A 43117-nucleotide genomic window follows, 5' to 3' on the forward strand; every position below is an offset into this window, starting at 1 on the left:
CGGGGCCGCGGGGCCGGCGCGTCCGGTGCGTCGGCGCGTCCGGCGTCAGAAGCCCTGGGCCAGGCGGTGGTACGCCTGGTTCCAGCGGATCTCCTTCGTGAAGCGGGCCGTGTCCGTTCCGGCGTCGATCGTCAGGAGTTCGACGCCGAGCATGTCGGCGAGGTCGGTCAGTTCCTCGGCCCCGACCGCCGTGGACAGGACGGTGTGGTGCGGCCCTCCTGCGGTCAGCCAGCACTCGGTGGACGTCGGCAGGTCCGGGCGCGGACGCCAGACGGCGCGCGCCACCGGCAGGTTCGGCAGCGGCGGCGGGACGACGACGTCGATCTCGTTCGCGACCAGCCGGAACCGGTCGCCGAGGTCGGCGAGGCCCACGACGATCCCGGGGCCGGGTTCGGCGTCGAACACCAGCCGGACGGGGTCCTCGCGCCCGCCGATGCCCAGCGGGTGGATTTCGCAGGACGGCGTGCCCGCCGCGATCGACGGGCACACCTCCAGCATGTGGGCGCCGAGGATGAGCTGCTCCCCCGGCACCAGGTTGTAGGTGTAGTCCTCCATGAACGAGGTCCCGCCGCCGGGCGCCATGCTCTTGAGGGCCCGCAGCAGCGCGGACGTCTTCCAGTCGCCCTCGCCGCCGAACCCGAAGCCGTCCGCCATCAGCCGCTGGACGGCCAGGCCCGGGAGCTGCCGCAGGCCGCCGAGGTCCTCGAAGTTGGTGGTGAAGGCCGTGAACCCGCCGTCGGCGAGGAACCCGCGCAGCCCCAGCTCGATGCGGGCCGCGTAGCGCAGCGAGCCGTGCCGGTCGCCGCCCGCGCGCAGCTCGGGCGCGACGGCGTAGGCGTCCTCGTACTCGGCGGCCAGGGACGCCGCGTCGGCGTCGGCGACCGCGTCGACCGCCGCGACCAGGTCGTTGACGGCGTAGGTGTTGACCGACACGCCGAAGCGGAGTTCGGCCTCGACCTTGTCCCCCTCGGTCACCGCGACGTCGCGCATGTTGTCGCCGAACCGCGCGAGCCGCGTCGAGCGCAGCGCGGCGGCCCCGGCGGCGGCGCGCGCCCACGCCCCGATGCGGGCCGCCGTGGACGGGTCGGACACGTACCCGGCCACGGTCTTGCGGGGCACCCCGAGCCGGGTCTGGACGTGCGCGAACTCGCGGTCGCCGTGCGCGGCCTGGTTGAGGTTCATGAAGTCCATGTCGATGGAGCTCCACGGCAGTTCCACGTTCGCCTGCGTGTGCAGGTGCAGCATCGGCTTGCGCAGCGCGTCCAGGCCCGCGATCCACATCTTGGCCGGGGAGAACGTGTGCATCCACGCGATCACGCCGGTGCACGAGTCGTCGGCGTTCGCCTCCAGCATGACGCGCCGGATCGCCGCCGCGTCGGTGAGGACCGGCTTCCACTCGACGTCGACGGGCAGCGCCCCGGCGATCCGCCGGGACTGCTCGGCGACCTGCCGCAGCGTGTCCTCCCCGTACAGGCCCTGGCTGCCGGTCAGGAACCATGCGGTCATTTCGCGCTCCTCTGCCCGTAGACGTTCTGGTAGCGGTCGTACAGGCTGTCGACGTGCGCCGGCGCGATCGGCAGCGGCTCGCCGAGCTGCCGCGACACGTGCACGGTCCGGGCGACGTCCTCGCACATCACGGCCGCCTTCACGGCGTTCTTCGGGGAGTCCCCGATGGTGAAGACCCCGTGGTTCTGCATCAGCACGGCCTTCGACCGGTGCCCCTTCAGCGTCGCGACGACGCCGCGGCCGATGTCCTCGCCGCCGATCAGCGCGAACGGCCCGACCGGGATCTCGCCGCCGAACTCGTCGGCCATCGCCGTCAGCACGCACGGGATCGCCTCCCCGCGCGCCGCCCACGCCGACGCGTACGTCGAGTGCGTGTGCACGACCCCGTTCACGTCCGGCATGTGCCGGTACACGTACGCGTGCGCGGCGGTGTCGCTGGACGGCGACAGCTCGCCCGCGACCCGGTTCCCGTCCAGGTCGCACACGACGATCGACTCGGGCGTCAGGTCGTCGTAGGACACCCCGCTCGGCTTGATGACGAACCGGTCGCCGCCGGGCAGCCGTCCCGACACGTTGCCCGCCGTCCACGCCACCAGGTCGTTGCGGACGAGCTCGGCGTGCAGCAGGCAGACGACCTCGCGCAGCTCTTCGAATGGTGTCATGCGGCGGCCTCGTTCCTGATCGCGCGGAGGCGGTGCAGGAGGGAACCGTCCGCGAAGTGGTCGTGCAGCCGGCGGTACTCGGCGTACAGCCGGTCGTAGGCGTCGGCCCTGGCGGGGTCGGGGACGAACGCGGCCGGGATCCGCTTGCCCATGGCGGCCGCGGCGGCGGTGACGTCGGGGTGGGCGCCCGCGGCGACGGCCGCGTGGATCGCCGAGCCGAGCGCCGGGCCCTGCCCGGAGCCGATCGCCGACAGGGGGCGGCGCAGCACGTCCGCGTACACCTGCATGAGGAACCGGTTGCCGAGCAGGCCGCCCGCGACGACGAACTCCTCGACCGGCACCCCGGACGACTCGAACGTCTCGACGATCACGCGCGCGCCGAACGCGGTCGCCTCGATGAGCGCGCGGTAGACGTCCTCGGGGCGGGTCGCGAGCGTCTGCCCGACGAGCACCCCGGACAGGTCGTGGTCGACGAGGACGGAGCGGTTGCCGTTGTGCCAGTCGAGCGCGACGAGCCCGTGCTCGCCGACGTTCTGCCGTTCGGCGAGCGAGGTGAGGTACTCGTGGGCGCTCATGCCCCGCGTGTCCGCCTCGCGGGCGTAGGACTCGGGCACGGACGTCTCGGCGAACCAGCCGAAGATGTCGCCGACGCCGGACTGGCCCGCCTCGTAGCCCCACAGTCCGGGGACGATCCCGTCGCGCACCACGCCGCACATGCCGGGCACCTCGGCGAGCCGGTCGGACGACATGACGTGGCACGTCGAGGTGCCCATGATCGCGACCATCCGGCCGGGCCGGACGGCGTCCGCCGCGGCGGCCGTGACGTGCGCGTCCACGTTGCCGACCGCGACCGCGATGCCCTCCGGAAGGCCGGTCCATCCGGCGGCGCGCGCGGTGAGCCGTCCGGCCGTCCCGCCGAGGGGCGCGAGGTCGTGCCCGAGCTTGCCGGTGAAGCCCGCGAAGCCCGGGTTCAGGGCGGCGGCGAACTCCTCGGACGGGTACGCGCCGTCTTGGTGGATGCCCTTGTACCCGGCGGTGCACACGTTGCGGCTCTCGACGCCGGTGAGTTCCCAGACGATCCAGTCCGCGGCCTCGATCCACCGGTCGGCCGCCGCGTAGGTGTCGGGGTCCTCTTCGAGGAGCTGCAGGCCCTTCGCCCACTCCCACTCGGAGGAGATCTTCCCGCCGTACCTCGCGAGCCAGGGTTCGCCGCGTTCGGCGGCGAGCGCGTTGATGCGGTCGGCGTGCGGTTGGGCGGCGTGGTGTTTCCACAGCTTGGGCCAGGCGTGCGGACGGTCCGGGCGCAGTTCGGCGAGCGGCGTCCCGGCGGCGGTCGTCGGCAGGACGGTGCAGGCGGTGAAGTCGGTGCCGATGCCGACGACGTCCGCCGGGTCGACGCCCGCGGCGGCGACGGCCGCGGGCACGGCGTGCCGCAGGACGTCGCGCCAGTCCTCGGGCGACTGCAGCGCCCAGTCGGGCGGGAGGCGGTCGCCCGACCGGGCGCCGTCCCCGGGGAGCCGTTCCTCGATCACTCCGTGGGCGTACTCGTGCACCGCGTCGGCCAGTTCGGCGCCGTCCGCGACCCGCACCACGACGGCCCGTCCGGACAGCGTGCCGAAGTCCACCCCCACCACGTATCGGTCAGCGCTCACACCATCCCCTTCCAGCGCCGCGACCGTCCCGGGAACCGGCCGCCGGGTGCCACTGTGACCGGTAACATGCGCCGCCGTCAAGGCGTCCCCGCACCCCGGAACGGGTTGCCGACACACCGTTGGTATCTTGTCGACATGCTGTCGATAAATTCTCCGGCGGGGCGCTGATGTTCCTCGCACTGCGCGAACTGCGCTTCGCCCGGGTCCGGTTCGGGCTGATGGGCGCCGTCATCGCCCTGATCTCGGTGCTCATGGTCATGCTGTCCGGGCTCTCGGAGGGCCTGGTCAAGGACGGTGTGTCCGGCCTGCAGAACCTCCCCGTCACCTCGTTCGCCTTCGAACGGGGCGTCCAGCACGACTCGGCGTTCTCCCGGAGCGTCGTGGACGTGTCGGCGGTCGAGAAGTGGCGGGACCGTCCGGACGTCGCGGACGCCGCGCCCTACGGCAACCTGCTCGTCAACACCGAGAGCGAGCGGGGCGTGGAGATCGACCTCGCGATGTTCGGGGTGCGGCCCGACTCGTTCCTGTCGCCCGAGGTCGGCGAGGGCTCCCGGCTGGACGGCGCGGACGGCGTCGTCGTGAGCCGGACGGCCCTCGACGAGGGGCTGCGCATCGGCGACACGATCACCGTCGACCGGCTCGGCACACGGCTGCGGGTCGTCGGCGCCACCGAGGGCCAGAACACCTTCGGGCACGTCGACGTCGGCTACCTCCCCCTCTCCACCTGGCAGCGGCTCAAGGCCGGGGTCGGCCCGGACGAGGCGATGCCGGGGCACGCCGCGCGGGAGATCACCGCCGTGGCGGTGCGCGCGGAGCCGGGCGCGACCGTCGACCTCGCCGCCGGGGACGCCGCCGCCGGAACCGAGAGCCTCCCGGTCGAGGAGTCTTTCGGCGCGTCCCCCGGTTTCACCGCCGAAACGACGACGCTCCAGCTCATCCAGGGGTTCCTCTACGCGATCTCGGCGCTGGTCGCGGGCGCATTCTTCGCCGTCTGGGCGATCCAGCGCAGGCACGAGGTCGCCGTGCTGCGGGCCATGGGCGCGTCCGGACGCTGGGTGCTGCGGGACGCGCTGACGCAGGCGTTCGTGCTGCTCCTAGCGTCCGTGGCCGTCGGCGCCGCGGCCGGTGTCGGGCTCGGCGCGCTGATGACCGGCGGCGGCGTCCCGTTCGCGCTCAGCGCGCCGAACGTGACGGCGGCCGCCGCCGGACTGATCGTCCTCGGGCTCGTCGGGGCCGGCGCCGCCGTCGCCCGGATCGCCGCCATCGACCCAGCGACCGCACTCGGAGGAAACCGATGATCGGCAGGACCGCACGCGACGAAGCCGCCCCGGCGAACGAGAACGCGACCGCGGGGCTCGTCCTGGACGGCGTCCACCTGCGGCACGGCGACGGCGAGGAGATCGTCCGGGCCCTCGACGACGTCTCCCTCGCCGTGCCGCCCGGACGGCTCGTCGCGATCGTCGGCCCGTCCGGCGCGGGCAAGTCGAGCCTGCTGGCGGTCGCGGGCGGGCTCGCCCGTCCGGACGGCGGCACGGTCACGGTGGCCGGGCACGACGTGACGGCGGCGACCCGGCGCGGGCGCGCGGCGCTGCGCCGTGAGCACATCGGGTTCGTGTTCCAGTCCGGCAACCTGATCCCGGCGCTGACGGCCGCCGACCAGCTCCGCCTCCCGCTCCGGTTCCGGCCGCGCCGCGGGCGGACGGGCCGCGACCCGCTCGAACTGCTCGCCGACGTGGGCATGGCGGAGAAGGCCGGCCGGTACCCGCACCAGCTCTCGGGCGGGGAGCGGCAGCGGGTCGGCATCGCGCGCGCCCTCGCCACCGACCCGAGCGTGCTGCTCGTCGACGAGCCCACCGCGGCCCTCGACCGGGCCCGCAGCCGCGATGTCGTCCGGCTGCTCGCGGCCGAGACGCGGCGGCGCTCCGTGGCGGCCGTCATGGTCACCCACGACCATGACGTCCTGGAACACTGTGACACGGTGTACGAAATGGTCGACGGCCGTCTCACCAGGGCCGCCTGAGCCGCGGGCGGGACCGGCCGGGGGACCGATGGGAGGGACCGCGTGCCGAGGATCCGGGCGGCGACCGTCGCCGAGCACCGTGCCGCGCAGCGGGCCGCGCTGCTGGACGCGGCGCGCGACCTGCTCGCCGAGGACGCCGAGCGCGCCCGCGCCCCCGAGCCTCGCGGACGTCGCCCGCCGGGCCGGGCTCGCGCGGTCCAGCGCGTACTCGTACTTCAAGTCGCGGGACGACCTGCTCGACGCGCTGATCGTCGACACGTTCCCCCGGTGGGCGGCGTACGTCCAGGCGCGGATGGCGGAGGCGGGCACGCCCGGCGAGCGCGTCATGGCCTACGTCGCGGCGAACCTGCACCTCGTCGCGCGCGGCGACCACGCGCTGGCCCGGGCGCTGGCCGCCACCAGCCGCACCGACACGCTCGCCGAGTCCAGCCGGCTGCTCCACGACGACCTCGCGGCCCCGCTCCGCGCGGCGCTGATCGAGCACGGCGCGTCCGACCCGGTGCGGACGGGCGAGCTGGTCCAGGCGATCGTCTACACGCTGAGCCGGATGATCGAGGACGGTCTCGCCGAGGACGCCGCGGAGCGGCTCGCCCGCGAACTCCTCACCCCGTACCTGCGCTCCCCCGTCGGCTGAACCCGGGCATGGACAGCGTTCCATACCCATGAGTATGGTTCCGTACCATGGGGTATGGAGACGATGTCATCGCACGCGTGCGAGACCTGGCGCCCACGCTGACCGAACGGGCCCCCGCGGCCGAGGAGGCGCGGCGCCTGCCCGACGAGACGATCGCGGACCTCGCCGCGACCGGCCTGTTCGCCACGCTCGTCCCGAAACGCTTCGGCGGCGCCGAGCTGGACTTCGCGACGATGGCCGCCGCGTGCCGCGAGGCCGGTGCGGGCTGCGCGTCCGCCGGCTGGCTGTCGGCGATCTACACGCTGCACAACTGGATGGTGGCGCTGTTCCCCGAGGAGACGCAGGCGGAGGTGTGGGCGGACCGCCCGTACGCGCTGATCCCCTGCACCCTCGCGCCGACCGGCACCGCCGAGCCGTCCGGCGGCGGCTACACGGTCACCGGCCGCTGGTCGTGGGGCAGCGGCGTCATGCACGCCGACCACGTGATGGTGATGGCGCTCGTCACCGCGGACGGCACGATCGAACCCCGGCTGTTCCTGCTGCCCCGCGCCGACGTGACCGTCCACGACGTGTGGCACACCAGCGGGATGCGCGGCACCGGCAGCAACGACATCGAGGTCGCGGGCGCGTTCGTCCCCGCGCACCGCTCGGTGCCCCTGGTCGAGCTGGCCGAGGGCCGCTCCCCCGGCTCCCGCGTCAACCCGGGCGGCAGCTACCGGACGCCGCTGGTGCCGGTGTTCGCGCTGACCGGCGCGGCGCCCGTCCTCGGCGCCGCCGAAGGCGTCCTCGCCCGCTTCCGCGAGCGGATGGCGGGCCGGGTGATGTCGTACACCGGCGAGCGGCAGCGCGACCTGATGAGCGGCCAGATCCGGCTGGCCGCGGCGACCGCCGACCTGCGCGCCGCCCGGCTGCTGCTCGACGGCACGCTGGCCGAAGCGTCCGGCGCGGACGCCACCGACCCGCGGCGGCGCGCGAACGCCCGGCTGGCCGCCGCCCACATCGCCGCGACCGCCCGCCGCGTCGTGAACGACCTGTGCGGCGCGGCCGGCGCGAGCACCCAGCTGCTCGACTCGCCGTTCCAGCGGGCGCAGCGGGATGTGAATACGATCTCCGGGCACGTGGTGTTCGACCCGGACGCGTCGTACGCGCTCTACGGAAAGATCGAGCTCGGCATCGACCCCGGCCCGATCAACCTTCTTTGACCGACCATCGGGGGGAACGCGATGACGGCCCGCACCAAGGCGTCCAGGCGGGACTGGATCGAGGCCGCCTACCGGGAGCTGGCGCGCACCGGCGAGCGCGGCGTGACGATCAACGCGCTCGCGTCCCGGCTGGGCGTCACGAAGGGCAGCTTCTACTGGCACTTCAAGGACCGCACCGAGCTGGTGCGGGCCCTGCTCGACCGGTGGGCGCACGAGCGGACGGACGAGATGCTCGGCCTCGCGCTCGGCAGCACGCCCGACCCGCGCGAGCGGCTGCGCCGCATCCAGGCGCTCGGCCACGAGATCGCGCCGGTCGACCGGGCGATGCGGCTATGGGCGCGGACCGAGCCGGCGGCCGAGGAGGCGGTCCGGCACGCCGACCGGGCCCTCCTCGGCCACATCGCCTCCTGCCTGCACGAGCTCGGCTTCGCCCCGGACGACGCCGACCTGCGGGCCCTGCTGATGCTGCGCTCCTGGGTAGGCGGCTACCTGGTCCCCGCACCCCCGGACGCCACGGAGCTGGACGCCCGCATGCTAGACGTCCTCCTCAAACGTTGACCTGCCCTCGGAACACGATCGCTGAAGCCGGTGCCCCCGTCCGTCGTGACGGACGCGGGCACCGGCCGGTGCCGTCGCGCTACTGGAGCGGGGGTCGGATGTAGGCGTGTCCGACGATGCTCGTCCCGTCGAGCGTCGCGGTCACCGTGGCGCTGTCGCCCCAGTCGGGTACGGGACCGACGGTCGTTCCGGTGAAGACGACCGAGGAGGCCCCCGCCGGGACGGTCACCTCCGCGGGTACTCGCAGCGACGGAACATCGCTGCTCAGCGTGACGGTGACGGCCTCGTCCGTCACGGTTCCGAGGTGCAGCGTTCCCTCGAAGGTCTGATCGGGGAAGAGCTCCCAGGGAAACTCGAGGGACTTCAGACCGGGCAGGACCCGGAAGGTGTGACTCCGCGTTCCGACGCCCTCCATCTCGGCGGTGACGGTGACGGGCCCGCTGATGTCGTTGTGAAGAAACGGACGCACGGTGATCGGTCCGCTCGTGCCTTCGTAGAGCATGCGGGGAGAGGGGACGTCGACGCCTTCGTCGTCCGTGGTGAAGGTGACCTCCACTCCGTCGTGGGGAATGGGCTCCGGCAGGTCGAGGGTCAGGCCGACGCCTCCCCCGCCGCGCGCGGTGTCGGGACCGGTGAAGCTCCAGTCCGCGTCGTACCTCCACGCCTTCAGAGTGACGACGGTGCTGATGCTCTGCCCCGGGAGGCTGGCAGTGACCGTGACCTCGGCGTCCTCGGGAATGCGGTCCGTCTCGCCGTACCTGCCGGCCACTCCGAGCGCGCTGCTCGGAATGGTGATCGGTTCTACCCGGAGGGCCTCGTGGTCGCTCTTCATGTCGATCGTCAACCCGCCCGCCGGGGCGGGTCCGTTCAGCCCTATGTTGACCGAGACGTAGTCGCCGCTGATGAGCGGTGAGACGACCAGGAATTTCAGCCCCGGCAGGAGCCCCAGCGGTTTGCTGACCTCATGCCCGTGCAGCGACGCCGTGATGGCGACGTTGAACTCTCCGTAGATGTAATCCGGCTGATGCGTCCGGATGGGGAAGGCGGCTTCGGTCTCCCCCGCCGGGACGACGAGCCGCGGCGGCACGCTCACCCAGGAGGCGTCCGCCGACGCGAGGACGATCCTGACGGGCCAGGGCCCCGCGCAGTCCAGGCGGACCGTGCCGGTCGCCTCGGCGCCGGAACGTACCTTCTCCGCGGGCAGCACCACGTCCGCGATCTGCGGACGGCAGCCGGGTGCCGCCGGTACCTCGGCGTTCGCCGGTACGGCGATGCCGAAGATCATGAGGACGGCCGCGACCACGACCGTCGGCAAAGCTCTTACCGAATTCACTCCACGCTCTTCTCTCGCACTGCGCTATGCCCCGACCACAATGAGCAGCAAAGAGCGGGGAGTTCTTTCGCTAAGAACCGGGCCGACCGGCACGGGCATAGAACAGACGTTCGACTGAAATTGGGAAGATCATAACGGCTCGTTCTTTGCACCGCCATCCCCATTCCGCCGGACACCGTGCGAGCCCGCGGGCCCGGCCGCGCGGCGGCCGGGCCCGGGCGGTCACGGCTGGACGGGGCCGAAGGTCTTGCGGGTGTCGATGACGTCGCCGAACAGGTGCCAGCGTTCGCCCTCGAACCGCATCATCTGCATCGACTCGATCGGGAAGCCGTCGCCCTCGCCGGTCTGCATCGTCACGCCGGGCAGCAGCATCGGGACCTCGACGTTCGCGAGGCTCCGCATCGAGTCGCGCAGCCCCTCGCGGGTCTTGCACTCGGCGGCCTGCATCGCCTTGTGGAAGCTGCTCGCGACGGCCCAGCCGAACGCGTGGTACGGGACGGCCGGGTCCGCGTTCGGCACGTACTGCTTCATCTTCGCCTTGTAGAGCTTCATCTCCGCGTCGTTCGCCCACAGCGGGTCGTTCGGGTCCTTGTAGTACGTCGAGGACACGACGCCCTGGACGTTCTCGAACCCGACCGGCTTGAGCACCGTCACCGACGCGGCGACGTTGTTCACGATGTGCAGCGGGTTCCAGTCGGCGATCTTCGCGTCGGCGGCGAGGGCCTGCGAGCCGAACTTCGGCGTCGTCACGTTGAGGAAGACGTCCGCGCCCGACCCCGCGAGGTCGCGCATCTGCGGTTCGACGCTCGGGTCCGACACCTCGTAGCTCTCCTCCTGGACGATCGTGATGCCGCTGCCCTCGATCGCCTTCTTGAACCCGCCGAGGAGGTCCTCGCCGAAGTCGTCGTTCTGGAAGAGGACGGCGACCTTCGCGTCCGGTTTCTCCTGCTTGAGGTACTGCGCGTACACGCGGGCCTCGGAGACGTAGTTCGGCTGCCATCCGATCGTCCACGGATGCTTGGCGTCGGTGCCCCACTTCGACGCGCCGGTCGCCACGAACACCTGCGGCACCTTGCGCTGGTTCGCGTAGTCCCAGGTCGCGGTGGTCGACGGGGTGCCGAGCGTCTGGAACAGCGCGAACACCTGCTCCTGCTCGACGAGCCGGCGCGCCTCCTCGACGGCCTTCGGCGGCTGGTAGCCGTCGTCGCGGACGATGAACTCGACCTTCCGTCCGTCGATGCCGCCCTTCTCGGCGTTGACGTAGTCGAAGTACGCCTCGATGCCCTTCGGGATCGCGCCGTACGCCGACGCGGGGCCCGACAGCGGGTAGATGCCGCCGAGCTTCAGCGCGTCCGCGGTGATCCCGGTGGTCTGCTGGCCCTCGCACTGCCCTTCGGCGGTGCTCCCGCCGCCGCCCTCGTCGCGGCCGCCGCCAGCCCCGCCGCCGCGGACGCCAGCAGCAGCGCGACCGCCGACACCGCCGTCGTCCGTCCCATCGTTCGACGCATTGCGTCACCTCTTCCGGAGGATCTTGTCGGTCGTCCACGGCGCGAGGCGTCCCGGCAGCCCGGCCAGGCCGGTCGGGGCGACGTACATCACCGCGATGATCAGCAGGCCGAAGATGACCCCCGGCGCCGCCTCGTTGATGTCCTGGGAGAGGCTCGGCACGAACATCATGAACAGCCCGCCGAGCAGCGGTCCCGCGGCCGACCCGAGGCCGCCCACCACGATCGCGGCGAGCAGCGTGATCGACAGGTTGACGGTGAACGAGTCGGGCGAGACGAACCCGATCGTCCACGTGTAGAGGCAGCCCGCCGCGCCCGCGAACATCGCGCTCCACGCGAACGCGAGCCGCTTGTACGACGCGGGCTTCACGCCCATGACCTCGGCGGCCGTCTCGTTGTCGCGGACGGCGTGCAGCGCGCGCCCCACCCGCGAGCGCAGCAGGAACCGCACGATCACGATCGCGAGGACCGTCCCGGCGAGCGCCAGGAAGTACAGCCACTGGTCGGGGGCCAGGCCCGTCCACGAGGGCGGCGCGGGCTTCTCCAGCGTCAGCCCCATCGACCCGCCGGTCACCGACTCGAACCGCTTCAGCAGCGGCACCAGGAAGATCGCGATGGCCAGCGTGACGAGCGCGAGGTACAGCCCCCGCAACCGGGTGGCGGGCACCCCGAGCGCCAGCCCGATCACGAACGCCAGCGCCGCCGCGAGCGGGAACGTCAGCAGGTACGGGACGTCCCAGTGGTACATCATCGCGGCCGTGCCGTAGGCGCCCACCGCGAAGAACGCGCCGTGCCCCAGCGAGATCTGCCCGCCGTGCCCGACCAGCAGGTTCAGGCCGATCAGCGCGACCGCGTACACCATCACCATCGTCAGCTGGAACACCCGGAACGGGACCAGCTCGAACGGCGCCCGCAGCGCCACCAGCACCAGCACGCCCAGCAGGATCGGACGCCAGTGCCGCACGGCGAACGCCGTCACCCGGTTACGCGCCGTCGGCCCGGCGGGGGCCTCGGCCGTCTTCATGTCGGTTTCCGTCCCGTTCATGCTCGCTCCACCACCGGACGTCCGAACAGGCCCTGCGGGCGCAGCAGCAGGACGGCGAGGATGATCGCGAGCGGGACGCCGATCTTCAGGTCGGAGCCGATCGCGTCGACGTAGGCGCCCGCGAGGGTCTCGGCCACGCCGACGATCAGGGGGCCCGCGACCGCGCCGAGCGGGCTGTCGAACCCGCCGAGGGTGGCCGCCGCGAACGCGTAGATCAGGACGCCGCCCATCATGTTCGGCTCCAGGAACAGCAGCGGCGCGACCAGCACGCCCGACACCGCGCCGACCGTCGCGGCCAGCCCCCACCCGAGCGCCAGCGTCCACCCGACCCGGATCCCGACCAGCCGCGCCGACACCGGATCGGCCGCGACCGCCCGCATCCCGAGCCCGATCTTGGTGTGCCGGAACAGCAGGTAGAGCAGGCCCATCACGCCGCCGATCACCGCGAGGATCCCCAGCGTCGAGTAGCCGACGCTGACCCCGCCCGCCCGCAGCGCGCCGTCCGGGAACGGGTTCGGGAAGTCCTTGATCAGGAACGACCAGATCCACCCGGCGGCGGCGTTGACGAAGATGAACAGGCCGACCGTCACGATCACGATCGTCAGCTCGGGGGCGCCCTCCACCGGCCGGATGATCACCCGTTCGATCACCATCCCGCCGACGAACGAGATCGCGAGCGTCAGCATGAGGGCGAGCCAGAACGGGAGGCCCGCGTCGATGAACGTCCAGGCGATGTACGTCGCGAACATCGCGAGCTCGCCCTGCGCGAAGTTCACGATCCCGGTGAACCGGTAGATCAGGACGAGCGCGAGCGCGAGGCTCGCGTAGATGGCGCCGGCGCTCAGCCCGGCCACGCACTGCTGCAGGAAATCGGCCATGGCTAGATCCGGTAGCCCAGGTACGACTGCGCGACCTGCTCGTCGGCCTTGATGTCCGCCGCCGACCCCGACAGCACGATCCGTCCGCTCTCCAGCACGTGCGCCTGCCCGGCGATGCCCAACGCCAGATGCGCGTTCTGCTCCACGACGACCACGGTGGTCCGTTCCTCCTCGTTGATCGATCGCACGATGCCGAACAGCTCGCGGGTGACCAGCGGCGCGAGGCCCAGCGACGGCTCGTCCAGCAGCAGCAGGCGGGGCCGCGACATCAGCGCGCGGCCGATCGCGAGCATCTGCTGCTCGCCGCCGCTGAGGCTCCCCGCGACCTGCCCCACCCGCTCGTACAGGACCGGGAAGTAGCCGTACACCCGCTCCAGGTCCGACTGGACGGCCGCGCGGTCGCGCCGCGCGAACGCGCCGAGCTTCAGGTTTTCCTCGACGGTCAGCGGCACGAACGTCCCGCGCCCCTCGGGCACGTGCGCGACGCCCCGCCGCGCGACGGCGTCCGGCGAACGCCCCGCCAGTGACGTCCCGTCCAGGCGCACTTCGCCACGGCCCTTGACCATCCCGCAGAGCGCGCGCAGCAGCGTCGTCTTGCCTGCACCGTTCGGGCCGAGGATGGCGCAGATGTCGCCCGCACCCACCCGCAGGCTCACGCCGTGCAGCACGCGAACGTCGCCGTAGCCGGCGTGGAGGTCGTCCACGGTGAGGAAGTCGGTCATGCCGCAGCCCCGAGGTACGCCTCGATCACCGCGGGATCTCGTTGGACTTCCTCCGGCGGCCCCTCCGCGATCTTCTTGCCGAAGTCGAGGCAGATGACCCGATCGCAGGTGCCCATCACGAAGCCCATGTGGTGCTCGACGACGATGACCGTCACGTCGAAGTCGTCCCGGATCGTCTGCAGCAGGTCGGCGAACTCCCCGACCTCTCCGTGGCTCAGGCCGTTGACGGGCTCGTCCAGCAGGAGCAACCGCGGTTTCGCGGCCAGCGCCCGGGCCAGCTCGACCCGCTTCAGCGTGCCGAACGGCAGGCCCGCCGCCGGATGCTCCGCGACGTCCGTGAGGTCGAGCCGTCCGAGCAGGTCGGCCGTCTCGCCGCGCAGCCGGGCCTCCTCCCGCCGGACGGACGGGAGGCGCAGGCTCGCGCCGACGAACCCGGCCCGTCCGTGGTGATGGGCCCCGACCATGACGTTGTCCCGGACGGACATGCGGGCGAACAGGCCGAGGTTCTGGAACGTGCGGGCGATCCCGAGCCCCACGATCGCGTGCGGAGCCATCGCGAGCAGGTCGCGCCCGGCGTAGGAGATCGCCCCCTCGTCGGCGTCGTACCGCCTGGTCAGACAGTTGAACAGGGTGGTCTTGCCGGCGCCGTTCGGCCCGATCAGCCCCACCATCTCACCGCGATCGACGGCGAACCCGACACCTCCCAGCGCGGTGATCCCGCCGAAGCGGACGGTGAGCTCGCGAACCTCCAGCATCCGGCCTCCTGAACGGCGTTCTGTACAGGGGCCGTCAGCGTAAAATCCGCGCATACCTCGCACATTGGGCGTGAGAACCCAACCTGCGACCGGGGAGTTGTCCGCAGAGAACAGCGGGGAGGAGCGCCGTTGAGCAAGACGGTGCCGGTGATCTTCGATGGCGCGATGTTCTGGGCGTACGACGTGGCGCTTGGAGTTCTCTTCGTCGAAGCGGCACGAGTCGGCGCGGAGACACCGGCGGCGTGGTGGCCGGATTTGGGGCACGATCTCCGCACGCACGCGTTGCTGGGCGGCAGTTCCGCGGTGCTCCTGGACGACTTCGACGAGGACCGGCGGCAGGTGCTCCTGCACTGTGTCGTGGAGGCGGCCCGCCGGATCGAGGCCCGCGGCGGCGTGGACCGGGCCGAAGTCTCGACGTGGCCCGAACTGGAGGAGAGCGCGACCGGTTTCCTGCGCGGCGCGGAGCACGTCGACGCGGCTCCGCTCGTCGAGCTCGCAGAGGCCCTGGTCGCGCTCGCCGCCCGCGCTCTCCCTCCCGCCCCGGCGGGGCGGCACTGGTACTACGGGACTCCGGAGGGGCGGATGCTGCAAGGCGGATAGGGCGCGAACGTGCCGGGGAACAGCCGGGGCCGCAGAAGATCGTCGATCCGGTCGCCCGCCGTGCCCACGTCGCCGCAGGGCGCCACCCACTGGACGCGCAGTCCCGTGGACGACCGGAGGCAGTACCACCCGTCCCGCACCGTCACCAGCGCACCGACCTCGCGGACCCCGGACCCGACGTAGACCCGCATGAGCGGCTCGTCGCCGGACCGAAGGCAGTGCCACCCCTTGCAGGTCAGCGCCGGTTCCAGCCGTTCGAGATGCCGCACGGTCGTCGCTCGTCTTCGTCGCGGCGGGACGATCGCGCGCCGCACCCTCACGTCCCGTCCCGTCGCGCGACCTCGAACCACACGGTCACCGGACGCCCGTCGTCGTCGCCGACCTCGAAGCCCCAGCAATCGGACAGGCAGGCGACCATCGCCAGGCCGCGGCCGCACTCGGCCCACGCGTCCGACGCCACCACCTTCACGACCGGCAGCGACGCGGCCCCGCCGTCGTCGGTGATCTCGACCCGAACGCGGTGGACGGCCGTCAGCACCGCCACCTGCACGCCTCCGCCCGGACGCTTGCTGGCGGTGTAGCGAAGCGCGTTCGTCGCGACCTCGTCGACCATCAGGTCGACGTCCGCCAGGTCGAGCCGGTCCGACCCGAGCCTTTCGAACTCGCAGCGCACCCAGCGGCGCACCGCCCGGACGTCCACGCCCTCGCCGTCGCCGCCGGTGATCCGTCCGGTTGCCCGACCGTCCCAGCCCCTCACCGTGTGCCCGCAGCCAGCGCGGACGCGGCGTGGCGCGTCCCGTCCGCGCCCGCCGGGTACCGGGCCGCCGCGCCCCAGACGTACGCCCAGCCGCCCCGCGCGTCCTGCACGACCGCGACGGCGAGCGGGCCACGTTCGTCCGGGACCGACAGCGCGACCTGCCCGCTGCTTTCGAGGACCAGCCGCGACGACCGTCCCAGCGCCACCAGCGCGAGCCCCAGGTCGGCGAGCAGCCCCGCCCGCCGGACCGTCACGTCCCACCCCGGCCGCCACCGGTCCGGACGAGGCGGTGGATTCGCTACGTTGTTCACAGGTTCTGACTCCCTTGAAGTCGGTACCGAGGCCCCGGGCACGGTGGTGATGACACCGGCCCGGGGCCGCTTATGTGGTGGCCGAAGTGGATGCTTGCCAGAACACCCCAAGCCCCGGCACACAAGGCCCGGTTTGCTCGAACCATCCACGGTCGATGACCTTCCGTGGCAACCTGACTACAGGATGCGCGGTCTCAACGCCGATGGCAAGCCTCCATCGGAGAAATGCCAAAGGAGATTCACCAATGCCTGTTCGTCCAAGCCCGACCGTCCGCAGCAAGCGTCTGCGCCGCGAGTTGCGCCGTCTCCGCGAAGAGCGAGGCTTGACGATCGAGAAGGTCGCCGACCTTGCGGGCGGTGAGTGGAACCCGAGCACTCTGGGACGTTGGGAGAAGGGGGATCGCCGGATCCGTCCGGCCGACCTGCGTCATCTACTCGACGTCTACGAGATCCACGGCGACCAGCGTGACGCACTGCTGACGCTTGCCCGGGAAGCGCGCCAGCGTGGGTGGTGGCAGGCGTACGCCGACGTCCTGCCGTCCGAGTACAGCTCGTACATCGGACTCGAGACCGAGGCACGAGAGATCCGCACCTACCAGCAGCAACTCATCCCGGGCATCGTTCAGACCGCAGACTACGCACGGGCGGTGATCCAGGCGGCCCGCCCGGACGACGACACCGACGCGATCGAGCGGCGCGTCGACGTCCGGCTCGACCGGCAAAAGGTGCTCGCCGACCCCCAACCGACCAACCTCTGGGCCGTGATCGACGAAGCATCGATACGTCGGGTCGTCGGGAACCGCGAGGTGATGCGCGAACAACTCGAGTACTTGAGCGAAGTCGCCGAGCGCCCGGGGATTCAGGTCCAAGTGCTGCCGTTCGAGGCAGGAGCACACGCCGCCATGGCCGCATCGTTCGTCATCATGGGGTTCGAGGCCCCCGACCCGAACGTGGTCTACATCGACACAGGCACAAGCGCACTCTTCGTGGAAGACCCCACCGACCTTGCCGCATATAGACTGATTTTCGACCACTTGAGAGCTTCGGCGCAGAGCCCCAGCGAATCGATGCGGGTTCTCCGCAACGCAGCCCAAAACTTCGCGCAACGGCCGACTTAGAAAGGTACGGGTGGCCGTGAACAAGGACAAGGCAGACACAGTCCATACCTCGTGGCGCAAGAGCACTCGCAGCAGCGGAAACGGTGAGTGCGTCGAAGTCTCCGTCCTCACGGCGAACATCGGAGTCCGCGACAGCAAGGCCCCGGACGCCGGATACCTCGCCCTCGCCCCCGACACATGGGCCGCGTTCGTGACCGGCGTGCGAGACGGACGGTTCGACCTGCCCTAACCCCCAAGGCCCGAGCCGACGCCCCGCCGACCGTGCCGTCGGCGGGGCGTCGGCGTCCGAGCCCGCCGACTTGACCTTTCCGTCCGGCCGCCGCGGTTCAGGATCGGGACGCGGAGGGGGCGGTGGTAGCGGCGCGGGAACGGTTGGTGCGGATCTCGTCGTGGTGGTCGGCCGCCCAACCGATCAGCTGCTTGACGATCTCGATCAGACCGCCGCCGAGCGGCGCGAGCGCGTACTCGACGCGCGGCGGCACCTCGGCGTACGCGGTGCGGCTGATCAACCCGTCTGCCGTCAGTTGGCGAAGGGTGTGGGTCAGCATGCGCTGGGAGATGCCCGGGATCTGGCGCTGCAGGTCGGTGTAGCGCATCGGGCCGCCCTCCAGGACGGCGATGATCAGCATGCTCCACTTGTCGCCCACCCGGTCGAGCACCTGGCGGATGAAGTCCATGTGATCGGCGGGGATGCTCGCGCACGGCCCGACCGAAGCCGCCATCCCGATACCCGCGCTGTCCTGCATGGCGCCCGTTCCTCTCCGTCACGCACACCGATGTGCCTTTTGTACCGCCTTCCATACTGGCCCACAATGACGTTACGAACAAACAGTAGGAATTGGAGGTCAGGCCATGAAGGTAGAGATCTGGTCTGAGATCACCTGCCCCTGGTGCGGGCTGGGCGGCCATCGGTTCGAGCGGGCCGTGGAGCGCTTCGAGCACAGTGATCAACTGGAGGTGGTCCACCGCTCGTTCCCGCTGGGGAGCGACCTCCCCGAGGACCGCACGATCGGCGTCCGCGAATTCGTGCTGGCCAAGTACGGCGCCGTCCCCGGGCAGGCCGGCGTACCGGACATCGAAGGCATGGCCGCCGCCGAGGGCCTGGCCCCCTACCGGGTCCTGGACAACCGGGTCGGGAACACCGACCTGGCCCACGAGTTCCTCGCGCACGCCTCCGCCGAAGGCAAGAACGGCGAAGCCTGGAACATGCTCTTCCGCGCCTACTTCGGCGGAGCCGAGTCGATCTTCACGCTCGACGACCTGCTCGTCTTCTCCGACAGGCTCGGTCTGGACCGCGAACGGACGCGCCGGGTGCTCGCCGACCGGCGCTACCGCCGTCAGGTACGGCGAGACGCACAGCAGGCGCAGCGGCTCGGGGCGACCGGTGCCCCCTTCACCGTCATCGACGGCCGGTACGCCCTCGCGGGCGCGCAGGACACCGACACCCTGCTCGGCATCCTGCGGCAGGTCTGGGACCAGACCCACCCGACCGTTCTCGTCGCCGACGACGCTGCGACCTGCGGCCCGGACGTCTGCGCGGCGCCCGCCGCCCACACCTGATCCGCACACCGGCCTCCGCATGTCCCGGCGGTCACCACACGGAAGAGATCTCACTGTGCCCACTCTCGCCATCGTCGGCGCCGGCCCCGGCATGGGCCTGGCCATCGCCCGCACCTTCGGCAGCCGCGGCTTCGACGTCGCCCTGATCGCCCGCACCAAGGAGAAGCTGGAAACGCTGGTCGACCGTCTCGGCCGGGAAGGCATCACGGCCGCCGGATTCCCCGCCGACATCCTCGACCGCGCGTCACTGACCGACGCCCTGGACGCGGCCAAGGCCCGCTTCGGCGGCATCGACGTACTGGAGTACTCACCGGCCCCGCACTCCCCGGTGCCCGGCCTCACCATGGCTGCTCCCTCGCAGGTCACGGTGGACAATCTGCAGCCGATGATCGAGTACGGCTTCTACGGCGCCGTCACGGCGGCTCGGGCCGTGCTGCCCGCGATGCGCGAGGCGGGCGCCGGGACCCTGCTGTTCACCGGCGGCGGCGGCTCGGTGGACCCGATACCGATGCTCGGCAACGCCAACGCGGCCCAGGCGGCCCTGCGCAACTGGGCGATCAACCTGAACAAGGAACTGGCCGGCACCGGCGTCTACGCCGCCCACGTGGCGATCAACGTCTGGATCGGCGAGGGCGTCGTGGACGCCCCGGAAGGCAGCCCGACCGCCACGCCCGAGGAGATCGCCCCCCTGTACTGGGACCTGCACGAAAACCGCGACCGCCCCGAGGCCGTCTTCAACGCCTGATCCGGCCGGCGAACGATTCGCGCAGGGTGGAGGCCCAACGACGAGCCACCGATCGCGTTGGGCCTCCACCCCGGCCAGGGTCTTGTGGACGACACCGCCCGCCCCTTCGGCCGCGATGCCCTCCGGCACGCCGACGGCTAGCCCCGCACGTGCAGTCCGAAACCCTTGCGGCCCGGCACTTCCAGGGCGTCCTTCAACCGCAGTGACGGGATCTCGTAGTCACCGAAGTTCTGCCGCCGGAACGCGATCGGCTCGGTCGTCTCCAGCGACAGCAGCCGCTCCTTCCACGCCTTCGCGGCGTCCTCGAAGTCGCCGTCGGCGAGCTTGTCGGTGCCGTACAGGACGAACGGCGGCAGCACCTCCACGCCCGGGTAGTACAGGATCCCGTGGTGGATCGGGAACAGCAGGTCCTCGATCGGGCCGTTGATCCCGCGATCGCTGTAGTGGGACTCCGGGCCCCCGACGGTCACCGACAGGATCGCCCGACGCCCCTGCAGCGTTCCCTCACCGAAGCGCTCGCCGTACCGGGTCTCGTCGTGCACTCCGACGCCGTACGCGAAGTGGAAGGAGAACACCCGGTCCACCCAGCCCTTGAGGATCGCGGGCATCGTGTACCACCACATCGGGAACTGGAAGACGATCGTGTCGGCCCACAGCAGCTTTGCCTGCTCGGCCGCCACGTCGGACGTGAGCGCGCCGGCGTCGTACGCTCCGGCTGAACTCGGTATCACCTGCAACGGGCTCGTGGCGTGCTCTCCGAAGTCCGCCGCGTCCACGACGGCCTTCCAGTTCATCGCGTACAGGTCGCTCACCCGCACCTCGTGCCCGGCGGCTTCGAGAGTGGACACGGCGAGGTCCTTCAGCGAGCCGTTCAGCGAACGCGGCTCGGGGTGGGCGTAGACGATGAGCGTCTTCATGGCGGTTCCCTTCGACGAGGTGTGTCGCCATCGATGCTCGACCGCCGGGACCTCCCCGTTCAGGGGCGCTTCTTCCACCGGACCGCACTTCCTGGTAACGGCAGGACCACCTTCACGTGCACCGCCAAGGCCATACTGGGCGCATGGACGATCTGGCGGGCTTCCTGCGGACCCGGCGTGCCCGGGTCGACCCGGCGGCCGTCGGCATCCCCACCGACAGCCGCCGCCGCGTCGAAGGGCTGCGCCGCGAAGAGATCGCGCACCTGTCGGGAGTCAGCGTCGACTACTACGTACGGCTGGAGCAGGGCCGCGCCACCCAGCCGTCCGAACAGGTCCTCGACGCGCTCGCCGGCGTCCTCGGCCTCGACGACACCGAACGCGGGCACCTGTACCGGCTCGCCCGGCAGCGCCGCCGCCGCGCGAAGCCGCCCGGCGGGCGCGTGCGGCCGGAGCTGCTGCGCGTCCTGGACCTGGTCACCGACGCGCCCGCCCTGATCATGAACTACCGGCTGGACGTGGCCGCCGGGAACCGCCTCGCCGGGCTCCTCTACGGCCGGGAGATGCCGGGCCTGAACACCGCCCGGCACATCTTCCTCGAAGAGGACGAGCGCGGCTTCTACGCGGACTGGGAGAAATGCACCCTCGACGTGGTCGGGCACCTGCGCCTCGCGGCCGGGAAGTACCCCGACGATCCGGGCCTGGCCTCGCTCATCGGCGAGCTGGCGATGGGCAGCGAGCGCTTCCGCCGCCTCTGGGCCCGCGCGGACGTACGCGCCCGCACGCACGGACGCAAGGCGTACCGGCACCCGCTGGTCGGACTACTCGAACTGCACCAGGAGAACTTCGCACTGCCGGATGATTCAGGCCTGGAGCTACTGGTGCTCTCCGCCGCCCCCGAAAGCCCCACCGCAGACGGGCTGCGCCTGCTGGGTGCGCTCAGCACTGATGGACTTCCCACGGCGAAAAGCCCTCCAGTAGCGAAATAAGCCCATCGGGGTCGGCGGCGGCTGCCGGGATCGGCATCGCGGGTGCTGTGTCCAGCGGTTATCTGCGCCGAGACCTCCACGAGCCGCCCGGGACGTCCGTCCGCCGACCGCCTCACCCTCTCGGCCGTCCGGGCCGTCATGTAGTCCGACCGCGAGGGCCGGGACGAAGGCGATGCCGTGCGGTTCGCCCGCCTTGAGACCCCGGTGCCGTGCAACGCCGTCGGGGCGTGCCGCACTGTCGGCCGCGCCGGTTCCTTGATGCCGGGGGTCCGCTGTATCGCGGGCGTATCGAAAATCGCATACACCATCGCAACAGTCTTCCGTCTTCAGTGGAGGCACTGGGAACACATGGGCAGGTCATCGGTCGCCGACAGCGGTCGCCGGTAGACGGGTAAACCGTTCCACGCGGTGGCCGTCTTGCAGCTGGCGCAGCAGGGCAAGCTGAAACTGTCGGACACGGTGGGCACCCACCTTGAGGGCTTCGCCGAGAACATCGCCGAGCAGGTGCCGGGGCCAAGATCCCCCACGGAGCGACGTCATTCGGGGCGTACGGGATCCCGGTCTCCATCGTCAACGGCCAGTGGCAGTACCAGAGCGCCGGTGGCAACCCCGGTGTCAGCGCCAACTGGGACATCTACCCTGACACCGGCTGGGTCGGTGTCATCCTCGGCAACTGCGACGGCGTGCCGATGCGGGAGATGATCGGGCAGGAGACGCAAGCGATCACCGGGGCTGCGCCCGGCGGCGGGGGTGGTGGTGGCTGAGACGGTCCGACGGCCGGTTCGACCTGCCCTGACCCCAAGGCCCCGAGCCGAAGCCCCATCGACCATGCCGTCGGCGGGGTCGGCGGCGCGGGTCCTCAGGGTGTTCCTGACACTCGTCGTCCTACAAGCCCGTTAGAGCTGCCGTCGTTCCGCCCGTCCGGCGTGCCGTGACTCGCGCCGAATGTGATCTGGGTCATGTCGTGTCACGGATTCGCTCCGTCCGGCGACTTGTGGGCGTAACCGCGGAGTGAACGGAGCAGGATCATGACGAAGAACAACGGCGGCCGGACGCACGTCATCGTGATCGGCGGCGGGTACGCCGGAGTCGTCGCGGCCAACCGCCTGACGAGCCGCGACGATGTCGCCGTGACCCTGGTCAACCCCCGCCCGACCTTCGTCGAGCGGATCCGGTTGCACCAACTGGTGGCCGGGTCGGACGACGCGGTCGTCGACTACAAGGACGTGCTGAGCGAAAAGGTCGAGCTCGTGGTCGACGCCGCCACCGAGATCGATCGGGATACGCGGACCGTGTCGCTGGCCGCCGGCGGCCCCCTCCGCTACGACTACCTGATCTACGCGGTGGGCAGCGGCGGCGGCGCGCCGCAGGTGCCCGGCGCGGACCTGACCTACCCGATCGCGACGCTGGAGCAGGCCGAGGTGCTGCGCCGGGCCGTGGCCGACGCGCCCGCCGACGCCGCGCTGACGGTCGTGGGCGGCGGCGCCACCGGCATCGAGACCGCGGCCGAACTCGCCGAGGCCGGCCGGGCCGTCACCCTCGTGTGCGGCGGACAACTCGGCTCCTACCTGCACCCCAACGGGCGCCGCTTCGTCGCCAAGCGGCTCGCCGCACTGGGCGTGACCGTCCTGGATGGGCCCGGCGCCAAGGTGACGTCGGTGACCGCCGACGCCGTACGGCTGGCCGACGGCGGGCAGGTGCTCAGCCACCTGACCATCTGGGCCGCCGGGTTCGACGTGCCCGACCTGGCCGCCCGCAGCGGCCTGCGCACCGACCCCGCGGGCCGCCTCCTCACCGACGAGACCCTGACCAGCATCGACGACGACCGCATCGTCGCCGCCGGAGACGCCGCCTCGCCCTCGGGCATGCCCTACCGGATGGGCTGCCAGTCCGCCCTCCAGCTCGGCCCCCACGCCGCCGACGCCGTCCTGCGCCGCATCGAAGGCGGACGGCCCGACGCCGTCAGCGTCGGCTTCAACGGGCTGTGCGTCAGCCTCGGCCGCGGCACCGGCATCTTCCAGTTCTCGCGCAAGAACGACACCGCCGTCCGTTTCCACCTCGGCGGCCGCGCCGGCGCGCGCATGAAGGAGTTCGTCTGCTCCCACACCATCAAGCAGCTGACCGAAGAAGCGCACAAGCCCGGCGCACGCGCCCTCAAGGCCAAGGACGACACCCGGGAGCAGCGCGTCCGGGACGCCCGCGAGAACCGGCCCGCACACGCGGCCTGACCCCCCGGCGGGCGGGCGGCCCGACGCCGCCCGCCCTGTCCCCGTAATGGCCTGCCTGGAAGGATCCGAGGATGCCCGACCACGCCGCGGACCCGGCGACCGACGCCTTCGTCGCCCACCGCAACCTGCTGTTCACCGTCGCCTACGAGATCCTCGGCTCGGCGGCCGACGCCGAGGACGTCCTCCAGGAGACCTGGCTGCGCTGGGCCGACATCGACCTGGAGCAGGTCCGCGACCAGCGTGCGTTCCTCGTCCGCATCGCCACCCGGCGGGCCCTCGACCGGTTGCGGTCCCTGCGGCGCCGCAAGGAAACCTACGTCGGTCCCTGGCTCCCCGAACCGCTGCTCACCTCACCCGACGTCGCCGACAACGTCGAACTCGCCGAGAGCCTGTCCATGGCCGTGATGCTGGTCCTGGAGACCCTCTCGCCCACCGAACGGGCCGTCTTCGTCCTGCGCGAGGTCTTCGACGTCGGCTACGACGAGATCGCCGAAGCGGTCGGCAAGACCCCCGCCACCGTCCGCCAGATCGCCCACCGCTCCCGCAAGCACGTCGAGGCCCGCCGCCCCCGCGAAGTCGTCTCGCCCCGCCAGGCCGAAGCCGCCCTCGCATCGTTCCAGCACGCCGTCGAGACCGGCGACCTGCAAGGCGTCCTCGACGTGCTCGCCCCCGACGTCGTCCTCATCAGCGACGGCGGCGGCGTCCGAAGCGCCGCGCTGCGCCCCGTCACCGGCGTGGCCAAGGTGCTGCGTCTTCTGCTGGCCAGCCTCGGCGACAAGGAAGGCGCCCTCACCGGCGAACCCGCCACCGTCAACGGCCACCCCGCCCTCCTCCTGCGTCACGACGGCGACATCGACAGCGTCATGACGATCGCCGTCCAGGACGGCCTCGTCACCGGCATCTACTTCGTCCGCAACCCCAACAAACTCACCCACATCACCGCAGCCACCCCCCTCACCCTCAACTGACGCACGGCGCCGTCAGTCGAACTCGGGCGCGTGGTCGAGGGCCCAGGTCGCGAAGTCGCGGGGCGGGCGTCCGGTGAGGCGCTCGACGTGGTCGGTGGTGCGGTTCGACTCCGGACGGTGCAGCGAAGCGGCGACCAACGCGTCCACCAGCCGCTCGGGACGTCCGTCCGCGAGCATTCGCGACCGTGCGAGGTCGGCGGCGACGGCTCGGAAGCGCAGACGGCGCCGGAGCGCGGCACCGAGGAGAGCGACCTGGTCGGCGCGGCCCAGCACCTCGGGTCCCGTCAGCAGGTACGGCCCGTCGTGGGGTGCGAGGAGTGCCGCCACGGCTGCGTCGGCGACGTCGCGTTCGTCCACGACGGCGGTGCGTGCGAAGTCCGGGCCCGACACGACGTCGCCCGTCCGCAACTGTGGCGCCCAGCCACGGGCGTTGGACGCCAACGTGTCGCTTCGCAGCACCACGGGGTGCAGGCCGGCGTTCCGGAGCAGGGCCTCCATGTCCGCGTGCACCTGGACGATGGGGTCGCTCTGGCGTTCGGCTTCGTCGTCGATGGCCGTCGAGGACACGTAGACGACGCGGGGCGCGGCCGCCGCGAGTTCCGCGACCGGATCGTGGGCGGGGGCGGAGTCGAGCATCGGCCAGATCAGGAACACGGCGTCGACGCCCGCGAGGGCCGCGCGCACGGTGGCCGGGTCGGTGAGGTCGCCGGCCGCCCACTCGACTCCCGGACGCGGACCGGGCCGTTCGCGCACGAGGCATCGCACGCGCGCGCCGCGTCCGCGGAGACGGTCGACGACCTCCCGGCCGAGGTTGCCGGACGCACCGGTGACCAGGATCGATGGACGGCCGAAGCCCGTGAGACCGGTGTCGGGCATGATCGAGACGCTAAGGGTTCAGGTCGACATGAAGGCAAGGCGCGCAGCGTGAAGACGATCGGGGAAGTGGCCGCGGACCTCGGGATCGAAGCCCACGTGCTGCGGCACTGGGAAGACGTCGGGGCGCTCACCGTGCGTCGCGACGGCAACGGCCACCGCGTCTACGACGACGGGGCCGTGGAACAGGCGCGGACGGTTCTGAAACTGCGTCGCGTCGGGCTCTCGTTGCCCGAGGTCACCGCCGCGATGGCGCGACGAAGTCGGCGGCACAGGCCGTCGTGAAGGCGAAGATCGCCGGACTCGAAGGCGAGATCGTCCAGAGACGGAAGGCGATCACCTTCCTGCGGCACACCGTCGAGCGCCGGCATCGGTACCTCGACGACTGCCCGGACTGCGCGGCTTTCGTCGGGGAGGCCTGAGCCGGTCGTCCGCCGGGAAGACCGGCCGATCAGCCTTGGCCGAGGTGCTCGATGCGGGCCCTGAGCAGGCAGAACTCGTTGCCTTCGGGGTCGGCGAGCACGTGCCATGGCTCCTCGCCGGTCTGGCCGATGTCCGCCGGGCGCGCCCCGAGCTCCAGGAGGCGTTCGAGTTCGGCGTCCTGATCGCGGTCCGTGGCGTTGACGTCGATGTGCAGCCGGGGCTTCCCCGGCTCCGGCTCGTCGCGGCGGCTCAGGATGATCGTCGGCTGCGGCCCGCCGAACCCCTCGCGCGGCCCGATCTCGATGCAGTCCTCCTCGCGATCGAGCACCACGAAGTCCAGCACCTCGCACCAGAACCGCGCCAGCACCTCGGGGTCGCGGCAACCGAGCACGAGTTCACTGATCCGGCATGCCATGACGAAACCTGCTTTCAGCGTGGGAGCTACCGGCCGCGACCGTACACGGTGGCGCAGGCGGGACGAAACGTGATTTGCGGAGCGTCGCCGTCAGCGGTCGATCCGGTGGTCCTCGGTGTCGAGCCAGACGAACCGGCCGTCCGGGACGACGGCCAGGCCCCACCGGTCAGCGGCCGGGCGGCCCAGCCCGTCCCACCAGCGGAAGGCGTCCTCGGCCTCCCGCCACAGGTCGCGTTCCCCCGACTGACGCACCGGGAACGTCTCCGCACCCGGCCGCCCGGACGGGTCTGGGCGTCCACACCGCGCCCGTGGCACCGCTTATACCGACCGGGCTCCCGTCGCCACGGGCTCGGTGTCCTGCCGGACGCTCGCTCGGCGGGCTCCGGGCCAGAGCCGTTCGCCGAGGGCGGCCAGCGCGGCCGGGAGGAGAACGCCCCTGACCAGGGTGGCGTCGATGAAGATGGCGACCGCGAGGCCGACGCCCATCATCTTGTACTCGATGGCGGACAGGACGGCGAAGACGCTGAACGCGCGATCATGATCGTGGCGGCGCTGGTGACGACGCCGGAGCCGTTGCCGATTCCGGTGACGATCGCCTCGGCGGCGGTGGCGTCGGCCGTGCGGCGCTCGCGGATCCGGCTGAGGATGAAGATGTGGTAATCCATGCTGAGCCCGAAGAGGATCACGAACATGAACAGCGGTAGCCAGCTGGTGATCGCGCCGTAGGGGACGAAGTCGAGCGCCCGGCCCAGGTGACCGTCCTGAAAGCCCCAGGTGAGGACGCCGTAGGCGGCGCCGATCGACAGCAGGTTGAGCAGGATCGAGATCAGCGGGACGGCCACCGACCGAAACGCGACCGCCAGCAGCAGGAAGGCGAGGATCAGCACGAAGCCGTACACCAGCGGGGCTCGGTCTTCGATCATTTGGGTGAAGTCGTAAGCAACGGCGGTCTTGCCCGCGACCGCGTGGCCGACGCCGTCGAGTTCGAGGGCGTCCACTTCGTGGCGCAGTTCGAGGAGGGCCCGGTTGGCCTGTTCTCCTCTGCCGAAGTGGGCGAGCGGGACACGGGCGATCACGATGTCGCCCGAGCGGGCCGTTGTGGTCGGGTGGAGGCTTTCGACCGCGGTTCGGACGGCGGGGGCGTCCAGGGCGCCGGGCTCCTTCTCCCACAGCACCACCTGAGCGGGCGACGGGCTGCCGGGGAACGCCTCCTGCATGCGCAGGGCCGCGTCGACCACGGGGACGTCGCGGGGGAGGCTGTCGGTGACCGCCGCGTCCTGGAGCCGCATCCCGAAGGCGGGCAGCGTCATCACGATCAGGGCGAGCGCGGCGGCCCCGCCCCACAGCAGGGGGCGGCGGACGACGCGGAGCGCCACCGCGTTCCAGACGCGGGATGTGGTGCGGCCCCGGGTCCTGGTGCGGTGGCCGAGCACGGACAGCATCGCGGGCAGCACGGTCACCGACGCGGTCACCGCCAGGCCGACGACGATGAACGTGCCGGCGGTGAGGCCCTTGAAGTTGTCCAGGCCGGTGAACAGCAGGCCGGCCACGCACAGCATCACGGTCAGGCCGGAGACGGCGACCACGTGGCCGGAGGTGCGGGAAGCCGTCCGCAGCGCTTCGGCGACCGAGCGGCCCGCGGCGAGTTCCTCGCGTTGCCGGCGCAGGTAGAACAGCGAGTAGTCGATGGAGACGGCGATGCCGATCAGGAGCACGATGGAGGAGCCGGCGCTGTTGAACGGGACCCAGTGCCCGACGATGCCCAGCACGCCGAAGGTGCCCGCGACGGTGGTCGCCGCCAGCAGCACCGGGATGCCGGCGGTGAGCAGGGAGCCGAACACCACGAGCAGGATCACCAGGGTGAGCGGTATCGAGAAGTACTCGGCCCGTTTCATGTCGTCCTGGATGCCTTCGTCCACCGCCTTGGACAGGCTCATGTCACCGGCGTGCGCCAGGCGGACACCCGGGTGGCGTTTCTGGACGTCGTCGATGCCCCGGACGATCGCGTCGTAGTGCGCGGGCACGGATCGCGGCGGGCCGGCGATCTCGACGACGGCCAGGGCCGAGCGTCCATCGGCGGAGACGAGGTCGGCGCGGCCCGGGTCCAGGGGCGAGTGCACGGTTCCGTGGCCGCGCAGGGTGCTGACGAGGTCGTGGACGGCCGCCCGGCGCACGGGGGCGTCACCTTGGACCAGGATGTTCTCGAGCACGGGGATGTACCCGGTGCGAGACGTCCGGGCCCGGTCGGCCCGCCCGGACTCTCCGGGGTCGTGCTGTTCTTGTCGTCCAGGCCGAGCAGGCCGGAGAACACCACCATGACGACCACCAGCGCGCACCAGCCGCCGATCGCCAGAACACGGTGCCGGACGGACCAGCCCGCGATCCGCTCGGTGATCGGTTTGCTTTCAGGCAGCATGCACTGCTGTCCTTTCTCTGAAGGGGTGTTCCTGTGAGAGCCCGCCCTCGCGGGCGGGTGGGCGCTTCTTCATCGCCGGGCCGTCGAGTTGCCGCTCGACGGCCCGGCCCGTTCGGTCACTCCACGGATTGCAGGATGTCCTCAAGCGACTCCATGCGCTTCTCCATGGCGGCGAGGTGCCGCCCGTTCTCGGTGAGCCGCCGTTCGATGCCTTCCTGCGTCTTGACGCCCTCCTCGGCGAGGCGCCGGTACTCGGCCTCGCGGGCCAGGGTGGCGCGGGCGCGCATGGTGGCGCCCACCTGGACCACCACGACGATGATCAGCGTCGTGATGATGGCGAAGACGCCTATGGCACCGACCACTTCCGTCATGTCCTGCGCATCCATCATTCGGCTCCTTTCTTTCCGTCCGGCACGGTCAGTGTCCGCACGGCCGTCGCGATCTCCTGCGGCGTCAGCTCGATCCGGAACGGGTTGACCGTGTAGTACTTCATCGCCTTTCCGTCCTCCGACAGTTCGGCCCGCCCCGTCACCAGGCCGGCCGCCTCCAGCTTGCGCAGATGCACCTGCAGAAGGGGGCGGCTGATGCCGAGCTCGCGGGCGAGGCGACTCACGTACTCGCGCTCGTCCGACAGTGCCGCCAGGATCCGCAGGCGATGCGGGTTGGCCAGTGTGGCCAGTACCTGCAGCAACTCGTCCCCGCTCATGCAAAGAAAAGTTAGCAGGTGCCTAGCCTGGTTTGCCAACCGTGACGGACGCGAAGGGCCGGGTCCTTGATCGGGCCGGACGGGTGCATGTGCGCGGGGACCGATGTTCGGGGCGGGGAGTTGTCCGCTGAGAACAGGGAGCGTCTCGGACTTGTCACGGGCGTTGACGCTGCCCGGAACGGCAGGAATCATCCGGGCATGTCCGGTGGCCTCAGCACGAGAATGCTCACCGATGCGGACGCCGTCCGCACCGAACGATCACGAATCCTCGCCGAACTTCTCACCATCGTCGACGAACTGGCGGACCGGGCCGTCGCGGTCATGCGGGCGGAGATCCCCGCGTACGCGGACCGGACGGACGACTTCCTCACCGACGTCCGCGAACAGGTCGGACGGCACTACCGCACCAAGCTCGCCGTGCTGCTGGAGGAGCGCACGGTCACGTTCGAGGACATCGCGTTCAGCCGCCGCGCGTCGATGCGGCGGGTGCAGGCCGGGTTCACGCTGGCCGACTACATCAACGCGTTCCGGGTGGGCCAGCAGGTCTTCTGGGAGGCGGTGGTGGCGCACGCGGGGCGCACGTTCGCCGGGCAGGAGGCGGCGCTGTCGCTGGCGGCGCCGCTGATGCGGTACTGCGACCTCGCCAGCACGCACGCGGCGAACGCGTACACGGAGTTCCAGCGGTACGCGGCGGAGGAGAGCGCGCAGGCGAGCCGGGACCTGGTGGAGCTGCTGCTGGACGGCGAGGCGCCGACGCGCGGGCCGCAGCTGGCGACCGCGCACGCGCACGGCCTGACGCCCGGGTCGCGGACGCCGCTGGTGGTGGTCGCGGCCGTCCTGGTGGGGGGCGAGGCGGACGCCCGGCACGCGGCGTGCGCGGCGATCGCGCGGACCGGGGTCGGCAGGCACCGGACGCTCGCGGTCGTGCGGCAGTCGGAGATCGTGGCGGTGCCCGCGCTGGGGCCCGGCGGCGATGCGGGGAAGCTGTGCGACCTGTTGCAGGCCGTCCAGCGGGACCTGCTGGACGAGGACATCGTGCTGGCGATGGGGATCAGCACGGTCGTCGAGGGGACGGCGGAGATCCCGCGGGCGTTCCAGGAGGCGCGGGCGGTGCTGGAGTTCCTGCCCGAGGACGGCGGCGTGGCGGCGCTCCCGCGGATCTCCCCGTTCGAGTACATGGCGCTGCGGGCGGACGACACCGCGCGGCACCTCGTGGATCCGCGCGTCCTCGATCTGCTGGAGGAGGACCGGATGCGCGGCGGGGTGCTGACCGCGACGATCCGGGCGTTCGCGGCGGCGGACCTCAATCTGCGCGCGGCGGCCGAGCGGCTGCAGATCCACCACAACACCGCGCAGTACCGTCTTCGGCGCATCCAGGAGCGGACCGGCAGAAACCTCCGGCATTTCACCGATCTGGTCGATCTGCTCGTGGCGATCGCCCTCCAGGACGTGTTGCCACCGGCCACCAATTCCGGGGCGAAAAGACTGGTGTCCGCGACCAATGAGGAGGGTGGGACCGCCGACGTACCGTCGGCGCATGAATCTCGCTGAGCGGCTCCGGGCCGCCGCCGAACGGTTCGGCGGACGCACGGCCCTCACGCTCGACCGGGAGGGGCTCGGCTACCGCGAGCTGGAGTCGCGGAGCGCGCGGACGGGCGCGCTGCTGCGGCGGCGCGGGATCAGGCCGGGCGACCGGGTCGCGGTGATGCTCCCCAACGTGCCCGAGTTCGCCGTGGTCTACTACGGCATCCTGCGGATCGGGGCGGTGGTCGTCCCGCTGGATCCGCTGCTGAAGCGGCGGGAGATCGCCGCGTATCTGGGCGACTGCGCGGCCCGGTTGGTGATCGCCTGGCACGCGTACGCGGAGACCGTCGAGGCGGGGACGGACGGTACCCGCACCGACTACATGTTCGTCGTGCCGGGCGAGTTCGGACGGCTGCTGCGCGGGGCGCCGCCCGAGGACGATGTCGCGCGGACGTCCGGGGACGACACGGCGGTGCTCCTGTACAGCGCGGGGACGACCGGGCCGACGAAGGGGATCGAGCTGACGCACGCGAACCTGGGCGGGAACGCGGCGACGGTCGCGCGGATGCACGGGCTCGGGGTGGACGACGTCGTGCTCGGCGCGCTGCCGCTGTACCACGCGTTCGGGCAGACGTGCGCGCTGAACGCGACGATCTGCGCGGGCGGGCGGCTCACGCTCCTCGAACGGTTCGACGCGGCGCGCGCGCTGGAAGTGATCCGGCGGGACGGCGTGACGGTGTTCCACGGGGTCCCGGCGATGTTCATCGCGCTGCTGGACCATCCGGCCGTGTCCGACATGTCGATCCTGCGGAGCTGTGTATCGGGGGGTGCCGCACTCCCGCTGGACGTCCTGCGCGCGTTCGAGGAGCTGGGCTGCCCGATCATCGAGGGGTACGGGCTGAGCGAGACGTCGCCGCTGACGTCGTCCAACCGGTCCGGTGCGGGGCGGCGGCCCGGCTCGATCGGCCGGCCGATCCACGGGGTGGAGATGCGGGTGGTCGGCGACGACGGACGCGAGATGCCGCGCGGCGCGATCGGCGAGATCGTCGTGCGGGGCCCGAACGTGATGAAGGGCTACTGGAACGACCCCGCCGCCACCGCGGACGCGATCCGCGACGGCTGGTTCCACACCGGCGACCTGGGCCGCACCGACGACGACGGCGTGTTCTACCTCGTCGACCGCCGCCGCGACGTGATCATCCGCGCGGGCTACACGGTCTACCCGCGCGAGATCGAGGAGGTGCTGTACGAGCATCCGTCGGTGCGGCAGGCCGCGGTCGTCGGCGTCCCGCATCCGGAGGTCGGCGAGGAGATCACCGCCGTGGTGTCGCTGCGCGCCCCCGCGACGGCCGACGAACTGCGCGCGTTCGTCCGCGAACGCGTCGCCGCGTACAAGTACCCGCGCGGATCCGGTTCCTGGACGAGCTGCCCGTCGGCCCCACCGGCAAGATCCTCAAGCGGGCGCTGGCGGCTCCGGCGGCGTCCGTCCGCTAGCCAGGACGGACGACACGCGGTACACGACCGCCACCATCGGGACGGCGATCACCGCGCCCGCGATGCCCGCGAGCAGCGTCCCGGCCGTCACCGCGCCGATGATCACGACCGGGTGCAGGTGCAGCGTCCGTCCCATGATGAGCGGCTGCAGCAGGTGGCTCTCGGCCTGCTGGACGACGACCACCGCCGCGAGGACCAGCAGCGCGTCGGTGACGCCGCCGCCGACGAACGCGATGAGCACCGCCGCCGCACCGGCGATGATCGCGCCCGCGATAGGAACAAAAGCCGCGACGAACGTCAGCAGCGTCAGCGGCAGCGCGAACGGGACGCCGATCAGGACGAGCGCGAGCCCGATCCCGATCGCGTCCACGAGGGCGATCACGACGATGCCGTGCACGTACGACACCAGCGCCCGCCATCCCGCGCGCCCCGCCGCGTCGACCTTCGCCCGCCGCCGTTCGGGCGCGAGCCCCACGAGCCAGCCCCACATGACCTTGCCGTCCTTCAGCATGAAGAACAGCAGGAACAGCGCGATGAGCGCGGCGGCCAGCACCTCCGCCGCCATGCTCGCGCCGGCCACCGGGTCGGGCGACGACCGCTGCGCGGCCCGGATGATCGCGTCGACGACGGAGTCGAGCTGCCGCTCGCTGATCGGCAGCGGCCCGTTGACGAGCTGGTCGCGCGCCCGGTCGAGCCCCGTGGTGAGCCCCTGCCGCATCTGCTCCCACTGGTCGGCGGCCTGCCCGGTGACGAGCGCGATCGGACCGCCGATCGCGATGAGCAGGGTGAGCAGCCCGGCGAGCGCCCCGGCCCACGCGGGCGCCCGCAGCCGCCGCGTCCACCGCGCGACCGGCGACATCAGCGCGCTCAGCAGCAGCGCGGCGATGACCGCCATGGTCAGCGGCGCCAGCAGCACCAGGAAGTAGACGAGCAGCCCGATGGCCGCGGCGATGAGCAGGAAGCATCCCGCGACCGCCGCCGCCTTCCGCAACGTGGACGGAACGGCGCCGAACCCCTTGCCGTCGGCCATCGTGACTCCTTCGTGGATACCCCGGGCTTCAGGCCGGGGAGGGAACGAAACTCCTGCGGAGCAGCACAGGAAAAGATGAACCGCCCCCGGGGCTGATCACCGTTCGCCCCCCTCCTGCCGATTCCGCCGAACGCCTGCGCCCCTCACATCGGCATCGTTAGATTGCGGGGCATGGCGTGCACGGTGAAGCGGGCGTTCAAATACCGCTTCTACCCGACGGACGAGCAGGCGGCCGAGCTCGCCCGCACGTTCGGGTGCGTGCGGCTGGTCTACAACAAGGCCCTCGAAGAACGCACGCGGGCTTGGCGCTCGCAGCGGCACCGCATGTCGTATGCCGATACCTCGGCGGCGTTGACCGCCTGGAAGAAAACCGGCGAACTGGCGTTCCTGAACGAGGTGTCCAGTGTGCCGTTGCAGCAGGCGCTGCGGCACTTGCAGGCCGCGTTCGCGGCATTCTTCGGCAAGCGCGCGAGGTATCCGAGCCTCAAGTCGCGCAAGAAGTCGCGGGCGTCGGCAGAGTACACCCGGTCGGCGTTCACGTGGCGCGACGGTGCACTCACGCTCGCGAAGATGAACGGCCCGCTGGACATCGTGTGGTCGCGTCCGCTGCCCGAGGGTGCCGTGCCGTCCACGGCGACGGTGTCCAAGGACGCGGCCGGGCGGTGGTTCGTTTCCCTCCTCTGTGAAGACACGGTCATCCGCCTGGAGCCGTCGGACAAGGTCGTCGGCCTCGACGCCGGGGTGACCTCGCTGGTCACGTTGTCGACCGGGGAGAAGGTCGCCAACCCCCGGCACGAGCGCCGCGACCGCGAACGCCTCGCCCGCGCGCAGAAGGACATGGCGCGCAAGGCCAAGGGGTCGGCCAACCGGGAGAAGGCCAAGGCGAAGGTCGCGCGGGTGCATGCGCGGATCGCCGACCGGCGGCGCGATTTCCTGCACAAGCTGTCGTCCCGGCTCGTCCACGAGAACCAAGTGGTCGTGATCGAGGATCTCAACGTGCGCAACATGGTCAAAAACCACAGCCTGGCGCGTGCGATCTCGGACGCGGGGTGGCGGGAGCTGCGGGTCATGCTGGAGTACAAGGCCGGCTGGTACGGCCGCGAGTTCGTGGTGATCGACCGGTGGTTCCCCTCCACAAAGACGTGCTCGAAGTGCGGAACCCTCCAGAAGGACATGCCCCTCAATGTGAGGGAGTGGGAGTGCGGCGGGTGCGGTGCCCGGCACGATCGGGACGTCAACGCCGCGCGCAATATTGTGGCCGCCGGGCTGGCGGTGTCTGCCTGTGGAGCCGGTGTGAGACCTCAACGGGAGTCCTCCCGGACGGGGCGGTCGGCGACGAAGCAGGAAACCCAGCGGGCGACCGCTGGACTCCCCCGCCTTTAGGCGGGGGAGGAGGTCAACTCGCCGCTACTACCCAGGCCCCCCGCAAGCAACCACGGGGCGGCGGGTCAGCGGGGGACGAGGCCGCCGTCGGCGAGGAGGATCTGGCCGGTGACGAAGCTGGCGGCGTCGGAGGCGAGGAAGAGGGCGGGGCCGACCATCTCGTCGGGGTCGGCCGCGCGGCCCTGGAGGGCGGCGTTCGCCATCGCCTCCTGCACCTCGGGCGGGTTGTTGCGGACCATGAGGGTGTCGACGGTGCCGGGGGCGAGGGCGTTGACGCGGATGCCGCGGGGGGCGAACTCGGCGGCCATCGAGCGGGTGTAGGACGCCATCGACGCCTTCGCGGCCGCGTACATCGAGACGCCGGGCGACCACATGAACGCGCCGGCGGAGATCACGTTGACGACGGCCGCGCAGGGGCTCTCGGTGAGGTGGTCGAGGGCGCGCTGGACGAGGAAGACGGGGCCGCGGACGTTGACGTCCTGCGACTTCGCGAACGCCTCGGGGGTGAGGCCGCCGAGGGGCTGCGCGAGCGGGTTCGCGGCGTTGTTCACGACGATGTCGATGCGGCCGAACGTGTCGGCGGTGCGGGCGACGAGGGCGTCGAGCGCGTCGAGGTCGCCGAGGTGGGTCGGGACGCCGAGGGCCGCGCCGCCCATCGACTTGAGGTGCGCCTCGGTCTCCGCGCACGGTTCGGGCTTGCGGCTCGCGACGACGACGCTCGAACCGGCGGCGGCGAAGCCCTCGGCGATCGACCGTCCGATGCCGCGGGTGCCGCCGGTGACGATCGCGACGCGTCCGGACAGGTCGAACAGGGTCCGCAGTTTCTCGGCGTCCACGATGCCTCCCGGTATGCGACGTTCGGCGACCTTTGTATCAGAGGTCGGGATCGTCGCCGATGACCTTCCCCGGGTTGAAGAGGTTCAGCGGGTCGAGGGCCTGCTTGACCGCGTGCTGCATCGCGCGGACGCCGAGGGGCAGTTCGCGCTGCATGCCGCCGCGTTTGAGCAGGCCGACGCCGTGCTCGCCGGTGACGGTGCCGCGCAGGTCGATCGCGGCCCGGAGGAGTTCGTCGAACGCGGCCTGCGCGGCGGCGCGGGCGGCGTCGTCGCCGGGCGGGGTGATGAGGAGCGGGTGCAGGTTGCCGTCGCCCGCGTGGGCGATCGTGGCGATGCGGACGCCGTGCCGGCGGCCGATCTCCTCGGTGCGGGCGAGCATCTGCGGGACGGACGAGCGCGGCACGCACACGTCCTCGGTGAGGACGGGCCCGAGGCGTTCGAGCGCGGGGTAGGCGAGGCGGCGGGCCTCGAAGAGGGCCTCGGCCTCGACGGGGTCGGTGGACTGCTCGGCCCACGCGGCGCCCGCGTCGCGGAAGATCGTCGCGATCGCGGCGCCCTCGTCGTCGCCGGACGGGCCGGGGGTGTCTACGCTCGCGAGCAGGTGGGCCTCGGCGCCGGGGCCGATGCCGAGGTGCTTCCATTCCTCGACGGCCTCCAGGCAGGCGCGGTCGAGGAGTTCGAGAGCGGCGGGGACGAGCCCGCGGGCGGTGACCCCGGCGACGGCGCGGCCCGCGGAGACGAGGTCGTCGAAGGCGCGACGACGGTGCGGGGCGCGTCGCGGCGGGCGGGGCGGAGCCGGAGGGTGACCTCGGTGACGACGCCGAGGGTGCCCTCGGAGCCGACGAACAGGCCGGTGAGGTCGTACCCGGCGACGCCCTTGGTGGTGCGGCGGCCGAGGTCGGCGACGGTGCCGTAGGCGCCCGCGGGGCCGCCGACGACGGCCCGCAGGCCGAGGACGTAGTCGCGGGTGACGCCGTACTTCAGGCAGCACAGGCCGCCCGCGTTGGTGGCGACATTGCCGCCGATCGTCGACCAGGGGGCGCTGGCGGGGTCGGGCGGGTACCACAGGCCGTGCTCGGCGACGGCCTTCTTCAGGTCGTCGTTGACGACGCCCGGCTGGACGACCGCGACCATGTTGTCGGTGTCGATCTCGACGACGGCGTTCATCCCGGACAGGTCGAGCACGAGGCAGCCGTCGACGGCGTTGGCGCCGCCGGACAGCCCGGTCCCGGCGCCGCGCGGGACGACGGGGATCCGCAGGTCGGCGCAGGCGGCGACGGCGCGGGAGACCTCGTCGGACGAACGCGCCCGCAGCGCCGCGACGGGCGTCCCGACCGGCGCCCATTCGGCCTCGTCGTGGCCGATGCTCGCGAGGACGTCGGGGTCGGTGATCAGCCGGGCGTCGGGCAACGCCGCGGCGAGCGCCTTGGCCTGGTCGTCATAGGAGGAAATGGGGCACACCTCGCTTTCCGCAAGCCGATGCTACGCGGCGCCCGGCACGTTCCAACGCGCGGGGACCCGGATGAAAGGCGGTTAAGCGTTGTCTGAGAGAACGGTGAGAAACCCCCGAACCAGGCGTTGGCGGGGTACGAGGGTTGCTTACTGTGAGTACATGGAAGCTGGCACACAGGGGACGGCGCCCGCTCGGATCCTGATCGTGGACGACGAACCGGCCGTGCGGGACGCGCTGGCCGGCAGCCTGGAGTTCGAGGGGTACCGCACCGCGGGGGCGGCCGACGGCGTCGCGGCGCTCGACGCGGTGGCGCGCGAGCGTCCCGACCTGGTCGTCCTGGACGTGCTGATGCCGCGGATGGACGGCCTGACGGCGTGCCGGCGGCTGCGGGCGCTCGGCGAGTCCGTCCCGGTGCTGATGCTGACCGCGCGGGACATGGTCGGCGACCGGGTGACGGGCCTGGACGCGGGCGCCGACGACTACCTCGCGAAGCCGTTCGAGCTCGACGAGCTGCTCGCGCGCGTCCGGGCGCTGCTGCGGCGCAGCCGGATGCGCGCGGACGCGGGGACCGCGCGGGACGACGTCCTGGTGTTCGACGACCTGCGGATGGACACCGCGACCCGCGAGGTGACGCGCGCGGGGCGTCCGCTGGAGCTGACCCGCACCGAGTACATGCTGCTGGAGACGTTCCTGGCCCACCCCAGGCAGGTGCTGACGCGGGAGCAGATCCTGAAGGCGGTGTGGGGGTTCGACTTCGAGCCCGCGTCGAACTCCCTGGACGTGTACGTGATGTATCTGCGCCGCAAGACCGAGATCGGCGGGATGCCGCGGCTCGTGCACACCGTCCGCGGTGTCGGGTACGTCCTGCGGACCGCGCCCTCCTGAGCGGACGGCGACGCGATCCTCATGCGGGCTTAATTCACGCCTCAGGGCGCTCCCACACTCGCCGGTGAACGTGGCCGGTATGAGTCACCTTGTCACCGAACGGGGCACGCCCGCCGGGCCTCCCGCCTCCCCGCACGACGGGGGCCGGGGCCGGCTGGTGGAGGTGGTCGTGCCCGTCTACAACGAGGAGCACGTGCTCGCCGCCAGCATCGGCCGCCTGCACGCCTACCTCGCCGATAACTTCCCCTACGCGTTCCGCATCACGATCGCCGACAACGCCAGCACGGACCGGACCTGGACGGTCGCGCGGCGGCTGATGGAGCGGCACCCGCGCGTCCGCGCGATCCGGCTCGCCGAGAAGGGCCGCGGCCGCGCGCTGCGGCACGCGTGGAGCACGAGCGACGCCGACGTCGTCGCCTACATGGACGTCGACCTGTCCACGGACCTGGACGCGTTCCTGCCGCTGGTCGCGCCGCTCATCTCCGGGCACAGCGACCTGGCGATCGGCAGCCGCCTCACCCGCGGTTCGGCGGTCGTGCGCGGCCCGCGCCGGGAGGTGATCTCGCGCTGCTACAACCTGCTGCTGCGCGCCACGCTCGCCGCCGGGTTCAGCGACGCGCAGTGCGGCTTCAAGGCCGCCCGCACCGAGATCGTCCAGGCGCTGCTGCCGCAGGTCGAGGACGAGGAGTGGTTCTTCGACACCGAGTTGCTGCTGCTCGCCGAACGCAACGGGCTGCGCATCCACGAGGTACCGGTCGACTGGGTGGACGCCCGGACAGCCGCGTCGACGTGCTGCGCACCGCGCGCGACGACCTGCGCGGCATGGCCCGCGTCGGGCGCCGCATGGTGACGGGCGCGTTCCGCGCGCCGGTCAGCGGGCGCGGCGCCGACCGGGGGCGAGCGCGGCTGCCCGCCGGGATGGCGCACCAACTGCCCGCGTTCGCGGTGATCGGGGTCTTCTCGACGCTCGCGCAGCTCGTCCTGTTCGTCCTGTTCCGGCTGGTGATGGGGCCGCTGTGGGCGAACGCCCTGTCGCTGGTGATCACCACGATCGGCAACACCGCCGCGAACCGGCGCTTCACGTTCGGCGTCACCGGCCCCCGGCGGGCGTTCCGGCAGCAGCTCGAAGGCGGCCTGGCGTTCCTGATCGGGCTGGCGCTCAGCACCGGCGGGCTCGCGCTGCTGCACGCCGCCGCGCCCGGCTCGTCCCGGACGGTCGAGGTGGTCGCGCTCGTCGCCGCGAACGGGACGGCGACGCTGGTGCGCTTCCTGCTGATGCGCGCCTGGATCTTCCACCCGCGCCGGCTGGGCGCCGGTTCCGGGCCCGCGGCGCCCGACGCGCGGGCCGCCGCCACCGCCGAGGAGACCGGAGGACCGGTGTCATGACCACGACCACGATCTCCCCGCGGCCCGCGCGGGAGCGGGCCGCCGCCGGGCGCGGACGGGCGAGGCGCCTGTTCCTCGGCGCGCCGGACGATCCGCGCTGGGCGCGTCCCGCGCTGTGGGCCGTCCTCGTCCTGGCCGCCGCGCTGTACGCGTGGGGCCTGACCGAGGCGGGCTACGCGAACTCGTACTATTCGGCCGCCGTGAAGAGCGGCACGCAGAGCTGGAAGGCGTTCTTCTTCGGTTCCCTGGACGCCGGGTCGTACATCACCGTCGACAAGCCGCCGATGGCGCTGTGGGCGATGGGCCTGTTCGCGCGCGTCCTCGGGTTCGGCTCGTGGAGCCTGCTGCTGCCGCAGGTCGTCGCGGGCGTCGCCGCCGTCGCCGTGCTGTACGCGACGGTCCGGCGCGCGTTCGGCCACCCGGCGGCGCTCGTCGCGGCGTCCGTCCTGGCCCTGACGCCGATCACGGTCGCGATCAACCGCGACAACAACCCCGACACGCTGCTGCTCCTGTTCCTGGTCGGGGCCGTGTGGGCGACGCAGCGCGCCATCGACACCGGCCGCGTGCGACCGCTGCTCCTCGCCGCGTTCCTCGTCGGCTGCGGCTTCAACACCAAGATGCTGCAGGCGTTCATCATCGTGCCCGCGCTCGCGCTCGCGTACCTGATCGCGGCCCGGCCCGGGCCGGTGCGGCGGGTGCTGCACCTGCTCGCGGCCGGTGGCGTGCTGGCCGTGTCGAGCTTCTGGTGGATCGCGATCGTGGACCTCGTCCCGGCGGGCGCCCGCCCGTTCATCGGCGGCAGCACGGACGGGACGGCCTGGGACCTCGTCATCGGCTACAACGGCCTCGGCCGCGTGTTCGGCCAGGGCGGCGGACCGGGCGGCGGGGGCGGCGGCCCCGGCGGAGGCGGCGGGTTCGGCGGCGCGGCGGGCGCCGGACGCCTGTTCAACGACACGATCGGCGGGCAGATCTCGTGGCTGCTGCCGCTCGCGGCGATCTGCCTGGCCGCCGGTCTCGCGCTCACGATCCGGCGGCCGCGCACCGACTCGCGGCGCGCGTCGCTGCTGCTGTGGGGCGGGACGCTGGCCCTGCACTACGTCGTGTTCAGCTTCGCGCAGGGCACGTTCCACCCGTACTACACGACCGCGATGGCCCCCGCGATCGGCGCGCTCGTCGGCGGCGGCGCCGTCCTGCTCCTGGACGCCTCGCGCCGCTCGGCCGCGTGGGCGCTCGTCCTCCCGGCGGGGGTCGCGGTCACCGGCTGGTGGGCGTTCACGCTGCTGGCCCGCACCCCGTCGTGGCACCCGTGGCTGCGCTGGGCCGTCGCCGGAGCCGCCGTCCTCGCGGTCGCCGCGCTGATCGCTTGCAGGCTTCCGAAGGCCGCGCGCGCGGGACGTCCCGTCCTGCGGGCCGGGATCGTGTGCGCGCTCGTGGCGGCGCTGGCCGGTCCGGGCGCCTACGCGGTGTCGGCCGCCGCCACCTCGCCGAACGCGACGAACCCGCTCGCGGGCCCGTCGTCCGGGCGCGGTTTCGGCGGCGGGCCCGGCGGGATGCCGGGCGGCGCCGGGCCCGGTGGCGGAGAGCGCGGCGGTCCGCGCGGGACGGGCGGCTTCCCGGGCGGGCAGTTCCCGGGCGGGCAGGCGCCGGGCGGCCGGCCGCAGGGCGGCATGACGATGCCCGGCGGTGGCGGCGCGCGTCCCGGCGGCGGACCCGGCGGCGGCGTGGACGAGCAGATGATCGCCTACCTGGAGCAGAACCAGGGCGACGCGACGTGGCTCGTGGCCGTCTCCAGCGCCCAGGAGGCGTCGCAGATCATCTTGGAGACCGGACGGGCCGCCATCGCCATGGGCGGCTTCACCGGCGGCGATCCCGCGATGACCGTCGAGAAGCTCCAGCGGATGGTCGAGGACGGCGAGCTGCGGTACATCGTGCTCGGCGGCGGCATGGGCGGCCCCGGTGGACGCGGCGGACGCGACGGCGGTTCGGACGACGTCACCGCGTGGGTGCGGCAGCACGGGACGCTCGTCCGGCCGAGCGAGTACGGCGGCACGGCGGCGTCCACCGGCACCGGTTCCGGCTCCGGCCTGTACCGGCTGGGCTGACGGGAGGGACACCATGACCTCGACACTTCCGGGCGCACCGCCCGACTCGACCGCCCCGGCGGCGCGCCGGGACCGGCTCGTCCGGCGGCTGCTGCGCGGCCCCGCCGCCGATCCGGTCTGGGCCCGGCCCGCGCTGCTGGTGCTGCTGGCGGCCACGGCCGTCCTGTACCTGTGGGGGCTGGGCGCCTCCGGATGGGCGAACTCGTTCTACTCGGCGGCCGTGCAGGCGGGCGCGACGAGCTGGTCGGCGTTCTTCTTCGGCGCGTCGGACGCGGCGGGCGCCATCACCGTCGACAAGCCGCCGGGCGCGCTGTGGCCGATGGCGCTGGCCGCGCGCGTGTTCGGCGTCAACGCGTGGAGCATCCTGGTCCCGCAGGCGCTGATGGGCGTGGCCACGGTCGGGACGCTGTACGCGGCCGTCCACCGCCGGTTCCCGGCCTGGGCGGGACTGCTGGCGGGGGCGGCGCTGGCGCTGACGCCGGTCGCGGCGCTGATGTTCCGGTTCAACAACCCGGACGCGCTGCTGGTGCTGCTGCTGACGCTCGGCGCCTACGGGATCGTCCGCGCGCAGGAGGGCGCGAGCACCCGCTGGCTGGTGTTCGCAGCCGCCTGCGTCGGGACGGGCTTCCTCGCCAAGATGCTGCAGGCGTTCCTGGTCGTGCCGGTGTTCGCGCTGGTGTATCTGGTGGCCGCGCCGACGCCCGTCCGGCGGCGGCTGTGGCAGCTGGCGCTCGCCGGGGGCGCGCTGCTGGTGTCGGCGGGCTGGTGGGTCGCGATCGTGGCCGTGGTGCCCGCTTCGTCGCGTCCCTACATAGGCGGTTCGCAGCACGACTCGGTGCTGGAGCTGGCGCTCGGCTACAACGGGCTCGGACGCCTCAACGGGGACGAGACGGGCGGCCTCGGCAACACGAACCAGGACGCCGGCTGGGGCCGCATGTTCGGTTCGGTGATCGGCGGCCAGGTGTCGTGGCTGCTGCCCGCCGCGATCGTCCTGCTCGCCGCCGGGCTGTGGGCGACGCGGCGGGCGCCGCGCACCGACCCGGCCCGCGCGGCGCTGGGCCTGTGGGGCGGCTGGCTGCTGCCGACGGCCGTGATCTTCAGCCACATGCAGGGGATCTTCCACGAGTACTACACGGTCGCGCTGGCCCCGGCGGTCGCGGCGCTCGTCGGGATCGGCGCGGCGGTGCTGTGGGAGCGGCGCCGCGCCGCGTGGGCGTCGGCCGTCCTGGCGGCGGCGGTCGCGGTCACGGCGGTGTGGCGCAGGTGCTGCTCGACCCGCAGCGTGTCCTGGAACGCGTGGCTCGGCCCGGTGGTCGCGGGGTGCGGGGGGCTCCGCGGCCGCCGCGATCGCCGCCGAACCGGCTGCTGCGCGGACGGACGCTCGGCGGCGCGCTCGTCCTGGCCGTCGCGGCGAGCCTCGCCGGGCCGGGGGCGTACGCGGTGGAGACCGTCCGGACGCCGCACACGGGCGCGATCGTCACCGCGGGCCGAGCACGTCCGGCGGCGGTTCGGCCGGGCGCGGCGGCGGC

47 protein-coding genes and 2 pseudogenes are annotated in these 43117 nt (G+C 72.1%); 24 read left to right on the top strand and 25 right to left on the bottom strand.

Features of this window, described 5'->3' with window-relative positions; translation table 11 throughout:
* Positions 1 to 45: 45 nt before the first annotated feature.
* Genes araA through araB form a run of 3 tightly spaced genes read right to left on the bottom strand, consistent with a single transcriptional unit; the run spans position 46 to position 3802 of the window.
* Positions 46 to 1506 (bottom strand): L-arabinose isomerase, encoded by a 1461-nt coding sequence (gene araA, locus BJF79_RS40970; protein ID WP_075905508.1) that lies wholly within the window; start codon positions 1504 to 1506, stop codon positions 46 to 48.
* Positions 1503 to 2168: an L-ribulose-5-phosphate 4-epimerase gene (locus tag BJF79_RS40975; protein WP_075905510.1), complete on the bottom strand. Its 666-nt coding sequence runs from the start codon at positions 2166 to 2168 to the stop codon at positions 1503 to 1505. The genes araA and BJF79_RS40975 overlap by 4 nt, the downstream gene beginning before the upstream one ends.
* Positions 2165 to 3802, bottom strand: coding sequence for a ribulokinase (gene araB / locus BJF79_RS40980; RefSeq protein ID WP_143220842.1), 1638 nt, complete (start codon positions 3800 to 3802; stop codon positions 2165 to 2167). The genes BJF79_RS40975 and araB overlap by 4 nt, the downstream gene beginning before the upstream one ends.
* Before the next feature lie 185 nt (positions 3803 to 3987).
* Here araB and BJF79_RS40985 point away from each other — a divergent pair, with 185 nt between their 5' ends.
* The 5 genes from BJF79_RS40985 to BJF79_RS41005 all read left to right on the top strand — a co-directional run bounded on the left by BJF79_RS40985 (position 3988) and on the right by BJF79_RS41005 (position 8234).
* The gene (locus tag BJF79_RS40985; protein WP_075905512.1) at positions 3988 to 5118 is read left to right on the top strand and encodes an ABC transporter permease; all 1131 of its coding nucleotides are present in this window, start codon (positions 3988 to 3990) and stop codon (positions 5116 to 5118) included.
* Complete coding sequence (locus BJF79_RS40990) at positions 5115 to 5840, top strand: ABC transporter ATP-binding protein (protein ID WP_075905514.1); 726 nt, start codon at positions 5115 to 5117, stop codon at positions 5838 to 5840. The genes BJF79_RS40985 and BJF79_RS40990 overlap by 4 nt, the downstream gene beginning before the upstream one ends.
* 79 nt (positions 5841 to 5919) lie before the next feature.
* On the top strand, positions 5920 to 6474 hold the full coding sequence (locus BJF79_RS40995) for a TetR/AcrR family transcriptional regulator (RefSeq protein ID WP_262403338.1): 555 nt from the start codon (positions 5920 to 5922) through the stop codon (positions 6472 to 6474).
* Positions 6475 to 6551: 77 nt separating this feature from the next.
* The gene (locus BJF79_RS41000) at positions 6552 to 7676 is read left to right on the top strand and encodes an acyl-CoA dehydrogenase family protein (RefSeq protein WP_158079446.1); all 1125 of its coding nucleotides are present in this window, start codon (positions 6552 to 6554) and stop codon (positions 7674 to 7676) included.
* Positions 7677 to 7697: 21 nt separating this feature from the next.
* Positions 7698 to 8234 carry a TetR/AcrR family transcriptional regulator gene (locus BJF79_RS41005; RefSeq protein ID WP_075905518.1) on the top strand — a complete coding sequence of 179 codons (537 nt, stop codon included), beginning with the start codon at positions 7698 to 7700 and terminating at the stop codon, positions 8232 to 8234.
* 79 nt (positions 8235 to 8313) lie between these two features.
* On the opposite strand, the gene BJF79_RS41010 is transcribed toward BJF79_RS41005, so the two are convergent.
* The 7 genes from BJF79_RS41010 to BJF79_RS41035 all read right to left on the bottom strand — a co-directional run bounded on the left by BJF79_RS41010 (position 8314) and on the right by BJF79_RS41035 (position 14472).
* The gene (locus BJF79_RS41010) at positions 8314 to 9327 is read right to left on the bottom strand and encodes a hypothetical protein (RefSeq protein WP_143220837.1); all 1014 of its coding nucleotides are present in this window, start codon (positions 9325 to 9327) and stop codon (positions 8314 to 8316) included.
* Positions 9328 to 9789: 462 nt separating this feature from the next.
* Entirely contained in the window at positions 9790 to 10929 is a 1140-nt protein-coding gene (locus tag BJF79_RS41015; RefSeq protein WP_143220838.1) for an ABC transporter substrate-binding protein, read from the bottom strand.
* Positions 10911 to 11075 carry a hypothetical protein gene (locus tag BJF79_RS56580; RefSeq protein WP_158079447.1) on the bottom strand — a complete coding sequence of 55 codons (165 nt, stop codon included), beginning with the start codon at positions 11073 to 11075 and terminating at the stop codon, positions 10911 to 10913. The genes BJF79_RS41015 and BJF79_RS56580 overlap by 19 nt, the downstream gene beginning before the upstream one ends.
* 4 nt (positions 11076 to 11079) lie before the next feature.
* Positions 11080 to 12117, bottom strand: a complete 1038-nt coding sequence (locus BJF79_RS41020; protein ID WP_075905521.1) for a branched-chain amino acid ABC transporter permease — start codon at positions 12115 to 12117, stop codon at positions 11080 to 11082.
* On the bottom strand, positions 12114 to 12995 hold the full coding sequence (locus tag BJF79_RS41025) for a branched-chain amino acid ABC transporter permease (RefSeq protein WP_075905523.1): 882 nt from the start codon (positions 12993 to 12995) through the stop codon (positions 12114 to 12116). The genes BJF79_RS41020 and BJF79_RS41025 overlap by 4 nt, the downstream gene beginning before the upstream one ends.
* Positions 12996 to 12997: 2 nt before the next feature.
* The gene (locus BJF79_RS41030) at positions 12998 to 13717 is read right to left on the bottom strand and encodes an ABC transporter ATP-binding protein (protein WP_075905525.1); all 720 of its coding nucleotides are present in this window, start codon (positions 13715 to 13717) and stop codon (positions 12998 to 13000) included.
* A complete protein-coding gene (locus tag BJF79_RS41035) occupies positions 13714 to 14472 on the bottom strand; it encodes an ABC transporter ATP-binding protein (protein ID WP_075905527.1) in 759 nt (252 codons plus the stop codon). The genes BJF79_RS41030 and BJF79_RS41035 overlap by 4 nt, the downstream gene beginning before the upstream one ends.
* Positions 14473 to 14601: 129 nt before the next feature.
* Here BJF79_RS41035 and BJF79_RS41040 point away from each other — a divergent pair, with 129 nt between their 5' ends.
* On the top strand, positions 14602 to 15072 hold the full coding sequence (locus BJF79_RS41040; RefSeq protein WP_075905529.1) for a hypothetical protein: 471 nt from the start codon (positions 14602 to 14604) through the stop codon (positions 15070 to 15072).
* On the opposite strand, the gene BJF79_RS41045 is transcribed toward BJF79_RS41040, so the two are convergent.
* From BJF79_RS41045 to BJF79_RS56590, 3 genes are read right to left on the bottom strand one after another with little or no spacing between them, the layout of a single operon-like run.
* Positions 15033 to 15392, bottom strand: a complete 360-nt coding sequence (locus tag BJF79_RS41045; protein ID WP_143220839.1) for a hypothetical protein — start codon at positions 15390 to 15392, stop codon at positions 15033 to 15035. The genes BJF79_RS41040 and BJF79_RS41045 overlap by 40 nt on opposite strands.
* Entirely contained in the window at positions 15389 to 15829 is a 441-nt protein-coding gene (locus BJF79_RS56585; RefSeq protein ID WP_075905533.1) for an ATP-binding protein, read from the bottom strand. Before BJF79_RS56585 ends, BJF79_RS41045 begins: the two co-directional genes overlap by 4 nt.
* Positions 15826 to 16140: a hypothetical protein gene (locus BJF79_RS56590; protein ID WP_158079448.1), complete on the bottom strand. Its 315-nt coding sequence runs from the start codon at positions 16138 to 16140 to the stop codon at positions 15826 to 15828. The genes BJF79_RS56585 and BJF79_RS56590 overlap by 4 nt, the downstream gene beginning before the upstream one ends.
* Positions 16141 to 16385: 245 nt before the next feature.
* Here BJF79_RS56590 and BJF79_RS41060 point away from each other — a divergent pair, with 245 nt between their 5' ends.
* Together BJF79_RS41060 and BJF79_RS41065 are read left to right on the top strand one after the other, a co-directional pair.
* Complete coding sequence (locus tag BJF79_RS41060) at positions 16386 to 17258, top strand: helix-turn-helix domain-containing protein (RefSeq protein WP_075905537.1); 873 nt, start codon at positions 16386 to 16388, stop codon at positions 17256 to 17258.
* A gap of 16 nt (positions 17259 to 17274) precedes the next feature.
* On the top strand, positions 17275 to 17487 hold the full coding sequence (locus BJF79_RS41065) for a DUF397 domain-containing protein (RefSeq protein WP_075905571.1): 213 nt from the start codon (positions 17275 to 17277) through the stop codon (positions 17485 to 17487).
* 97 nt (positions 17488 to 17584) lie between these two features.
* Here the strand turns inward: BJF79_RS41065 and BJF79_RS41070 are convergent, their stop codons facing one another.
* Positions 17585 to 18004, bottom strand: coding sequence for a winged helix-turn-helix transcriptional regulator (locus BJF79_RS41070; RefSeq protein ID WP_075905539.1), 420 nt, complete (start codon positions 18002 to 18004; stop codon positions 17585 to 17587).
* A 106-nt stretch (positions 18005 to 18110) separates the two neighbouring features.
* Here BJF79_RS41070 and BJF79_RS41075 point away from each other — a divergent pair, with 106 nt between their 5' ends.
* Both BJF79_RS41075 and BJF79_RS41080 read left to right on the top strand, forming a co-directional pair.
* Positions 18111 to 18818, top strand: coding sequence for a DsbA family protein (locus BJF79_RS41075; RefSeq protein ID WP_075905541.1), 708 nt, complete (start codon positions 18111 to 18113; stop codon positions 18816 to 18818).
* A 55-nt stretch (positions 18819 to 18873) separates the two neighbouring features.
* Complete coding sequence (locus BJF79_RS41080; protein WP_075905543.1) at positions 18874 to 19563, top strand: SDR family NAD(P)-dependent oxidoreductase; 690 nt, start codon at positions 18874 to 18876, stop codon at positions 19561 to 19563.
* A 137-nt stretch (positions 19564 to 19700) separates the two neighbouring features.
* Here the strand turns inward: BJF79_RS41080 and BJF79_RS41085 are convergent, their stop codons facing one another.
* Entirely contained in the window at positions 19701 to 20480 is a 780-nt protein-coding gene (locus BJF79_RS41085) for an NAD(P)H-dependent oxidoreductase (protein WP_075905573.1), read from the bottom strand.
* A gap of 143 nt (positions 20481 to 20623) precedes the next feature.
* On the opposite strand from BJF79_RS41085, the gene BJF79_RS41090 reads away from it, so the two are divergent.
* From BJF79_RS41090 to BJF79_RS41105, 3 genes are all read left to right on the top strand, one after another.
* The gene (locus BJF79_RS41090) at positions 20624 to 21466 is read left to right on the top strand and encodes a helix-turn-helix transcriptional regulator (protein WP_075905545.1); all 843 of its coding nucleotides are present in this window, start codon (positions 20624 to 20626) and stop codon (positions 21464 to 21466) included.
* Positions 21467 to 22494: 1028 nt separating this feature from the next.
* Positions 22495 to 23694 carry an NAD(P)/FAD-dependent oxidoreductase gene (locus BJF79_RS41100; RefSeq protein ID WP_075905547.1) on the top strand — a complete coding sequence of 400 codons (1200 nt, stop codon included), beginning with the start codon at positions 22495 to 22497 and terminating at the stop codon, positions 23692 to 23694.
* A 71-nt stretch (positions 23695 to 23765) separates the two neighbouring features.
* Positions 23766 to 24662, top strand: a complete 897-nt coding sequence (locus tag BJF79_RS41105) for an RNA polymerase sigma-70 factor (RefSeq protein WP_075905549.1) — start codon at positions 23766 to 23768, stop codon at positions 24660 to 24662.
* 12 nt (positions 24663 to 24674) lie between these two features.
* Here the strand turns inward: BJF79_RS41105 and BJF79_RS41110 are convergent, their stop codons facing one another.
* A complete protein-coding gene (locus BJF79_RS41110; RefSeq protein WP_075905551.1) occupies positions 24675 to 25538 on the bottom strand; it encodes an SDR family oxidoreductase in 864 nt (287 codons plus the stop codon).
* A 48-nt stretch (positions 25539 to 25586) separates the two neighbouring features.
* Here BJF79_RS41110 and BJF79_RS64080 point away from each other — a divergent pair, with 48 nt between their 5' ends.
* Both BJF79_RS64080 and BJF79_RS64085 read left to right on the top strand, forming a co-directional pair.
* On the top strand, positions 25587 to 25820 hold the full coding sequence (locus tag BJF79_RS64080) for a MerR family transcriptional regulator (RefSeq protein ID WP_262403339.1): 234 nt from the start codon (positions 25587 to 25589) through the stop codon (positions 25818 to 25820).
* Positions 25817 to 25957 carry a hypothetical protein gene (locus BJF79_RS64085; RefSeq protein WP_262403340.1) on the top strand — a complete coding sequence of 47 codons (141 nt, stop codon included), beginning with the start codon at positions 25817 to 25819 and terminating at the stop codon, positions 25955 to 25957. The genes BJF79_RS64080 and BJF79_RS64085 overlap by 4 nt, the downstream gene beginning before the upstream one ends.
* Positions 25958 to 25986: 29 nt before the next feature.
* Here the strand turns inward: BJF79_RS64085 and BJF79_RS41120 are convergent, their stop codons facing one another.
* The 4 genes from BJF79_RS41120 to BJF79_RS41130 all read right to left on the bottom strand — a co-directional run bounded on the left by BJF79_RS41120 (position 25987) and on the right by BJF79_RS41130 (position 28583).
* Positions 25987 to 26373, bottom strand: coding sequence for a VOC family protein (locus tag BJF79_RS41120; protein WP_075905553.1), 387 nt, complete (start codon positions 26371 to 26373; stop codon positions 25987 to 25989).
* Positions 26374 to 26463: 90 nt separating this feature from the next.
* Positions 26464 to 26625 (bottom strand): hypothetical protein, encoded by a 162-nt coding sequence (locus BJF79_RS41125; protein ID WP_187357133.1) that lies wholly within the window; start codon positions 26623 to 26625, stop codon positions 26464 to 26466.
* Between the two features lie 66 nt (positions 26626 to 26691).
* Positions 26692 to 26862 (bottom strand): hypothetical protein, encoded by a 171-nt coding sequence (locus BJF79_RS64090; protein ID WP_262403341.1) that lies wholly within the window; start codon positions 26860 to 26862, stop codon positions 26692 to 26694.
* Positions 26859 to 28583 (bottom strand): MMPL family transporter, encoded by a 1725-nt coding sequence (locus BJF79_RS41130; protein WP_262403342.1) that lies wholly within the window; start codon positions 28581 to 28583, stop codon positions 26859 to 26861. Before BJF79_RS41130 ends, BJF79_RS64090 begins: the two co-directional genes overlap by 4 nt.
* A gap of 105 nt (positions 28584 to 28688) precedes the next feature.
* Here BJF79_RS41130 and BJF79_RS64095 point away from each other — a divergent pair, with 105 nt between their 5' ends.
* Positions 28689 to 28826 (top strand): hypothetical protein, encoded by a 138-nt coding sequence (locus tag BJF79_RS64095; RefSeq protein ID WP_262403343.1) that lies wholly within the window; start codon positions 28689 to 28691, stop codon positions 28824 to 28826.
* Between the two features lie 79 nt (positions 28827 to 28905).
* Here the strand turns inward: BJF79_RS64095 and BJF79_RS41135 are convergent, their stop codons facing one another.
* Both BJF79_RS41135 and BJF79_RS41140 read right to left on the bottom strand, forming a co-directional pair.
* Positions 28906 to 29178, bottom strand: coding sequence for a hypothetical protein (locus BJF79_RS41135; protein ID WP_262403344.1), 273 nt, complete (start codon positions 29176 to 29178; stop codon positions 28906 to 28908).
* Positions 29175 to 29495 carry an ArsR/SmtB family transcription factor gene (locus tag BJF79_RS41140; protein ID WP_075905555.1) on the bottom strand — a complete coding sequence of 107 codons (321 nt, stop codon included), beginning with the start codon at positions 29493 to 29495 and terminating at the stop codon, positions 29175 to 29177. Before BJF79_RS41140 ends, BJF79_RS41135 begins: the two co-directional genes overlap by 4 nt.
* Positions 29496 to 29693: 198 nt before the next feature.
* Between BJF79_RS41140 and BJF79_RS41145 the strand changes: the two genes are divergently transcribed.
* Positions 29694 to 31046, top strand: coding sequence for a PucR family transcriptional regulator (locus BJF79_RS41145; RefSeq protein WP_075905557.1), 1353 nt, complete (start codon positions 29694 to 29696; stop codon positions 31044 to 31046).
* A pseudogene (locus tag BJF79_RS67870) lies at positions 31033 to 32364 on the top strand (long-chain-fatty-acid--CoA ligase); the annotation flags it as partial. The gene BJF79_RS41145 and the pseudogene BJF79_RS67870, both read left to right, overlap by 14 nt.
* 108 nt (positions 32365 to 32472) lie before the next feature.
* Here BJF79_RS67870 and BJF79_RS41155 read toward each other — a convergent pair.
* Positions 32473 to 33543: an AI-2E family transporter gene (locus BJF79_RS41155; protein ID WP_075905559.1), complete on the bottom strand. Its 1071-nt coding sequence runs from the start codon at positions 33541 to 33543 to the stop codon at positions 32473 to 32475.
* Between the two features lie 171 nt (positions 33544 to 33714).
* On the opposite strand from BJF79_RS41155, the gene BJF79_RS41160 reads away from it, so the two are divergent.
* Positions 33715 to 34926 (top strand): RNA-guided endonuclease InsQ/TnpB family protein, encoded by a 1212-nt coding sequence (locus tag BJF79_RS41160; protein ID WP_075905561.1) that lies wholly within the window; start codon positions 33715 to 33717, stop codon positions 34924 to 34926.
* Between the two features lie 65 nt (positions 34927 to 34991).
* On the opposite strand, the gene BJF79_RS41165 is transcribed toward BJF79_RS41160, so the two are convergent.
* Positions 34992 to 35762, bottom strand: a complete 771-nt coding sequence (locus tag BJF79_RS41165; protein ID WP_075905563.1) for an SDR family NAD(P)-dependent oxidoreductase — start codon at positions 35760 to 35762, stop codon at positions 34992 to 34994.
* A 37-nt stretch (positions 35763 to 35799) separates the two neighbouring features.
* Positions 35800 to 37214: pseudogene (locus BJF79_RS41170) on the bottom strand (FAD-binding oxidoreductase).
* 160 nt (positions 37215 to 37374) lie between these two features.
* On the opposite strand from BJF79_RS41170, the gene BJF79_RS41175 reads away from it, so the two are divergent.
* The 5 genes from BJF79_RS41175 to BJF79_RS41190 form a co-directional block, all read left to right on the top strand.
* A complete protein-coding gene (locus tag BJF79_RS41175; protein WP_075905565.1) occupies positions 37375 to 38100 on the top strand; it encodes a response regulator transcription factor in 726 nt (241 codons plus the stop codon).
* Between the two features lie 79 nt (positions 38101 to 38179).
* On the top strand, positions 38180 to 38950 hold the full coding sequence (locus BJF79_RS64110; RefSeq protein WP_262403347.1) for a dolichyl-phosphate beta-glucosyltransferase: 771 nt from the start codon (positions 38180 to 38182) through the stop codon (positions 38948 to 38950).
* Positions 38890 to 39486, top strand: coding sequence for a GtrA family protein (locus BJF79_RS64115; RefSeq protein WP_262403348.1), 597 nt, complete (start codon positions 38890 to 38892; stop codon positions 39484 to 39486). The genes BJF79_RS64110 and BJF79_RS64115 overlap by 61 nt, the downstream gene beginning before the upstream one ends.
* Positions 39483 to 41588 (top strand): ArnT family glycosyltransferase, encoded by a 2106-nt coding sequence (locus tag BJF79_RS41185; RefSeq protein ID WP_075905567.1) that lies wholly within the window; start codon positions 39483 to 39485, stop codon positions 41586 to 41588. The genes BJF79_RS64115 and BJF79_RS41185 overlap by 4 nt, the downstream gene beginning before the upstream one ends.
* Before the next feature lie 13 nt (positions 41589 to 41601).
* Positions 41602 to 43117, top strand: a 1516-nt coding sequence (locus BJF79_RS41190; RefSeq protein WP_143220841.1) for an ArnT family glycosyltransferase, incomplete at its 3' end; no start/stop codon positions are given.

The sequence above is a fragment of the Actinomadura sp. CNU-125 genome (assembly GCF_001942465.1).
In the GTDB taxonomy this organism is placed as follows: Bacteria; Actinomycetota; Actinomycetes; order Streptosporangiales; family Streptosporangiaceae; genus Spirillospora.

Excerpts from the sequence above, each read along its gene's own strand:
- araA (WP_075905508.1), bottom strand. The coding sequence starts at position 1,506 with ATGACCGCATGGTTCCTGACCGGCAGCCAGGGCCTGTACGGGGAGGAC.
- BJF79_RS40975 (WP_075905510.1), bottom strand. The coding sequence starts at position 2,168 with ATGACACCATTCGAAGAGCTGCGCGAGGTCGTCTGCCTGCTGCACGCC.
- BJF79_RS40985 (WP_075905512.1), top strand. The coding sequence starts at position 3,988 with ATGTTCCTCGCACTGCGCGAACTGCGCTTCGCCCGGGTCCGGTTCGGG.
- BJF79_RS40990 (WP_075905514.1), top strand. The coding sequence starts at position 5,115 with ATGATCGGCAGGACCGCACGCGACGAAGCCGCCCCGGCGAACGAGAAC.
- BJF79_RS41005 (WP_075905518.1), top strand. The coding sequence starts at position 7,698 with ATGACGGCCCGCACCAAGGCGTCCAGGCGGGACTGGATCGAGGCCGCC.
- BJF79_RS56580 (WP_158079447.1), bottom strand. The coding sequence starts at position 11,075 with ATGCGTCGAACGATGGGACGGACGACGGCGGTGTCGGCGGTCGCGCTG.
- BJF79_RS41020 (WP_075905521.1), bottom strand. The coding sequence starts at position 12,117 with ATGAACGGGACGGAAACCGACATGAAGACGGCCGAGGCCCCCGCCGGG.
- BJF79_RS41025 (WP_075905523.1), bottom strand. The coding sequence starts at position 12,995 with ATGGCCGATTTCCTGCAGCAGTGCGTGGCCGGGCTGAGCGCCGGCGCC.
- BJF79_RS41030 (WP_075905525.1), bottom strand. The coding sequence starts at position 13,717 with ATGACCGACTTCCTCACCGTGGACGACCTCCACGCCGGCTACGGCGAC.
- BJF79_RS41035 (WP_075905527.1), bottom strand. The coding sequence starts at position 14,472 with ATGCTGGAGGTTCGCGAGCTCACCGTCCGCTTCGGCGGGATCACCGCG.
- BJF79_RS41060 (WP_075905537.1), top strand. The coding sequence starts at position 16,386 with ATGCCTGTTCGTCCAAGCCCGACCGTCCGCAGCAAGCGTCTGCGCCGC.
- BJF79_RS41070 (WP_075905539.1), bottom strand. The coding sequence starts at position 18,004 with ATGCAGGACAGCGCGGGTATCGGGATGGCGGCTTCGGTCGGGCCGTGC.
- BJF79_RS41075 (WP_075905541.1), top strand. The coding sequence starts at position 18,111 with ATGAAGGTAGAGATCTGGTCTGAGATCACCTGCCCCTGGTGCGGGCTG.
- BJF79_RS41085 (WP_075905573.1), bottom strand. The coding sequence starts at position 20,480 with ATGAAGACGCTCATCGTCTACGCCCACCCCGAGCCGCGTTCGCTGAAC.
- BJF79_RS41090 (WP_075905545.1), top strand. The coding sequence starts at position 20,624 with ATGGACGATCTGGCGGGCTTCCTGCGGACCCGGCGTGCCCGGGTCGAC.
- BJF79_RS41100 (WP_075905547.1), top strand. The coding sequence starts at position 22,495 with ATGACGAAGAACAACGGCGGCCGGACGCACGTCATCGTGATCGGCGGC.
- BJF79_RS41105 (WP_075905549.1), top strand. The coding sequence starts at position 23,766 with ATGCCCGACCACGCCGCGGACCCGGCGACCGACGCCTTCGTCGCCCAC.
- BJF79_RS41110 (WP_075905551.1), bottom strand. The coding sequence starts at position 25,538 with ATGCCCGACACCGGTCTCACGGGCTTCGGCCGTCCATCGATCCTGGTC.
- BJF79_RS41120 (WP_075905553.1), bottom strand. The coding sequence starts at position 26,373 with ATGGCATGCCGGATCAGTGAACTCGTGCTCGGTTGCCGCGACCCCGAG.
- BJF79_RS64090 (WP_262403341.1), bottom strand. The coding sequence starts at position 26,862 with ATGATGGGCGTCGGCCTCGCGGTCGCCATCTTCATCGACGCCACCCTG.
- BJF79_RS64095 (WP_262403343.1), top strand. The coding sequence starts at position 28,689 with ATGACGACCACCAGCGCGCACCAGCCGCCGATCGCCAGAACACGGTGC.
- BJF79_RS41135 (WP_262403344.1), bottom strand. The coding sequence starts at position 29,178 with ATGATGGATGCGCAGGACATGACGGAAGTGGTCGGTGCCATAGGCGTC.
- BJF79_RS41140 (WP_075905555.1), bottom strand. The coding sequence starts at position 29,495 with ATGAGCGGGGACGAGTTGCTGCAGGTACTGGCCACACTGGCCAACCCG.
- BJF79_RS41145 (WP_075905557.1), top strand. The coding sequence starts at position 29,694 with ATGTCCGGTGGCCTCAGCACGAGAATGCTCACCGATGCGGACGCCGTC.
- BJF79_RS41155 (WP_075905559.1), bottom strand. The coding sequence starts at position 33,543 with ATGGCCGACGGCAAGGGGTTCGGCGCCGTTCCGTCCACGTTGCGGAAG.
- BJF79_RS41160 (WP_075905561.1), top strand. The coding sequence starts at position 33,715 with ATGGCGTGCACGGTGAAGCGGGCGTTCAAATACCGCTTCTACCCGACG.
- BJF79_RS41175 (WP_075905565.1), top strand. The coding sequence starts at position 37,375 with ATGGAAGCTGGCACACAGGGGACGGCGCCCGCTCGGATCCTGATCGTG.
- BJF79_RS64110 (WP_262403347.1), top strand. The coding sequence starts at position 38,180 with ATGAGTCACCTTGTCACCGAACGGGGCACGCCCGCCGGGCCTCCCGCC.
- BJF79_RS41185 (WP_075905567.1), top strand. The coding sequence starts at position 39,483 with ATGACCACGACCACGATCTCCCCGCGGCCCGCGCGGGAGCGGGCCGCC.